38 protein-coding genes are annotated in these 41,119 nt (G+C 50.7%); 11 read left to right on the forward strand and 27 right to left on the reverse strand.

The genetic code is table 11. From position 1 onward, the window contains the following. Window positions 1–117: 117 nt before the first annotated feature. The 5 genes from I2D94_RS14185 to I2D94_RS14205 form a co-directional block, all read right to left on the reverse strand. Complete coding sequence (locus I2D94_RS14185; RefSeq protein WP_072685376.1) at window positions 118–1,362, reverse strand: M28 family metallopeptidase; 1,245 nt, start codon at window positions 1,360–1,362, stop codon at window positions 118–120. Further along, window positions 1,359–1,874, reverse strand: coding sequence for a GNAT family N-acetyltransferase (locus tag I2D94_RS14190; protein ID WP_072685375.1), 516 nt, complete (start codon window positions 1,872–1,874; stop codon window positions 1,359–1,361). Before I2D94_RS14190 ends, I2D94_RS14185 begins: the two co-directional genes overlap by 4 nt. 91 nt (window positions 1,875–1,965) lie before the next feature. After that, window positions 1,966–3,147: a DNA glycosylase AlkZ-like family protein gene (locus tag I2D94_RS14195; protein ID WP_195397386.1), complete on the reverse strand. Its 1,182-nt coding sequence runs from the start codon at window positions 3,145–3,147 to the stop codon at window positions 1,966–1,968. Between the two features lie 73 nt (window positions 3,148–3,220). Continuing rightward, window positions 3,221–3,649, reverse strand: coding sequence for a flavodoxin domain-containing protein (locus I2D94_RS14200; protein WP_195397387.1), 429 nt, complete (start codon window positions 3,647–3,649; stop codon window positions 3,221–3,223). A 189-nt stretch (window positions 3,650–3,838) separates the two neighbouring features. Beyond that, window positions 3,839–4,162, reverse strand: a complete 324-nt coding sequence (locus I2D94_RS14205) for a cyclic-di-AMP receptor (RefSeq protein ID WP_006058515.1) — start codon at window positions 4,160–4,162, stop codon at window positions 3,839–3,841. A 208-nt stretch (window positions 4,163–4,370) separates the two neighbouring features. On the opposite strand from I2D94_RS14205, the gene I2D94_RS14210 reads away from it, so the two are divergent. Next, window positions 4,371–5,381 (forward strand): helix-turn-helix domain-containing protein, encoded by a 1,011-nt coding sequence (locus I2D94_RS14210; RefSeq protein WP_195397388.1) that lies wholly within the window; start codon window positions 4,371–4,373, stop codon window positions 5,379–5,381. A 119-nt stretch (window positions 5,382–5,500) separates the two neighbouring features. Here the strand turns inward: I2D94_RS14210 and I2D94_RS14215 are convergent, their stop codons facing one another. From I2D94_RS14215 to dtd, 5 genes are all read right to left on the reverse strand, one after another. Then, a complete protein-coding gene (locus I2D94_RS14215) occupies window positions 5,501–7,783 on the reverse strand; it encodes an EAL domain-containing protein (RefSeq protein ID WP_072685372.1) in 2,283 nt (760 codons plus the stop codon). A 241-nt stretch (window positions 7,784–8,024) separates the two neighbouring features. Continuing rightward, on the reverse strand, window positions 8,025–9,125 hold the full coding sequence (gene ychF, locus I2D94_RS14220) for a redox-regulated ATPase YchF (RefSeq protein ID WP_072685371.1): 1,101 nt from the start codon (window positions 9,123–9,125) through the stop codon (window positions 8,025–8,027). A 128-nt stretch (window positions 9,126–9,253) separates the two neighbouring features. Beyond that, the gene (locus tag I2D94_RS14225) at window positions 9,254–9,457 is read right to left on the reverse strand and encodes a DUF951 domain-containing protein (RefSeq protein WP_072685370.1); all 204 of its coding nucleotides are present in this window, start codon (window positions 9,455–9,457) and stop codon (window positions 9,254–9,256) included. Between the two features lie 3 nt (window positions 9,458–9,460). Further along, a complete protein-coding gene (gene folD, locus I2D94_RS14230) occupies window positions 9,461–10,315 on the reverse strand; it encodes a bifunctional methylenetetrahydrofolate dehydrogenase/methenyltetrahydrofolate cyclohydrolase FolD (protein WP_072685369.1) in 855 nt (284 codons plus the stop codon). Between the two features lie 85 nt (window positions 10,316–10,400). Continuing rightward, the gene (gene dtd / locus I2D94_RS14235) at window positions 10,401–10,850 is read right to left on the reverse strand and encodes a D-aminoacyl-tRNA deacylase (protein WP_072685368.1); all 450 of its coding nucleotides are present in this window, start codon (window positions 10,848–10,850) and stop codon (window positions 10,401–10,403) included. 282 nt (window positions 10,851–11,132) lie between these two features. Between dtd and I2D94_RS14240 the strand changes: the two genes are divergently transcribed. Further along, the gene (locus tag I2D94_RS14240; RefSeq protein ID WP_072685367.1) at window positions 11,133–12,395 is read left to right on the forward strand and encodes a replication-associated recombination protein A; all 1,263 of its coding nucleotides are present in this window, start codon (window positions 11,133–11,135) and stop codon (window positions 12,393–12,395) included. A gap of 544 nt (window positions 12,396–12,939) precedes the next feature. Continuing rightward, on the forward strand, window positions 12,940–13,977 hold the full coding sequence (locus tag I2D94_RS14245) for a CAP domain-containing protein (protein ID WP_072685366.1): 1,038 nt from the start codon (window positions 12,940–12,942) through the stop codon (window positions 13,975–13,977). Between the two features lie 174 nt (window positions 13,978–14,151). Here I2D94_RS14245 and I2D94_RS18535 read toward each other — a convergent pair whose 3' ends face one another. From I2D94_RS18535 to mutS, 11 genes are all read right to left on the reverse strand, one after another. Further along, a complete protein-coding gene (locus I2D94_RS18535) occupies window positions 14,152–14,280 on the reverse strand; it encodes a hypothetical protein (RefSeq protein WP_255524748.1) in 129 nt (42 codons plus the stop codon). An 87-nt stretch (window positions 14,281–14,367) separates the two neighbouring features. After that, window positions 14,368–15,183: an HAD-IIB family hydrolase gene (locus I2D94_RS14250; protein ID WP_195397389.1), complete on the reverse strand. Its 816-nt coding sequence runs from the start codon at window positions 15,181–15,183 to the stop codon at window positions 14,368–14,370. Window positions 15,184–15,285: 102 nt separating this feature from the next. Next, a complete protein-coding gene (locus I2D94_RS14255) occupies window positions 15,286–16,524 on the reverse strand; it encodes a D-alanyl-D-alanine carboxypeptidase family protein (RefSeq protein WP_195397390.1) in 1,239 nt (412 codons plus the stop codon). 92 nt (window positions 16,525–16,616) lie between these two features. Beyond that, window positions 16,617–16,958 (reverse strand): hypothetical protein, encoded by a 342-nt coding sequence (locus I2D94_RS14260; RefSeq protein ID WP_195397391.1) that lies wholly within the window; start codon window positions 16,956–16,958, stop codon window positions 16,617–16,619. 240 nt (window positions 16,959–17,198) lie between these two features. Then, complete coding sequence (locus tag I2D94_RS14265) at window positions 17,199–17,897, reverse strand: Bax inhibitor-1 family protein (RefSeq protein ID WP_072685361.1); 699 nt, start codon at window positions 17,895–17,897, stop codon at window positions 17,199–17,201. 13 nt (window positions 17,898–17,910) lie between these two features. Beyond that, entirely contained in the window at window positions 17,911–19,359 is a 1,449-nt protein-coding gene (locus tag I2D94_RS14270; protein WP_195397392.1) for a phage holin family protein, read from the reverse strand. A gap of 425 nt (window positions 19,360–19,784) precedes the next feature. Then, entirely contained in the window at window positions 19,785–20,519 is a 735-nt protein-coding gene (locus I2D94_RS14275) for a ThiF family adenylyltransferase (protein WP_195397393.1), read from the reverse strand. Next, window positions 20,480–21,433: a tRNA (adenosine(37)-N6)-dimethylallyltransferase MiaA gene (miaA, locus tag I2D94_RS14280; protein WP_195397394.1), complete on the reverse strand. Its 954-nt coding sequence runs from the start codon at window positions 21,431–21,433 to the stop codon at window positions 20,480–20,482. The genes I2D94_RS14275 and miaA overlap by 40 nt, the downstream gene beginning before the upstream one ends. Next, complete coding sequence (gene mutL, locus I2D94_RS14285; protein WP_195397395.1) at window positions 21,430–23,433, reverse strand: DNA mismatch repair endonuclease MutL; 2,004 nt, start codon at window positions 23,431–23,433, stop codon at window positions 21,430–21,432. The genes miaA and mutL overlap by 4 nt, the downstream gene beginning before the upstream one ends. 142 nt (window positions 23,434–23,575) lie before the next feature. Beyond that, window positions 23,576–23,929 carry a transporter gene (locus tag I2D94_RS14290; protein ID WP_195397411.1) on the reverse strand — a complete coding sequence of 118 codons (354 nt, stop codon included), beginning with the start codon at window positions 23,927–23,929 and terminating at the stop codon, window positions 23,576–23,578. A 120-nt stretch (window positions 23,930–24,049) separates the two neighbouring features. Further along, complete coding sequence (gene mutS / locus I2D94_RS14295) at window positions 24,050–26,581, reverse strand: DNA mismatch repair protein MutS (protein ID WP_195397396.1); 2,532 nt, start codon at window positions 26,579–26,581, stop codon at window positions 24,050–24,052. A 97-nt stretch (window positions 26,582–26,678) separates the two neighbouring features. Here mutS and I2D94_RS14300 point away from each other — a divergent pair, with 97 nt between their 5' ends. Continuing rightward, complete coding sequence (locus I2D94_RS14300) at window positions 26,679–27,212, forward strand: DJ-1/PfpI family protein (RefSeq protein ID WP_195397397.1); 534 nt, start codon at window positions 26,679–26,681, stop codon at window positions 27,210–27,212. Between the two features lie 220 nt (window positions 27,213–27,432). Here I2D94_RS14300 and I2D94_RS14305 read toward each other — a convergent pair whose 3' ends face one another. Beyond that, window positions 27,433–29,118, reverse strand: coding sequence for an FAD-dependent oxidoreductase (locus I2D94_RS14305; protein ID WP_195397398.1), 1,686 nt, complete (start codon window positions 29,116–29,118; stop codon window positions 27,433–27,435). Between the two features lie 123 nt (window positions 29,119–29,241). On the opposite strand from I2D94_RS14305, the gene I2D94_RS14310 reads away from it, so the two are divergent. Beyond that, the gene (locus tag I2D94_RS14310; RefSeq protein ID WP_195397399.1) at window positions 29,242–30,126 is read left to right on the forward strand and encodes a LysR family transcriptional regulator; all 885 of its coding nucleotides are present in this window, start codon (window positions 29,242–29,244) and stop codon (window positions 30,124–30,126) included. Between the two features lie 469 nt (window positions 30,127–30,595). On the opposite strand, the gene I2D94_RS14315 is transcribed toward I2D94_RS14310, so the two are convergent. Beyond that, on the reverse strand, window positions 30,596–31,219 hold the full coding sequence (locus I2D94_RS14315) for a hypothetical protein (protein WP_195397400.1): 624 nt from the start codon (window positions 31,217–31,219) through the stop codon (window positions 30,596–30,598). Window positions 31,220–31,478: 259 nt separating this feature from the next. After that, window positions 31,479–33,014: a hypothetical protein gene (locus I2D94_RS14320; protein WP_195397401.1), complete on the reverse strand. Its 1,536-nt coding sequence runs from the start codon at window positions 33,012–33,014 to the stop codon at window positions 31,479–31,481. 70 nt (window positions 33,015–33,084) lie between these two features. Between I2D94_RS14320 and I2D94_RS14325 the strand changes: the two genes are divergently transcribed. The 4 genes from I2D94_RS14325 to I2D94_RS14340 all read left to right on the forward strand — a co-directional run bounded on the left by I2D94_RS14325 (window position 33,085) and on the right by I2D94_RS14340 (window position 36,736). Then, a complete protein-coding gene (locus tag I2D94_RS14325) occupies window positions 33,085–33,510 on the forward strand; it encodes a GNAT family N-acetyltransferase (RefSeq protein ID WP_195397402.1) in 426 nt (141 codons plus the stop codon). After that, window positions 33,507–34,703, forward strand: coding sequence for an FtsW/RodA/SpoVE family cell cycle protein (locus I2D94_RS14330; RefSeq protein WP_195397403.1), 1,197 nt, complete (start codon window positions 33,507–33,509; stop codon window positions 34,701–34,703). Before I2D94_RS14325 ends, I2D94_RS14330 begins: the two co-directional genes overlap by 4 nt. Window positions 34,704–34,870: 167 nt before the next feature. After that, window positions 34,871–36,247, forward strand: a complete 1,377-nt coding sequence (locus I2D94_RS14335; RefSeq protein WP_195397404.1) for a S41 family peptidase — start codon at window positions 34,871–34,873, stop codon at window positions 36,245–36,247. Between the two features lie 21 nt (window positions 36,248–36,268). Continuing rightward, window positions 36,269–36,736, forward strand: coding sequence for a hypothetical protein (locus I2D94_RS14340; RefSeq protein ID WP_195397405.1), 468 nt, complete (start codon window positions 36,269–36,271; stop codon window positions 36,734–36,736). Window positions 36,737–36,873: 137 nt separating this feature from the next. On the opposite strand, the gene I2D94_RS14345 is transcribed toward I2D94_RS14340, so the two are convergent. Further along, window positions 36,874–37,068 carry a hypothetical protein gene (locus I2D94_RS14345; protein WP_195397406.1) on the reverse strand — a complete coding sequence of 65 codons (195 nt, stop codon included), beginning with the start codon at window positions 37,066–37,068 and terminating at the stop codon, window positions 36,874–36,876. 342 nt (window positions 37,069–37,410) lie between these two features. Between I2D94_RS14345 and I2D94_RS14350 the strand changes: the two genes are divergently transcribed. Both I2D94_RS14350 and I2D94_RS14355 read left to right on the forward strand, forming a co-directional pair. Then, window positions 37,411–37,890, forward strand: a complete 480-nt coding sequence (locus tag I2D94_RS14350) for an MGMT family protein (protein WP_195397407.1) — start codon at window positions 37,411–37,413, stop codon at window positions 37,888–37,890. A gap of 545 nt (window positions 37,891–38,435) precedes the next feature. Then, entirely contained in the window at window positions 38,436–39,800 is a 1,365-nt protein-coding gene (locus I2D94_RS14355) for an aldehyde dehydrogenase (protein ID WP_195397408.1), read from the forward strand. Window positions 39,801–39,914: 114 nt separating this feature from the next. Here I2D94_RS14355 and I2D94_RS14360 read toward each other — a convergent pair whose 3' ends face one another. Together I2D94_RS14360 and I2D94_RS14365 are read right to left on the reverse strand one after the other, a co-directional pair. After that, window positions 39,915–40,322: a hypothetical protein gene (locus I2D94_RS14360; protein WP_195397409.1), complete on the reverse strand. Its 408-nt coding sequence runs from the start codon at window positions 40,320–40,322 to the stop codon at window positions 39,915–39,917. 23 nt (window positions 40,323–40,345) lie between these two features. Continuing rightward, window positions 40,346–41,119: hypothetical protein (locus I2D94_RS14365; RefSeq protein ID WP_195397410.1), on the reverse strand; the 774-nt coding region annotated here is incomplete at its 5' end.

The raw sequence follows: 41,119 nt of genomic DNA on the forward strand, positions 1-41,119 counted from the left end.
TTATATCGGAGGGTATTTGTTTTTTTAACACTTTAAGCTCTGGCACCACGCGCATAGCACGTGGTATCCACTTCGTATGAAAAAGCGGCGCTTTGCGGCAGCCGCTTTCAGATCCTGTTATTGCTTTTCCGATTTCTTGTTCAGATACGCGTCGATCTTCTTTTTCTGATCCTCCGGGATCGTCCGTTCAATCGGGAAGACGGCGCTTTGATCGAGCTGATCCAGAAAATTCAGCACCAGCTCCGTCGTTTTTTCCAGACTTTCAGCGCTGAGATAACGCAGGACGTCGTGACGGTTGTGGATATAATTGGCTCCCTTTTCGCCAAAACGCATAAAGCTGACCGACGGAATGCCCTGATCGGAAAACGGCACTTCGTCGCTGGAATACACGTCGCTTTTGACTTCCAGCTGAATCCCGGTCTGGGCGGCATAGGTTTGCACCATCGCTTCCAACGACTGCGGGCCTAAGCACCAGGCGCTGTCATGACCCAGAATTGCACCGGCCACGTCGACGTTCAGATTGAAGCGGATCGCTTTTAAATCTTCCTCATGGGTGTCGACATAAGCATGCGAGCCTAACAGCCCGCGTTCCTCGCTGCCGCACCAGATAAAGCGCAGCGTGCGGTTGGGATGATGGTCGTGGTAGTGCTGAAGCAGCGCCATCAGGATCACGCTGCCCGCCCCGTTGTCGTAGACGCCGGTGCTGTATTCGACTGAATCATAATGCGCCGTCAGCACGATCACATCCTCTGGCCGGGTTAAGCCCTGAATCTCCGCAATGACATTCTGCGAAACTGCCGGTGCAGATTTCTGACGCACGACCAGCGTGACCATTTTCGGGTTTTCCTGAACCAGCCGCATCGCGTCGTGTATCGACATGTTCACGCCCGGCAGTTTCCCCAGCTGTGCCAGCTTTTCCCGCAGCTCGCGATGGGCGATATCCGTGGCTTCCTCCTCATCGCGGGCTTCACCGTTATAAGTGATAAACCCCACCGCGCCGCTTTCAATCAACGCCTGATACAGCTTATAGTTCAGATAACCGTTGACCAGCACGATCTTCCCGCTGGCCTGCTGGAGACTGACAGGCCCGGGGATTTCCATATAATAGAACGGCGCGGTCAGGCCGCTTTCGTCGGTTTCCCCGCAGTTGCCATAGGCTGTGACCGGATAGCTGTTCTTTTCGGTAGCGCAGCGGACTTGTTCGATCTTCCAGCCGGGAACCTCAAACATTTCCAGCCGGGCTTTTTCCCCGCGTTCCTCAATTTCATCCCGCAGAATCTCCGCCGCCCGTTTTTCCTCTGCCGTGCCGCTGACTCTTACAAAGCCGATCTTTTGAAGTAATTCCCATTGCGTTGTGCTCATTTCTCATCTAACCTCTTTTCATAAGCGACCCTCAGACTCAGATCGCGATGCAGCTGAATGACGCCGCAATATTGATAATGGTGTTTTTCCAACAGCCGCCGCATCGAAGTATTGTCCTGATGCGTGTCGATTTTCAAACTCTCTACCCCACGCTGCCGGCACATCTGTTCCGCCTGTTCCAGAATCCAGCCGGCAATCCCCTGACCTTTGAGCTTATCGTCAACCGCGATCCGGTGGATTACGGCATACGGCCTCTCGGTCAGCCATTGGCCGCTGACCATCGTCGTGTAATTTTCGTCCGGCGCAAAAGCGATCGTCGCGCAGGCAGCTACCGCGCCGTCAAGCTCGGCGACATAGGCGGTTCCGTTTTGAATATCCCGGCGCAGAGTCGCTTCGTCAGGATAGCCATCCTGCCACTGATCAATTCCGTGGGCTTTAAAATATGCCTGAGCTTGATGCAGAATCGTCATGACCGCCGGCAGATCTTCTTCTTTCGTCACCCTGAATCTCATCGTGATTCCCCCTTTTCTCCTATTGGATATGCTTTGTTTTCGAGCCGGGAAACCGGGCTGTATCAGCCAGCCATTCCCCGGCATGTCTGGCTTATTCCAGAAACCGGCAGGTTTCCAGCGTCCGGCCGAGAAACTCCTGCAGCCGGGCCATTTCCCTGTGAATGCAGGAATGCTCCGCTTCGTTCAGGGATTCCCACAATGTAACCTGCACCGCTGCCTTCTCCCGTTGAACGCGCGCATTCCAGAATCCGACAATCCGCGTATCTTTGAGAAGGACGCCGGGACTGCCGACTGTCCGCCAGACTTTCTTCTGCGCCGCTTTGTCCGGCAGAATCCAGCTGCGCTGAGGCAGATCCAGAAACGGATCGTGCGGACCGAGCAGCTGAATCTTGGATTCCTCCGGCGGCAGACTTACCAACAGATCAAGATCCGCTTCCAGCATCCATCCACGCTGCCCTTCCACTTCGATTTCCGCCCGCTCCTCTTCAGTTAAAGCCCACAGTCGTTTTGCCTGAGGCAGGCCACATCCGCTCCAGCGGGCAAAATCCTGCACCGTCGCCGGGCCATAACAATGCAGAAACTTTTCCACAATCCGCGAAGGCTGCGCCTGTAAATCCAATGCTTGTCCAAGCTCGGCGGCAGGACTGGTAAACGACGGCTGATTCCCCTGACGTTCTCCCATCATCACGCGGCCTTCCAAAGCACATTGTCGAAGCAAATACGACACGGCCGCTTCCAGCAGCGTCTGTTTTTCCGCTACCAGCGACGGTGCATCCGCCCGTTCACGGATGGGATCCGGCAAATACGGCTTCATGGCTTCGGCTAAAACATGATCAAGCCGGGCTTTGCTTACGATCCGGTTGTGCTCCAGCACCGCGCAGGCCCGGCGCAGCGCTTCCAGCAAGACATTGCGGTCAGCGCCTAACGCCTGCGCGGTATAGGACAGCGGCTGCGCGTAGATCGGCACTTCCTCCGACTGCGCCGCCAGCGCGCTTAAAAACGTTCCCGCTTCCGCAAGCGGAAATATCGTCGGCGCACCGCGCAGACTCCACGTCTGCATCAGACATTTCGTTTCGATCAAATCCTGCCGCAGATCGCTGCGCTCAAGTTCCGCAACCCGCACCGCCATCGCCAGTTCCCAGCTGCCGGGCGGACTGTTGACGATTCCGCAGGCCGAAACCGCTTCAAGTCTTTGTGCCCGCGGCAGTTTCTCATCTAAATGATGAGCGTGCCGCTGATGGCGCAAGGCTTGTTCCTTCGTCATCGCGCGCATGGCTGATCCCTCCGTTCATGCTTTCAGTGTATCACAAAATGCAGCGGGCTGACACCATAAGAAAAGCGAAGATTCACTGCGCCAGCAGGATCTTCGCCCGTTGCTTTCCTTCTTCCAATGTCGCTTCCGCCGGTGCGCCCTCAAACACAAAACCCTCGCCGCACAGCTCGCCGCCCGTCAGCCTTGTCCGTTCTTCCCAAGGTTTCATGTACGCACCCGCACCCCAGCCGTAAGAGCCGAACAACAACACCGGTTTGCCCCGTAAATACGGTTCAATCTGGGCCAGTGCCGGCAGAAACTCGTCGCCATCCAGCTCCTCGACGCCATGGGCCGAACAGCCCAGCGCCCAATGTGTGATCGTCGGCAGCTCCGCAGCAGGCAACGCCGAGGCCGGACACAGAACCACCTCCGCGCCTTCTTTTCGCGCCTGTTCCGCAATCGCCTGAGCCATCTGTTCTGTATTGCCGGTCGATGACGAGTACATCACCATACATTTTTTCATTTTGATCCGTCCTCCTGCTTTCAGGATGGATCGTTTTCTTCTGTTTTAAACAGAGTTTCCCGAGAACTTTTCCCCACTCCTGATCTTCCGGATTTTACTGCATTCCCAAGCCTTCTTTTTCAATGCCTGCCTTTTGAATCAACCAAATGAAAAAACGGAAGCTTGTTGCCTCCGTTCTTTGATTCAGGATTACAGTTTCAGGAATTTCTCAACATCCAGCACGAAGATTGTGGCCCCTCCGACCTGGACTTCAACCGGGAACGAAGCATAACGGCCAATATCGTAAGAAGCGGTTGACGGAACGATTTCTGTTCTGCGCTTACTTTCATTGCCGATAATTTCAATCGCCTGATCCACTTTATCGTCATCTGTACCGACGATCATCGTTGTATTGCCTGCCCGCAGGAATCCGCCGGTCGTCGCCAGCCGGGTCACCTGGAAATTGGCTTTGGTTAAAGCAGAAGAAACACTGGAACTATCATCATTCGAGACAATGGCTAAGATCAGTTTCATAATCAAGGCCTCCTTTTATATATCTCTATTTTATCATATTTTGCCCGCCTTGAAATCCCTTTTCAATGATTTTCATAGAATCTTTATCCTTCTTTCAGAGCCGGCCCGCTAAGCCGCAATCCCGCTTTTCCTTCTGTTTTAATCCAATTCATGAAGCGTTAAAAAAAACAATATGCGCTGCGGCAGAACACAATAGAGATAAGAATCCATGAAACAAACAGCTTTTCATGACGGCAGAAAAGCCCTGTCCTGCCGTTTCGATCATTTTTATAATCTTTCAATAAAATTCTGGTATACTGATTTCAAGGAAGTGATCGGCATGTCCAACGAACTTTTTCAATATATGATTCAATCCGATCCGCTGAGCGAGCGGCTTTACCATTACCGCCTGAAAGCATTTTGTGCCGGTCGCATTTTAGCGCAGGCTGAGGAAAATCCGCAGTCCTACGTCCATTTGTTCCGCGTCAATTACGTTGTCCGCGGCAAAGCTCTGCTTTTGATTGACGATCAGGCGCTTCCCGTCCATGCCGGCCACGCCGTGATCATTCCTCCGCGCGGGATTTTAACGCAGGCCAATCCGAAGGAAGAAGTGGAAACCTACTTCATTAACTTTGACGTCAGCAATCTGGCGATGCGCAGCGAATTCATGACGCGCTTGTTGGAATGGTTCCCCTTCTATCAGGTCCGCGACAACGATCGCCAGATCCTCCGCTACTTGCTGGAACGGATCTTTGACGAAGCCGCCGATGCTGAAATGGGTTCCTGTCTGATCGTTCAGAACCTGTTCTGTTCGCTGCTGATCAAAATGGTGCGTATGGCCCAACAGGGAAAAGCCGTTTTGACTCTGCGGCCGATTCCGATCAGTTCCACTCATTATCTGATCAGCCGGGCCGTCAGTTATGTCTATCAGCACATCGGCGATCATCTGACGGTAAAAGAAGTCGCGGACAGCCTGAATATCAGCGAGATCTATTTGTACAAACTGTTTAAGGAACATACCTCGCAATCGCCGCAGAATTTCATTCTGGAATATCGTCTGCATTTAGCGCGGGAATACTTAAGCAATCCGGATGTTCCGATCAAGATGATCGCGCAGCAGCTGGGCTTTGCGAACGCTGATTATTTTTCAGCCAGCTTCCGCAAATATACCGGATGTTCGCCCTCCGTCTATCGGCAGCAGCTGTTAAGCTCCAACGAAATGCTGCTTAATCCGGAATGAATTAAGAATCAAGGACAAACCATGAGGTTGTCCCTGCGGCTTTATCGCAGAAGTTTCCTGTAATCCAAAGTTACGATAAAACCCACCTTGCGAGTGGGTTTTTGCGTTATGTTTTTACGTTAGCGCCGTGATCCGACCGCCGCTTCGCGTGTTTGGCAGTTCTGTGGGTGATCCAGTTCCTCCCGCAGCACCTGATCGAAGCTCGCCAGCGGCATCGGTTTGAAATACACATAGCCCTGGACGATATCGCAGCCGGCAGCCTTCAGGAACTCCACCTGTTCCGCCGTTTCCACCCCTTCCGCAATCGTTTTCATCTGCAGCTCATGCGCCATCGTCAGAATATTGCGGATGATGATCCGTTCGCGGCCGATATCCACAGATTGGCGGAAAAACAGAATATCAAGCTTCAGCACCTGAATCGGCAGATTTTTCAAAATATTCAGCGAGGAATAGCCGCTGCCAAAATCATCCAGCGAACAGATAAATCCCCGCCGGCGTAATTCCTCGACGACGTGCAGGAAGATCTGATCGTCTTTTAACATCACGCTTTCCGTAAATTCCAGTTCCAGTAAACCGTCGGGAATTGCATAGCGCTGCTTGACCGCCGTATACCAGTCAAGGAAATCATCCTGAAACAGATCCAGCCGCGATACATTGACCGCCAGGTTGATCGGCGGGCGTCCTTCTTTGAGATAGGCGTGCAGCCAGGCACAGGCTTTTTCAAACATCAGCCGGTCAAGCTGGGTAATCATGCCGTTGTGCTCAAACAGCGGAATGAACTGATCGGGCGGAATCAACCCTTTCTCCGGATGAATCCAGCGTGCCAGACATTCCCCGCCGACGATCCGGCAGTCCTGCTGAATATTGACCTTGCCTTGGACGTACAGTTCGAATTCCCCGCGTGCCAGGGCTTTTTTTGCCTGAGCTTCCAGCTCGGATTCCCGCAGCGTCTGAGCGCGCAGCTGCGGGGTGAAGAAAGCGAATTGATTGCCCGGCTGATCTTTTACTGAACGATGGGCAATGTTGGCCCGGTTGACCATCTCGTTCACCGACAGCGTTAGATCGTCTTCGCAGACAGGGAAAAAGCCCATGCACAGTTCCAGATGAACAAGCGCAGAATGTTCGTTAAGCTGTTGATCGAGCTGCACTAACAGCTGGTTAAACCAGGCGGCCAGCCGCTGGGGGTCCAGAGTCTGCAGCAGCCCGGCAAAATTATCGCCGGACACCCGGCAGAACAGCTCGTCCTTCTCCAGCGACGCTTTCACGACGGCGGAAAAATCACGCAGCAGTGCATCGCCCTGTTCATAGCCGAACAGATCGTTGAAATATTTGAACTTTTTGATATCGCAGTACCATACGGTACAGCCGCTTTTGAGCAGCGCCGGAACGTCTTTCTGAAACGAGGCAAAATTGCCTTCCTGCGTTAACGGATCCTGATACGCCAGGGTTTCCAGCGCTTTCTGATTTGCTTGCATACTGCGGTTCTGCCATTCCATCAAGAGTAAAAAAATCATAGCAGCCAGCGTGATGACAAGCGTCATTCCCAGCGAGGTTTTGTCATAATTTTTATGCAGCGCCGCCGTCGGCACCGCACAGAACAGATACCAGCGATTTACGCCCAGCGGCACCAGCTGCGCAATCGCCGGCTGTCCGGTAAAAGAGCGGTAGCGCAGGCTTCCGGCGTGTCCCTCAGTCAGCCAGTTCCGCAGCGTATCCCGCGTTTTATCCGTGAATTGTCCCAACTCCGCCAATGTCTGCTTCCTGGCCTGCGGCTCATGATGCGGGCGCATCAATACAGCGCCGGTTTCATCCACAAGCAGGCTGTATCCCTCGCCGTTAAGCAGCGGCGCATCCAGAATAGAGCTGTAAACATCCATCAGATTCTCCGCGATTAAAACACCGGTCGGTTCGCCGTCGTTGTTTTTAATCAACATTCCATAGCTGCCCATCCATTCCTGTTTTTCATCCAGCTGCGGGTTGGAGAGACTGCGGCCTTCCCTCACCGTCTGCTGAAAAAAAGGTTCCCGGCCTACTTGTTTTTTCAAATGATGATTGCTGCGGATATCGACCAGATCCGCATTGCCGCTTAAATCGGCATAGCCCATCCGGACGAACTGATTCTGATTGTTGATCGTTTCCAGAATGGCAATCATCCGCTCCGCGTCGTTGATTCCCGTTTCCCCCAGCACGATCGCCAGCGCTTCCAGCGTTTGAAAATCACCGTCAATCTGTTTGATCATCGTGTTCTGCAGCTGGGCGGCGGCATTGTCCAGATATTGAACGCTGTCGTTTTCGCTCTGCGTGCGCATATACTGAACATACCCCAGACTGCCCGATAAAAAGCACAGGCAAATCCCTATGATTGCAATTTTGGTTTTTTTCTGGGCTGTTTGTGGATTCATTTTTTTTACCAACCTGTTGTTTTAATTTTACCATAGACCGTTGTTCCATGACAAGGAATAACCCGTAGGGAAGTCCTCAAAAGCGCACGGAATTGAACAAAGTTCCTGATTTTCCCAAACTGATTTCATTTCTTTCCAAACAAAATGGGAAGTCGGTTGGCAAACGCAGTTTCCACGCAAAAACATCCCGCGATGAAGCCGGGATGTTACTCTGCATTAACAATCAATGAGGATATTCAGCTTAAACGTTGAAGCGGAAATGCATGACGTCGCCATCCTGCACGATGTAATCCTTGCCTTCCAGCCGCAGCTTGCCCGCCTCTTTTAAGGCGGTTTCACTCTTATACGTCATCAAATCGTCATAGCTGTACGTTTCCGCGCGGATAAAGCCGCGCTGGAAATCGGTGTGGATAATCCCGGCACATTCCGGCGCCGTCATGCCCTCGCGGAAGGTCCAGGCGCGGACTTCCGGTTCGCCGGCGGTGAAGTAAGTCTTCAGCCCTAACAGATGATACGCAGACTTGATCACGCGGTCCAGACCGGATTCAGGAATTCCCAGCTCTTCCAGAAATGCCAGCTTCTCTTCTTTTTCCAATGACGACAGTTCTTCCTCGATCTGCGCGCAGATCGCGATGACGTCGTTGTTCTCCGCTTCGGCATACGCCTTGACCAGCTTGTAGTAAGCGTTGTTTTCCGGATCGGCGATGTCGTCTTCCGACATGTTGGCGACGTAGATCATCGGCTTGGCGGTCAACAGCTGATAGCTTTTGGCAATCAGCGCTTCTTCCTTGCCTAATTCAACGCTGCGGGCCGCTTTGCCTTCGCGCAGCGCTTCGACCAGCTTGCTTAACACCGCGTATTCTGCAGCGGCTTCCTTATCTTTCGCCTGGGCTTTGCGTTCAACCTTGGTGATCCGGTTTTCCACTGTCTGCAAGTCGGCCAGCGCCAGCTCCAGATTGATGATCTCAATGTCGCGGATCGGATCAACGGAGCCTTCGACATGCGTGATATCCGGGTTGTCAAAGCAGCGCACGACATGGCACACAGCGTCGACCTGACGAATGTGGCTCAAAAACTGGTTGCCCAGACCTTCGCCTTTGGACGCGCCCTTGACCAGACCGGCAATGTCCGTAAATTCGAAAGTCGTGCGGATAATTTTCTTCGGGTTGAACAGCGCCGCGATGTTGTCGATGCGCTCATCCGGCACTTCGACGACGCCGACGTTGGGCTGAATCGTTGCGAACGGATAGTTCGCCGCCTCGACCTGACTCTGGGTGATGGCGTTAAACAGGGTCGACTTGCCAACATTGGGCAGTCCGACGATACCTGCGGTTAATGACATAAGTTTTTCATCCTTTCACTCACGCGGCTTCTCAAGCAAAGCTGGCCGCGGAAATCCTTTATTAGTTTACCTTTTTTCAGTCTGATTCTCAAGATGCAGCGGACGGTCAGCGGCAGAAAAGACGGATTTTACTCCGCCTTGTCCGCTTTCTCAATCAGTTTTTTACATTTCCGCTCAAATTCCGAACGGGGAAACATGATCGCCGCACCGCAGCCCAGACATTTGATCTTGATGTCGGCGCCCATGCGGATGATCTTCCAGTATTTTGATTTGTGGCAGGGATGTTCCTTCTTCATCTCCACAATGTCGTTTAAATCGTAATCCGTAATCATTGGTTATTCCCCTTCATGGTGACGATAAGCCTTCAGTGTATTTTTCAGCAGCATCGTGATCGTCATCGGCCCGACGCCCTTGGGAACCGGCGTGATGAATCCGGCCTTCGGCTCGACTGACGCAAAGTCCACGTCGCCGACCAGTTTGCCTTCAGCGTTGCGGTTGATGCCCACGTCGATCACCGCCGCGCCTTCCTTCACGTAGTCCGCCGTGACCATTTTGGCCCGGCCGACCGCGGCGATCAGGATATCGGCTTCCGCGCACACCTGCGCAAGATTTTCCGTTTTGGAATGGCAGATCGTGACGGTCGCGTTCTCATTTAACAACAGCCGCGCAACCGGCGCGCCGACCAGATTGCTTCGGCCCAGCACGACCGCGCGCTTGCCTTCCGGATTAATTCCCATCCGATGAAGCAGCTCCATACAACCCAGCGGCGTGCACGGCACAAAGCCGTCTTCTTTTAAATGCAGCTTGCCGACATTGATCGGATGAAAGCCGTCGACATCTTTGTCCGGCCGGATTTCGCGAATCACCTGCGCGCTGTCCAATCCCTGAGGCAGCGGCAGCTGGCATAAGATGCCGTCGACCGCCGGATCCTCGTTCAAACGCCGGACCACCGCCATCAGTTCAGCCTGAGAAGTCGAAGCCGGCAGCTTGATCAGCTCCGATTCCATTCCAACCTGCGTGCAGGCTTTTTCCTTGCCGGTGACATACGAAAGCGAAGCCGGGTTATCCCCAACCAGAATCACTGCCAGCTTCGGCATCCGCCGTCCGGCAGCCCGCAGCGCCCCGATTTGTTCGCTCAGTTCTGCGCGGATGTCTTTTGATACTTCAGAGCCATAAATCACCTGTGCCATCGTCTTCCTCCTTGATCAGACTTTCCGTCTGTTTCCTGCTTTCTTTGCCCGCTTTTGTTTCAAGCGGCTTTAAGACCGCCCGCGCTTAAAATAATTCGCGGCTGTCCAGAATTAACGTCACCGGCCCATCGTTGAGCAGCCGGACTTTCATCTCGGCTCCGAAAATGCCCGGCTTGACGACCAGGCCTGTCTTTCGCAGCGCGTCGTTGAACGCGTCGTACAACGGACTGGCGATCTCCGGCCGAGCTGCCTGATCGAAGCTTGGACGCCGGCCTTTCTTACAGTTGGCGTACAGTGTGAACTGGGAAATCGACAGCACCTGTCCGCCGATTTGCTCAATGGATAAATTCATTTTACCATTTTCATCTTCAAAAATGCGCAGATCATGTACTTTCGCAGCCATTTTCTCAACGGTTTCCGCAGTGTCGCCGTCGACGATTCCAACTAACAAAAGATATCCCTGCTGAATTTCATTAACAAGCTGCCCGTCGATCGTGACGGACGCTTCACTCACCCGCTGCAAAACTACTCTCATGACTTCCTCCCTGATAAGAAACCTTTCTCATTTTTAGTTTTCTGTCTTTCTTCTCTTTAATTATAACGGAAAACCGTTGCACCGCAAGCACAGAGAGGATGCAAAGCGGTCGTTATCAAACAGAATCAGTTCTCACTCTCGTTTCTGTTTTCCTAATTTCTCTGCGCAAACTCCTGAAAAGCACGATTCTTCCGGACCTGCCCAAGCACTTCGGCTGCCGGAAAGAAGAAACGTTTCCTATTTTGTTTTCAGATGGTAAAATAAGACGAAGGAGTTGATCGCATGAAACAACCTTTAGCCTTTCGAATGCGGCCGGAAACTTTGGACGAGGTGATCGGTCAGCAGCATCTCATCGGACCCGGGCAGGTGATCCGGCGCTGTATTGAACAGGGCCGGTTGTTTTCGATGATCTTTTACGGGCCGCCGGGGACGGGCAAAACGACGCTGGCCTCAGTGCTGGCCAACGAGCTGCATCTGCCTTACCGGCTGTTCAACGCCGTCACCGGCAATAAAAAAGAACTCGACACCATTTTTGAGGAAGCTAAATTTTACGACGGACTCGTCTTAATCATCGACGAAGTTCACCGCTTAAATAAGGACAAGCAGGATCTGCTTCTGCCGCATGTGGAAAACGGGCGGATTATCCTGATTGGCGCGACGACCTCCAATCCGACGATGGCGATCAATCCGGCAATCCGTTCCCGCTGTCATTTGTTCGCGATCAAGCCGTTGGAAACCGACGATATCATCGCGGCGCTCAACCGTGCGGCAGCCAGTGAAAAGGGCTTAAACGGACAAGTCAGACTGGATCCGAGAGCAGCCGAACTGATCGCCAGCTATTGCGGCGGAGACATCCGCTATGCCTTGAACGTCCTCGAGCTGTGCGCGATCGCCAGCGATGAACCGGTGATCAGCCCGGAACTGGTGCGGCAATATGTCCAGCGGCCGGTACAGGGCATCGACAAGGACGGCGACGGACATTACGACGCCGTCAGCGCATTTCAGAAAGCGATCCGCGGCAGCGATGTGGACGCTTCCTTATATTATCTGGCGCGGCTGATTCAGGCGGGTGATATGGACTCGATCGAGCGGCGGCTGCTGGTCATCGCCTATGAGGATATCGGGCTGGGCAATCCGGCCGCAGTGGCCCGCACGATCTCGGCGATCGACGCCGCCAAGCGCGTGGGTTTCCCGGAAGGCATGATTCCCTTGGGCGTTGCGGTGATCGACTTGGCGCTGTCCCCAAAATCCAAGTCAGGCGAACTGGCGATCCAGGCCGCGATGGCGGAAGCGGAAGCCAGCGATCCGCCGGTGCCGGCCTATCTGCGTTTCACCCCGGTCGGCATGAAGGAAGAAGACAAGTATCCTTATGATCGTCCCGATTTGTGGCACAAGATTCAATATCTGCCCGACGCGATCCGAACCAAACGGTTTTACCAACCGCAGGCCACCTCGGCCTATGAAAAACAGCTGGCGGCCAACTATGAATCATTAAAACGCTATGTTCGCTCCAAAAATCTGGCAGAATTGAAGCGGGGAAAATAACCCGCTGCGAATTTCCGCTTCGCTCACGTTTTAACAGGTCTGGACGTCTTCGCAACGATCCGGACTTTTTCATTTTCGGTTATGCACCGTCTCAAAATTTCCACCCGCTTCGGTTATGCTTATCGCATCTCAAGCTTGGTTTTCAGCTGAATTTTCAGGCTGCCCGCACCGCCCTTTCACCCCGAAAATGCAAGCGGTGCCATCACAAAAATTGAAGGTTAAAAAATCTGATATTTTTACCTTTTTTCAAGAAGAATCTTGACCGATCGCCCGCATTGGAAATCTGACAAAAACGTCATTTTGTCTGCGGATTCACTCAGAATGAGTCGGTTTTGCTAGTCATTTTTGAAGAAGTGTCTACGGAATTCTTAAATTTTTATGAATTTCCGGGAAAGAAAAACGAAGGAATTTTCTCCCATTTTTAACAAAAAGGCCTTCAAATGTGGGATTTTCATGTGAATTCTGTGAAAATTTCCTTATTCAATTTGCCATCGAAATTATTTCATTATACAATAATCATGGTCGTGAACCGAAGGAGGAAATTATGACTCAAAAACATAAAGCTCTTTCCAGTTCATTAACGATCGTTACCTTGCTTACATGCTTTACCACTGCGGCGATCACTTCTCCGATCCGAGCCGAGGGTGAATCCGAAGCAGACGTCAAGCCAACGATCCGTCTGGAAATTAACGACCTGAATGCCGCTGATAAAATTAAAACAGCGTTATTTCAGGAAGCCGCTGTCAGTGTCCCGGCCGAAGAAACGACATTGATGGCCCCGGCCGCTGATCTGACGAATGCCGAAATTAAAATCGATCAGTTAGACTTGAGCAAAATTGGACAACAGGATGTCATGGTTCATTTGACGCTGAACAACAGCGCTGCGCAGAACAGTCTGCTGCAGACAACCTTGTCGCGCGAAGTGACCCTGGACATTCAGGATACAACCGCTCCGGTCATTGAATTAAAGTATCCGCACATCCGTTTGGAATACGAAGAGGAATGGAATCCGCTGGATTGGGTGGAATCTGTTTCCGACAACAGTCTGGAACCGTTAGACATCCAGCAGCTGTGGGTAGAGAATTATGTCGACGCTTCTCAAAGCGGCGAATATGAAGTTTATTTCTCGATCGCTGACGCTTCCGGCAACGTGGGTTTTGCCACGCTGGGCGTCCAGGTCAAGGAAAAACCGAAGCCGAAATCCAGCGGCGTGGTCGCTGGCGACGCGATTACATCCATGTTGAACCTGATCAACAATGCCCGCGCCGATGCCGGTTTGGATCCGTTGTCGCTGGGCGATGAAAACGCGCAGGCGGCGATTGGCGTCCGCGCTTCGGAAGCGGCAGGTTATGTTTCCCACAAACGTCCGGATGGTTCCCATTATAAAACGGCGTTTGATGAATACGGCGTTTCTTACAGTCATCCGCTGGAGATTCTGACCTACGCCGGCAGCACTGTGCAGGATAAATTCAACTGGTGGATGAATTCTTCAGGCCATCGGGCGATCATCCTGAGCAGCAGCTCGACAAAGATCGCAATCGGCTACTCCGGTAAGATGTGGGCAGCGATCGCCTATCAATAACAAACCCGGAAAGGGATGTTCTTCTTGATGAAGATCATCCTTTTTTCTTTTTCCTCGAGGAACACGCTGTAATAAAAGCAGACAAGGGACGTGATCGGAAGGAAGGTTTTTGATTTGAACGGCAGTCCGCATGTAAAAAACCGCACCTGTACGACGCCGCAGGAGATCGAGAAGCTATTCCATCAGGAAAGCTTGCAGACGATAAGTCAGCTCCTCTGCAGCATGCGCGATCTTCTGCCATGTCTGAAATCGGGCAGGACTCAGCTGCCGATGCTGGGAAAGGATCGCCCGATTTTGATCCATTTCATTGGTCATCTCTCCTGAAAAAAAATCTGGATGTCCAGATTTTTTTACTTATGCCTGTGCTCTCTCTTTCCGATGGATAACCGTTTACTCCGCCGCTTTCCGCGCCAGTGCCAACGCCTGCGCCACCGTTGCGACACTGCAGGAAGCCTGCGCCTGAATAGCCGGGGCCGCATGGTCGATGCAATAGCTTAACGGAATGACCTTGAACATCGACAAATCGTTTTCATTATCCCCGACCACCGCAATCTCGTCTTTGTGAATTCCTGCCGCCCACGCCAGTTCCAGAATACCGCTGCCCTTGTTGATCCCGACCGGACTCACGTCCAACATATCCACATCCGAAGCCGCAATCTCAAACCGACCGTCAAAGGCGGCGTGCAAGAGCCGCGACGCTTCGCTGTGCTGGGCGGGTTCCACAAACAAGCTGATCTTTGAACAGCGGCCCGAGCGCGAGGCAAAATCCGCAAATTCCAGCCGCCAGTTCTGCCGGATAACCGGACTGTCCGGCGTTAACCGCTGGGGATAAGTCGCTTCGCTGCCAAAACCATAGGAACCGCCATCATCCCCGCGGGTGATCAGGGAACCGTTGATCCGATGTTTCTGAATGAATTCTGCCAGTTCCGCAAAGTCGTCAAACTCCATCCAGTGCTCGTTAATTTTTTCTCCGTCTTCATTTAAAATGATAAACCCGTTCATTCCGATCGCAGCGACCGGAACCCCCAGTAAACCGCTGATCAGGGTCTGAGCGTCCGCTCCCCGCGAGCTGGCGATCGCCACATGCCCGCCTTCGTTGACAAACGCCGTCAGAGCTTCCCGGTTTTCATCACTGATCCCGGCTGACAGCTCGTTTCCAATTTTCAGCAATGTTCCATCCAGATCGGTAACCAACAATTTGAGCATTTTCTGTCCCCTCTACCTTTTTTCTGTTCCTTTTCATTCTCTTTGCTTTTCATTGTACCTGAATTTGCCAAAAAGAAAAAGAGGTTTTCCTCTTTCCCTTACTCACAAACGCCGGCGGCTTATCCGCCCCAGAGCTGCGATGAAAAACAATCCCATGAACACGGCGAACACGCCGACGCTGAACAGATCCAGCCCTTTTCGGATGATCGGCCAGGTCGTCGCCTTAAAGCTGATATCATTGACTGCCAGTTCCTTCTCCATCGCCTGCCGGGCAATTTCCACGCCGTTTTTATTCAGGATTGCGTAAGCCTGAACCGTGTCCGGATCCTTTTCATTCTCGACGATTACGCTGGCGGTATACTGACTTTCATCGTCGTCAGCCTGCGCGAGAATCTTGAAATCATAGCTCATTGTAAACTTTGCCGTGGCCCACAGCTGCCCGCGCTTTTTGATCTCCACCGTCTTTTCTTCAAAGGAAGAGGCGGGAATGGTGATCTGCTTGTAGTTGGCAAAGCCATAGTCGAACAATGTCCGGGTATCGGTATAGCGGGCGTTCTTATTGGAATTCTTCAGAACGACCGCGATCAGATTCACGCCGTCTTTGGAGGCGGTGGTCACGATCGTGTAGCCGGCATCTTCCGTCCAGCCGATCTTGCCGCCGGTGGCATATTCATAGAAAAACTCGCCTTTTTTCAGCATATCGTTGCCGGAAGCGAAGTAACGGACGTCCTTCTGCTTGTTCGTCGGCTGCATTTCATATTTCACCGTGCCGAAGATCTCCGCGAAATCCGCGTTCTGAATCGCCATCCGGGTAATCATCGCCATGTCGTAGGCGGTGGTATAATGGTCCTCATCCGGCAGACCATGCGCGTTGGCAAAATGGGTGTTCTTCGCCCCGGCCGCCGCAGCTGCCTCGTTCATCATCTCCGCAAATTCGCTCTGAGATCCGCCGATCGCTTCGGCCAGAACGTTGCTCGCGTCATTTGCACTGGCCATGATCGCCGCGTAACAGGCGTCTTTTAACGATAATTCTTCGCCATAATCCAGCCAGATATGACTGGATTTGCGGTCGATGTTGTCAATCGCCGTATCCGTCGCTGTCAGGATCTGATCGGGATGCCCCTGACTTAAGGCAAGATAAACCGTCATAATTTTTGTAATACTGGCAGGATAATGGCGATCGTCAGCGTTTTTCTCATACAGCACCGCGCCGCTGTCGGCGTCGATCAAAACCGCCGATTCGCCATCCAGATTCAGTTCTTCTTCGGCTTTGACCGGTATCGCCGGGATCATGCCGATGACCAGCGCCCAGGCCGCCAGTGCTCTTATCCATTTTCTCACGCTCATCCCACCTTTTGTTCTGTTTCGCATAGACTTCTTTATTTTACACCATAACCGCCGGCCTGGCGAGACGAAAATAACCGCGGCGGCGGTTATTGGCGAAGCTGTTCAAATAAACTTTCTGTTCGTGTTCCTTCGTTTTTAAGCACCCGGATCAATAACAGCCGGTCAATTCCAGACGGACTGGCTACGGTCAGCGCCAGATCAGGTTCCGCCTCCAGAGCTTTCCCGGATATCGGATCCGCCTCCAAGCGGCTGGCGTTCAAAAACGGCTGCACCTTGCGGATTTGCGCCCGGGGCAAACAAAGAATTTGTTCACCCTCAATTCGAAGTTCATTGTCCGTAATCGTCAGAACGGCCGATTGTGAGTCCATTTTCCAGTCGTCCATGACTTCGACAAAGAAGCGGCTGACTGTCCGGCTTATGTTTTTCATCTTATCCTCCCTTTTTTACGACGCGATTTTCAACATACCCATTCAAACGTGTCTTTCCTTATCTCTATTATTGCAGAAAGAGAGCGAAAAGGGTAGTCATTTATGGCTTAAACTTGATCCCCCTGCCATTTTCCAAACGTCATTCGGACTTCGAACAGTATTCAGCTGAAAAAGGAGTCCAAGCCATGCAAAAAAAGCTGACCTCTTCGCAGGAGTCAGCTTTCCAAATCAGCCTGGCTGTCAGTTTTTCTGGCTGCGGCCTAAAATCCGCAGAACATACAGGAAAATATTGATGAAGTCGAGATACAGATCCAGTGCGGAATAGATGGAAATCTTATCCAGCATTTCCGGTTCCGATTCGCAGGCATAATACATCGCTCTCATCTTCTGCATGTCGTAGGCGGTCAAGCCCAGGAAAATTCCGATCATGATATAATTCATCACCATCGAAATGGCGTCCAGATTGATGAACCAGCCGACGATCGTGATGACGATCATCGTGATCAGTCCGGCCATCAGAATCGGGCCCAGACCGCTTAAATCTTTCTTTGTGGTCATGCCGATGACGGCCATGCTTCCAAACATCAGCGCGGTGAACCCAAAAGCGATAAACATCGTGCCGAAGCCATAGGCCAGCGGCAGAATTGAGAACGTAATACCGGTCAGCGCCGAATACGCAAGAAACAACAGCTTCGCCGTCGACGGCTGCATTTTAGCCAGCTTGCCGGTCAGAAAAATAACCACGCCCAGCTGTGCGACCAACAACACCAACGGCGCCAACGAGAACGAATAAATCGTAATCCACAGCCCGCTGAACAGAGTAAGAAAAGCAACAATCGCCGTGACGGCCAAACCGGCAGTCATCCATAAAAACGTATGGGTGAGATGCTGCGAAAGGCTGACGCCTCCTAAGGACGAAACAACTTCCTGACGATCCATAATATATCCTCCTTTATTTCATAGAAATCGAAGACAACGCCGTCTCCGATCCGTTGTTAATAGAATACCACTCAATGACGCCGCGATCAATATCCAATACTGCGCGATACTTCGCCGAAGCTCGGTCCAGTCCCTGATTTTCATCCTCATTGACATAGCTCAGCTCATTTTCATCATAAAACATCAATTCCTCAGACGAGATCTGCGAAAGAACGTTGGAATAATATTCCGCCATGCAGATTTCCTCCACGTTGTCCTCGCTTACATCTTCCGACGCTAACAGAATATCGCTCCAGCTGCTCTCCTCGTCGCCATTGAGCGTGAATTGATAACGAGCTTCCGTTGCGGCATAGCTTAACGAGTAGTATTCTGCGACAGAATAATCGTAGCTGCTGGCAGCCCCTTCGACATAGTCGTTCAGGAAACAGTATTCATAAGGCTTCGCCAGCGGAATTTCAAGAGTGCCTAATTCTTTGTTGTTTTCATCGTAGACCACCATCTGACCGTAGAAGAAATACGGTGTTCCGTTGTAAATGGCGAACCTCGTCTGATTGTTTTCACTGGATACAATCAACGGTTCAATCGAATCCTCATCGCCGTCTGTCTCGACGATCAACCCTTTGGCAATCTGCTGAAACTGATCGTCTTTGACCGTTGCGATATACGCGTCAACCTGACGGTCTTTCGTCTTTGGTTTCTGCGGCTGGCTCACGATATTCGGCGTTGTTTTCGGCGCGGATGTGCGCGCTGGCAGCAGGTTATAGATTACAGAGAACACGACGACCATTCCAACAACGCCCAGGATCGCCGCAATGGTTTTCTTACCGCTTTGGCCCTGCTCCTGCCGCAGAATCCGGTCCCGGCGAGCCTGACGATCTTCCACAGCCGGATTGACCGGTGTCTTATCGGCAAACTCTCCGGCTGTATTTTCCGGCGTCTCCAACGGCGGGAACCACTGATCCAGCGCATCCGTAACCCGCTCGAAATCGCCCTTGCGGCTGCAGATAATCTTATACTTTTTCTTCGGTCCGACAAACAACAGAATCATCGGATAGCTGCGGCCTTTCTGATAGTAGCTCGTTTCCTCGACATGGTCGATACTGCGGCGGTGCAGCGCGAAATTGGAACCGTACAGACCGCTGACAATCCAGTTCTTACTCATCGAAATCTCTTTGGTCACGAACTCAAATTCTTCCTCTTCGTTCAATTCGATTCCCAAATCCTCGCATTGGCGCTTAACCATTTTGCCGATCCGCAGATACGGAACGCTGCCGATCAGTACGAAGATCAACATGATTATTCCGAACATCAGCACCATCGCCACAACCATCATCAGCGCCTGCTCGACGCCTTCGCCAAGCATGATCAGCCCGAAGACGGCGGTAACGCCGAAAAAGATGGCTGCCAGCAAGGCAAGCGTCTGCGCCATGCCCCGGCGGGCCAGTTTCTTGATTTGCTTCATAAAATACCCCCTCAACGGTGGTATTATATCGAAAACTGACAGCGATGAGTACACTTATTTCAGTAATTTCATCCTTCTTTCGTAAATTTTAATCCTTTGTTCAGTTTTTAATCCTTCCGACGTTCAATTTCTTGAAAACAACCTTCTTTTTGGCTTATTTATCCCTGACGAAGAGTGAAGAATGTTTCTTTGCCGAATGAGTAAGAAGAAAAAGACTTGCCGCCTTTTGCCCGATCAGTTCAGGCAAAATCACAGACAAGCCTTCTTGTTTTTACTATTTCCACCGTTTCCTTTGAATTTTCATTATCCTTATCAGCTTTACTTTCGCAGGCTGAAAAGCTCAATCTGGCAAACTCATGGGAAATCCCGAGAAGAATGCGGCTCTTCCTTCAACCGGAACCGCTGAAAGCTTTCGTTCTTTCCGCCTATTCTTCGATGGAATTGATCAGTGCCTGAAACACCACCGAAGCGCAGGTCAGCCCGGCGGCGGCCGGCACAAAGATCGTACTGGCCGGCGGATATTTCTGCTTCAAGGTTTGTCCTTCGGCGTTGACCAGCTGATTCTGCGTGCGCGGCAGCTCCCTGGACCAGACAACCGGGATCTTCGCAGTGAAGCCCTGCTTGCGCACCATCTGGCGAAGGGCCCGGGCGAGCGGATCATTGCAGGTTTTATCCAACGTCGTGACGGTCAGCTGGGTCGGATCAAACCGATTTGCCATCCCCAGCGAGCTGATGCACGGCACAGAATGACGCTGCGCCATTTCAATTAACGCCAGCTTGCTTGACAGCGTGTCGATCGCGTCGATCACGTAGTCGATCTTCTGATCGAACAGGCTCTCGCTCTGCTCGTTGAAAAACGCGTTCACCGCCTGGACTTCGCATTCCGGGGCAAAGCTGCGGATGCGCGCGGCCATGACTTCGGTTTTCGATTGGTTCAAAGTATCCAGCGTGGCGATGATCTGACGGTTGAGATTGCTGGGGGCGACCGTGTCCGCGTCGACCAGAATCAATTTTCCGATCCCGCTGCGGCCCAGCGCCTCCGCGGCATACCCGCCGACCCCGCCGATGCCGACGATCAGCACGCACGCCTGCTTCAGCCGTCCGATCGCGGCCGGACCGACTAACAATTCCAGTCTTTGCAGCGGTGTTTCCACGCACATTCCTCCTTCAGCCAGTTGGCAATTTCCTCCACTGCCTGTTCTTTCTCGCCCGGCTGATCGACCGCCGCCCAGCGGATCGGCGTCTGCCGGGTAAACCAGGTCATCTGACGGCGCGAAAATTGCCGGGTATGCGTTAAAATCTGTTCCCGCGCCTGATCAATCGTTTCCCTGCCTTCAAAATAGCCGCGCCATTCCTTATAGCCGATGCCCTGCATCGACTGATCGTCAAAGCTGACGCCCTGCCGCAATAAGCCGCGGATTTCCTCGATCAGCCCGGCGGCGATCATTCCGTCGACGCGTTTTTCAATCCGCTCTATCAGCGCCTGCCGTTGGCAAGTCAGGCCGCAAATGAACGTGTCATAAATCATTCTGTGTTCCTGCCGGCTTTCCAGCTCGCTTTTCGTCGTCTGCGCCAGCTCGTGAATCACCAGTGCACGGACGATCCGGCGCTTATTGTGGGGATGAATCTGATCTGCGGTTGGCGGATCAACCTGTTTCAGCCAGGCATACAGCTCGGCTTCATCGCGTTGCTCCAGTTCTTCGCTCAAGCTTTGCGCACGCGGGTCTTCAGGTTGAAACTGATAATCATACAATGCCGCTTTGATATACAAACCCGTGCCGCCGACGATCATCGGCAGCTTGCCCCGGGCACTGATCGCTTCAATCGCTGCGCGCGCTTCCCGCTGGAAATCCGCGACGCTTGTTTTTTCTTTCGGATTCCGCGTGTCGATATTGTAATGCGGTACGCCCTGTTTTTCCGCTTCGGTAATCTTCCCCGAGCCGATATCCAGCCCGCGGTAGACCTGAATCGAATCGCCGCTGATAATCTCACCATGAAACCGCTTTGCCAGTTCAATCGAAAACGCCGTCTTGCCGACGGCGGTCGGACCGACGAGTACCAGCACTTTCTTCATCGCTGGAACTCCTTGATCAGCTGCTTTTCCGTGATGGTGATGAACGTCGGCCGGCCGTGCGGACAATGATACGGCTGTTCGCAGCGCGCCAGCTGTTCGATTACCTCCTGCATTTCGCCTAACGACAATACGCGGTTGAAGCGGATCGAGTGATGGCACGCGATCGTTGCCAGCCGATGCCGCTGCAGATCCTCGGCACGGACTTCGCGGCCGTCTTTCCACAAATCCAGCACGTCCTGTAAGAACGCCTGTTCGTCAATTTCACTCATCCAGGCCGGCAGCTGACGGCAGATCAAACTGTTCTGACCGAAGTTTTCCAGATGGATGTGCATCGGTTCCAGCAGTTCGTTCATTTCCTGCAGCCGGGCCGCCACGGACGCGCTGCCTTCCAAAATGATCGGCACAAGCAGCTCCTGCATTAAAGGTTCCTGATCCAGGAAGCGCTGCTGGACTTCTTCAAAATGGACACGTTCCTGCGCGGCATGCTGATCGACAATATAAAGCGCGTGTTCGTCCTGAGCGAGAATGTATTTGCCATGCATCTGCGCCAGCACCTGCATCTGCGGGAAGGTTTGTTTTGGAACCGAGCGCAGCGCTTCGGCCGAAGCTTCTGTCGACTGAACCCGGGGATCCAGCGGCTCCGGCTTTGGCAGCTGATCGGAAAGGCTGTCCGCGGATGAGGTCTTTGCGGTTGGCTTCGGCGTCGTTAACGGCGAACCTTCCCGGTTTTCCACCTCTGTTTTTTTAATCAGGGCTTCAGGCTCCGCTGGCAAGACTGCGGATTCTTCCGCTTTTCCAGCAGCTTCCGGATTCTGCGTTATTTCCCGGGAAAGCGACGCGGCGATCTGTTCCCGTTCGCGCTGTTTGCTCATCAGGGCCACCTGTCTGCGCCATTCGTTAGCTTCGACGGAATCCTCGCGCACCTGGTTGGCGGGAACAGCCGCGGGCGTTTCAAACAGCTGCGGCATTTCCACTTTCTCCCGCGGCGTTTCCACGCGCATCACCTCCGGCGCCTGCATGTGCTCGCGCAGGGTGCGGGTCAGCGTATCGCGGATTAAAAATTCCAGCTGCTGCTCCTTGGAAAGCCGGATTTCCCATTTAGATGGATGGACGTTCACATCGCACAGATGGCTGTCCATCTCGATATCCAGCACAACAATCGGATAGCGATCCTGCGGAATATAGTTCTTATAGGCTTCCAGAATCGCTTTCTGAATCCGGTAGGAGCGGATCATCCGGCGGTTGATGAAGACGGTCATATAATTGCGGCTGGCGCGGGTCTGCGCCGGCAGCGCCATTAAACCGCGGACCGTGTAATCGAAGTCCTGTCCTTCCACCTCGATGCACTGACGGGCCAGATCGCGGCCATAGATGATCGCCATAACTTCCAGCAGACTGCCATTGCCGGCGCTGCGGAACACTTCCTTGCCGTCGTGGACAAGCCGGAACGCAACGTCCGGATAGCTCAGCGCAAACTTCTGAATGACGTCGAGGATCAGCGAGGTTTCATACGGAATCGACTTGAGATGCTTCAGCCGGGCCGGTGTTTTCTGAAACAGGCCGCTGACCGTGATCTGCGTTCCCTGATTGCAGGGGTAAGGCCGCGCGGACTGGCGCTGACCATAGCGGATTTCCACACGCGTGGAATCTTCGCCGTTGTTGGTCAAAAGCGTCAGATTGGAAACAGAAGCGATCGAAGGCAGCGCTTCACCGCGGAAACCCAGCGTGTGAATCGCCCACAGATCTTCCGTCGTCTTGATTTTACTGGTGGCATGCCGTTCAAAGCACAGACACGCGTCTTCCCGATCCATCCCGACGCCGTTGTCGATCACTTCCATCAGCTCGGTGCCGCCCTGGTTGATGTTGACTTCAATCCGGGTCGCTTGCGCGTCCAGCGCGTTTTCAACCAGTTCTTTGATAACGCCCATCGGCCGTTCGACGACCTCCCCGGCGGCGATCATGTTGGTTAAATGCGCGTCCAGCTGCTGTATTTTTGCCATCGTGGATTCACCCTCCTGTTCTGTGAAGCTGTTTCCGATTGATTCCCCGAGGATGCGATAAATTCAGGGAACCGGTCATCTTTTTCAAGTGCTCCGGCGAACTGCCGGTTTGCCTTATCTTTTATTGTCCATGCCGCATCTTTTATTGTCCATGCCGCAGAAACTCGTAAAACGCGAAACCGATCGAGATGATCGTCAACAGCCCGACGATCATTTCCGACAAACTGTTGGCATACTCTGCCTGCGCCGGATCGGCCAGCGCCAGCACCAGAAAATACAGGCACCAGATAAAGCCGAGGATCAGCATCGCAAAGGTGACATAGGTCAGAATCCGCGAACCGGTCTTCCAGCGCCGGCGGCCTTGTTCCAGCTGCTTAGGCGTATAGGTGAAATCCGGATGGTTGCGGCGGCGCAGCGTCTGCCGGACTGCGCTGGCGATCAAGCCGAGAATTAAACCCTGACTTAACGCCAGGCAAAGCATTCGAAACATCTTCATCGCTTTTCCTCGTTTCTGGTTTTACTTTCGTTATTTTCGGTTTTACTTTCGTTATTTCTGATTTGACTTTCGCTTCTTTCCCGACAGCGAAAGCGGCGTGAGACTGATCGCAGTCAGCTGTTATGCTTTCTGCGCTTCCTTCAGTTCCTGCTGCAAGTCCATGATCATCTGCAGCGCCTGAATCGGCGAGAGCTGATTGGGATCGACCATCTCCAATTTATCGAGCACGCCCTGTTCCTTGACCGGCGCTTTGACCATTTCGACGATGCCCAGCGACTGCTGGACGACGCGTTTTTTCGATTCGTATTCTGCTAACAGATCGCCGGCCCGTTCCAGCACCGCTTCCGGCAGCTTTGCCAGCCGGGCGACGTTGATGCCATAAGACCGGTCGGCTTTGCCTTTTTTAACGCGGTACATAAAGGTGACATCGCCATTGTCCTCATGCACCTCGACATGCACGTTCTTCACCACCGGCAGACTTTCATCCAGACTGGTCAGTTCATGATAATGTGTGGAGAACAGCGTCTTCGCGTGAATGCAGACGGCGATGTATTCGATCATGGCCTGAGCCAGCGCCATGCCGTCATACGTGGAAGTGCCGCGGCCGATTTCATCAAACAGGATTAAGGAATGCTCCGTGGCCTGAGATAACGCGTTGTTCGCTTCCGTCATTTCCACCATGAACGTCGACTGTCCCGACAGGATGTCGTCGCTGGCGCCGATACGGGTAAAAATCTTATCGAAAATCGGCATTTCACATTTCTTCGCCGGCACAAAGCAGCCGATCTGCGCCATCAGGATGATCAGCGCCACCTGCCGCATATAGGTACTTTTACCGCCCATGTTCGGACCGGTAATGATCAGGATCTGATTTTCTTTATCCATCGCCAGACTGTTGGAAACATAGCGGTTAGGACTGATCTTTTCCAGAATCGGATGGCGGCCTTCCTCAATTTTCAGCTCGTCCTCCGTGAAGAGGGGACGAACGTAGCCGTTATCCGCGCTGATCGAGGACAGGGCGTAATAGACGTCCATATTCGCCAGCATCAAGGCCAGTTTCTGCAGCTTCGGCAGATAGCTGCGGATCTGTTCCAGCAGGTTGGCGAACAGCTCGGTTTCCAAACGAATGGAGCGCTCCTCCGCATGCAGGATCGCGTCTTCCTTTTCCTTCAGCTCGGAGGTGATGTAGCGCTCGGCGTTGGTCAGCGTCTGCTTGCGGACATAGCCGTATTCTTCCTTGACCTGCGCTGATGCGCCCTTGGACACTTCAATATAATAGCCGAACACCCGGTTGTAGCCGATTTTCAGCGTCTTAATTCCGGTCCGCTCGCGTTCGTAGTTTTCCTGTTGGAGAATCCAGGTTTTACCTTCCTTCTGGGCGCTGCGGTATTCGTCCAGCTGTTCGCTGAAGCCTTCCGCAAACATCCCGCCTTCCTTGACGGACACCGGTGGATTCTCAACGAACGCCCCGTCCAGCAGCTCCGTCAGCGACAGGCAGCAGTCGACGTCCCGGTATTCCTGAAAAACCGGCGCATCCTGAAACAGCGCCAGGATTTCCGGCACCTGGCTCAGCGTTTTCTGCAGACGCTGGCAGTCGATCGCATTGGCAGAACCATAGGCCACTCTGGCAATCAGCCGTTCCATATCATAGATCTGGTTCAGCTTGTCCTTGAGATCCTCGCGGACAAGATAGTTTTTCATTAAGTATTCGATCCGGTCCTGGCGGAACAGGATTTTCTTTTTATCTACCAACGGCCGTTCAATCCATTTTTTTAACAGGCGGGAACCCATTGCGCTCTGGCAGCGGTCGAGAAACGACCACAGGGTCTCCGATTTGCTTTGCGTGCGCAGGGGAGCGACCAGTTCCAGATTCTGCTGGGTTGAGAAGTCCATATACAGCACGTCGTTTTCATTCTCAATTTCGACAGTCTGGAGATGATGCATCATCCGCTTCTGCGTTTCGATCAGGTAATTGAGCATCAGCCCGTAGGCTTCCCGCTGCGCCCCGTCGCTCACTTCCTCGCACAGCGGCAGGTATTCCTCGCCGATCTGGTCTTCGGCACAATAGGAAATCGCCACGGCGGACAGATCGCGGACTGCACGGATAAACTTCTCGTCGAAGCCTTCCTTCACGACGATCTCGCGAATATTGTTTTTCAGCAGCGTCTGCTGCAAATGGAGAATGTTGCGCGGAATATGCGTTACCGTCGTTTCGCCGGTCGACATTTCGCAGATCGACAAGGCGAATCCATATTGATAGTCCACGACGGCCGCCAGATAAATGCTGGAGCGTTCGTCAAACAGTTCGTCGATCACCGTGCCGGGCGTCACGACCTTGATCACATCGCGCTTTACCAGTCCCTTGGCTAAAGCCGGATCTTCCATCTGTTCGACAATCGCCACCTTGTAGCCTTTCTGAACCAGACGCTGTATATAGCCCGTCACGGCGTGAAACGGCACACCGCACATCGGCACGCGGTCCTTCACCCCGGCGTTTCTGCCGGTCAGCACCAGGTCCAGCTCACAGGACGCGATCTTGGCATCCTCAAAAAACATTTCATAAAAGTCGCCCAGACGATAAAAAACCAGGGCGTCCTGATAATTCTTTTTAACCTCGAGATACTGCTGCATCATCGGCGTATATTGTTCCATACTTTCACCTCTAAAAAAACTGTTCTTATTATACCATCATTTTTTCTGCAGGTCAGGGGAGTTTTGGGTTTATAATAAGGAAAATGGAGGTGCGGATATGAGAATTTGCACGATTTTAGGCAAGGGCTATGAGGAGATCGAAGCGATCGGCACGCTGGCGTTATTGAAGCGCAGCGGACTGGAAGCGGATCTGTTTGGAATCAACGGAGAAAAGACGACGGGCAAGCATGATCTGCCGATCTGCGGCCTGCTTCCGTTATCCGACTTGAACCCTGAAAATTATGATTGCCTGCTGCTGCCGGGCGGGCCGCATTATGCTTTGTTGGAAAGCAGCGAGGATGTGAAACAGATCATCCTGAAATTCAAAGCGCTGGATAAGCCGATCGCGGCGATCTGCGCGGCGCCGACGATTCTGGGACATCTGGGCTTGTTGAAAGGGAAGCGGTACACCTGCTTCACAAGCATGAACGAGGACTTCGGAGGTACGTATGTTGATCAATACACCGTCACCGACGGCAATCTGATCACCGGCCGCAGCGCGGCGGCCACGATTGATTTCGCGTTTGCGATCATTGAGAAGCTGCAGGGAACTGAGCAGAAAGAATTCATTCAGAAACAGATTTATTATTGATCAGGAAGGCTGCAGGCAGCCGGACTTTCATCGAAAGCCTGAATTTTGATGCGAAGTGTCATCAAATCGCAAAAGACACCCGGATTGTTTTTCATCCCGGGTGTCTTTTCATCATAACGAGAGCTCCCCCTCCTGTGGCGTTCTCCCCAATCGTTAAAGGCCACGAATCTATCCCTTCGTGGCCTGATTAAAGCTTGAATCTATTTTTCTGATCAGTCGCTCAGACGGAGCGCTTGGCTGCATTTTTGCCCGCCAGGCGGCCGAAAGTAGCTGTTCTTCCAGCAGCCGCACCGGCCAGAAGATTCGGATAACTGGTGGCGAAATAACCTCCAGTACAGTCGCCTGCAGCATATAAGCCTTCAATCGGCTGCATGTTTTCGTCCAGGACATTCATGTCGCAGTTAACCTTAACGCCGTCAAACGTATTGATGAAATAGCCGCCGCTCATGCGGATGCCTTCAAACGGCGCTTTGCGCATCTGCGAAAGCCGGAATGCTTCCTTGCCGAAATCCGGATCCTCCTGATTGTCATATAATTCATTGTAGCGCTGACAGGTTGCGACGAAGTTTTCTTTGGGAAGTCCAAGTTTTTCAGCCAGCTCTTCTAACGTATCTGCGCTGACAATATAGCCGTCTTCGCGAGCCTGCGGCAAAACTACGCCGTCGATGTACTGAATCGGCATAACCGGTTCGGTACCATTGGAATGCGGGAACATTCTGGAACAGCCGTGAGTATCGAAGCGTTCAATATCCGCAACATAGTCAGCATCCCAGACCATGCAGTAGGTATGATGAGGAAGATTCAGCGAATCATGCAGGATATGATCGTAAAAACCACTTTCATTTGTAAAACGTTGACCCTTCAAATCAACCTTCAGGAATGGCTGCGAGCCCATCCAGAACATATAACCTTCCTCATTGCCGACCGCATCCGGCTTGATTGCGCCGCGATCGAAAACAACGGAGCCATGAACGTCATCCATTTTAGCTCCGGCCCACAGCATCGCTTTAATTCCTTCTCCTGTCGATCCCGGGAAAGAGCTGTTGTTGTTGTCATAAAGCAGTGTTTCCGGCTGGAGAGCCTGCAGCATTTGCGGATTCAGGCTGTAGCCGCCAGTGCAGACAATAACCCCTTTGTGGGCAATATATTTCACAAAACCGTCTTGCGTCGAAGCAATGACGCCGGTTACCTTTCCTTCTTCCTTGATCAAAGCTTCCATTTTGGTTTCATAATGGATCGTTAATCCCAGGCCGCTGGCGTATTTCTTTAAAACGCGGGCGGAATTGTTCGGGTCGTAGGCGTTGGTTCCCAGCTGCAGCGTGTGACCCGTGTCAAATGCTGCATAACGCATCTTTTCTGTTTTCCCGTCAATTTCGTGTAGAAACTGCCAGCCCTCTTCATTGAGCCGCTCAGTAAACCAGTCGATCATCTCGCCAGAATGGTCGGCCCAGGTGTTATACAACCGCATATCGCCATATCCGTTCGATACGCGGTACAGTTCAGTGATCACTTCCAGCCGATCCGGATTATCGTTATTGGCAATCTGTTGTTTGGAATTGATGGCTCCCAACGTATCGCGGATCCCGGAGCCTCCGAATTCTTCGCTGAATTTTTCAATTAAAATGGTTTTGGCTCCTTCTTCGACCGCCGCCGATGCGGCAAAAAGGCCCCCGTTTCCAGCGCCAATGACTAAAACATCCGTTTCATAGGTTTTGACGAAATCGCTTTCTTTGAATTCCGGAGCCTTGCCCAGCCAATCGGAAGCGGCAGGTGCTTCAGTAGGAGACGGTTGCTGGGAAGCGTCTTTGTTTTCGCTGGAACAGCCGGCAAGCAGTCCCGCGGCGGCAAGACCTGCCGCAGACAATGCAGCGCCTTTGAGAAACTCACGGCGTGATACAGTTTTCATGATCTTCTTTCCTCCTCGTTTGTGAAAAAATCATCCAGTTAGAGGATAACATCTTTTCAACCAAGACAAAAGCAGTTATAATGATCACACAAACGCAGGAAAAACCTGCGGTTGGAGGAGATTATGGATATTCAATCGCTGCGTTATTTTTCCGCAACTGCACGAACGCTGAATTACACAAAAGCGGCGCAAGAGTGCTATATCAGTCGGCAAGCGCTTCGTCAGCAAATACAATTCTTAGAACTCGAGCTTCATTGTCGTTTGTTTCAAAACGACCACAACCGGATCACATTAACCGCCGAAGGGAAATATCTTGCCGAACAAAGTCTTCCCCTGTTGAAAGAGTTTGACCTGCTGCAAAAGAAAATGGCGGCCCTGAATCCGCAGTTTCATCAGCTGCAGCTGGGCATCTGTTCCTCGATGATTCCGTTTCAGTTTCAGGTCAGCGACGCTGAATTTTCAGCTTATGAAAAGCGGGCAGACCTTCATATTGAACGGCACTTTTTAGAATTGGACGAATGCCTCAGCCAGCTTCGCAAGAAGCAGCTGGATGCGGCGCTGATCTTTCAATTTGATGATGACATGTCAGAATTCAATAAATTTCCAATTTTTGAATGTCCGGTTTATTGTACGCATAGTTCCAAACTGGACTTTAAAAAATCCTGCTTAACCCTCGATGACATTTTGCCCTACCGCTTTTTCGGCATGGGCAGCCTTGAAAATACATATCCGCCCCTGTTTCGCGACCTGAAGAAAAGGGGACAGTCTTTTCTATTTGAAAACAGCCCGAATACGATTGAGACTTTTTATCGAATTTCAGCGAATGAAGGCATGATTTTTGATCTTTTAATCGAAGCCTTTCCGCTGCCGGGATTAACCATGACGCCGTTTCGTGATTATCACTGGTTCGTTGGATTGCTTGTGCGGCGAGACTATGTGAACCAGAAAGCGGCTGAAAATCTGGCTGACTTTTTGAGATCACGATATCCACAGAAAAGACAGATGTAGTCCGGGATGAATAAACAGCCCTTCGTGCATCAGATTTCGTTTCCCTGCCCCTCAGTTTCCCCAAATACTTTATGAAATGGAAGTCTTAAAATTGTTATTATCCCGATCACGGGTAAATTTCATTTTTTGCTTTGTGAGCAGCAGTGAAAATATCGTTGATATTTTTGTCAGGCTAAAAGCGAAGTATCTTTCCCTGTCTTTTTAAAAATTGTTCATAGCATATCTATATTCATCGTTTCTCCAATATGCCGGAGTCGGGTGAACAGGAATACTATCGGCTGTTCATTAATAAAATCTTTGATCAGCTTCTTTGATCTGCATAGCAAGATTTAAAAGAAGCGAAACGATAATCCGGGATTCCCACAGGCAGCGGCCGCCTCTCTGCTTGTTTTGATTTTCGAAAAACATCTCATGCTTAACAGCTTGAGATCGTCCTCTTGCCTCTTTATGAATAAGAACCCAATCCTCATTAGTAAAACGATTTTTGGTAGATAGAAGCCACGCTGTCAATGAGTTCCTGAGTTATTTCGATTTTAGTATAATAGCGAAATATTATAGCTCTGTTTTCGAAAAGCAGATAAATTGTATTATTCGGTATGCCATAGGATGTGAGTTCAACATCAAACGTCTGACTTGAATAGGCCAATTCCGATCCCCATTGTTCAGCGTCTAATTCATGCATATCTTCAAGATAGTGTTCAAGATCTTGCTTTTGAAACGTATTTTGATGAACGCTTATTCCCATCTCACGCAGATAGCCAACCACAGGATTTATATTTTCTTGGTAATCAACCACTTGAACATTAAATCTAACATGTTGATTGGCAGCCGGATCCATTCCCAAGAGGATACATTCAACTCGTTTATTTCCTAATCCATCAGTCCAGCTATGATTTTTTTCTACGCTTTCATCCATAAAGCCAAAATCCGATAGATGAATTATTAGCGGAGTTTCCTGGCTTATAGATTGATTCCTGGTCATTGCCGTAAAACCATAAGTTGCTAAGAAATATACCAAAAAACAAAGAGGAACCACTCTAAGGTGCCGAACTTGATCATAAGACCATCCATGACGATATAAGAAGTTTTTCATTTTTTACCCTTCGATTATTGTAACTCTATTGTTTGATTGCGTGTTTGGAACTATCCAAAAGATAAGCTTCAGGAATCTTGATTAAGCCTGTTTTTTAATAGCCAAGTTGATTGGCGAAGCAGGATAATCTTTTCCTCAGTCTACCTCCCTGTTGATTTTATTTTAGCATAAAATGATAAGATCCTTATTTTTTGTTTTGAATAAATAAAAAAGGGATTGTCCCGATCTCTCGTATCGTTTCAATCCCAAGTGTTTTCGATTATGCGCTGCGCTTCATTTCCTTTATCCGCTTGTTAATCTCATTTTTAATAATCGTGCTGCCGGCCCCAAAGTTAACGGAATATCCGGCACGGCTCTCTACCACCCGGCTGGCTCCCAAGCGCTGAATCTGTGAGAAGTTGATCAGCGAGGAATCCACAACCTGAATGGTTAACCGCGTCGGCGAGGAATGCATCATCTTGATGTTTTCCAATCCGCCTACCGCTAAGATAAAGCCTTCTACCCGCCGCTTGCTGGCGCCGGTATTGAATAAGTCCAATGCCAGATATTTGAAGTAGAAACGAGTGAACGCAAAGTAGAGCACAAACAGAATCACGCCGACCAGGAAAATCATCCGAATTGTGTGCTGCATATTGGGATTCCGCACATACAGCATAAAATCAAATAAGGTTCCCGGCATGGCGGTGACGGTGCTGCCGGTATAACTGAAGCCCAGTGTCACGCTCATCGACTGGAAGATACCGAACAACGCACCGGTCATGACCAGATGGAAGACAAATAACAACGGGGTCAGAATCAACAGATACAGCTCAAGCGGAAGCAGTGTGCCCGTGACTAACGACACCAGAATTGCCAGCAGGAAGAACAGACGAATCCGCCGTTTTTCCATTTTATCCGTAAAGATCGTATAGAATCCGATCAACATGCCCGGTACCGCAAACAGGTTCAAAACATAATACGGCGTGATCAGCCGGCCGACGCCGCTGGGCGTGATCAGACTGTTCATCTGCGCCGTCCAGATTCCCACGTCGCCCATGTAATTGACGCCTAAATTATTAATCCAGGTACCACCCTGTTCGCCATACCAGAACAAGGTGCGCATCAGCGCGCCGAGATTCAGATCCGCCAAGATCCGGTCCATGACGCCGTAAACAAACAGGTTCATCGGATTGGTAATATCGGTAGCGATGAATTCAAAGATCGTATTGAGAAGATTGAGCACGATCGGCCACAGCCAGACAAGCGCAAAGCCGGTGATCATACATAAAATCAACGTTAAAATCAAACCCCAGGTATCGCGGTCGACAAACGAGAAGAAACCATAAATCGACTTCGTCCGTGACTTGGAATACGCGATCCGCGATGCCAGAACGACCGCGGCGCAGGCAAAGAACCCCGTCTGCAGCGGATAGCGGGTTCGGTCAAACAGGGATGAAGAATAGCTTAATCCCAGAATCGCCGAGGAGGCCGACGTCGGCAGGCCCGCCGGCTGAAACAGCATCGTGATGACCAGCACCAGCACATAGCCGGTGATTCCGATCATGATCGGAACCGACGAATTGCTTTTCGTCGCTAAAAACTTTATCATGACAAAGAAAGGAAAATTGACGATAATAAAACTGCCCGTCCGTTTGAACAGATCCGCCAGCAGCAGGATATTGCGGTCGTTCACCGACCAGAACACCGATAAGCTCTGATTAGTAATCAAGGTTCCAAGCCCCGTCAGGATGATTGCCACAAACAGCATTTTCAATGGAAATTGAATGATTTCTAACAAAGAATGCCATCTTCTCATACCATCACCTCGCCTATTATGATACCATTATTGTACATCAGATTCAAATGAAAGGAGTGGTTTGACTTTCATGAAAACCAAGTTTGCTGAAACACAGGCGGATTTCTTCCGGATTGTCAGAATCCGCACAGAAGTCTTTGTCATAGAACAACAGGTCGACCTGCATATTGAACAGGATCAGGACGACGATACCGCCATGCACTGGCTGGTGGAAAACGAGGCGGGCGAAGCGGTTGCCTGCTGCCGGGGGCTGGACTTCGGCGAGGAAATCCATATCGGACGGGTAGCCGTCCTGAAGCCTTACCGTGGGCAGCATGTCGGAGCGTTGATGATGCGTGAGATTGAAAAAGATCCGCATCTGGCACGCTTTAAGAAGATCGTTTTGCATGCTCAGGCGCAAGTTGAAGGTTTCTATGCATCACTGGGATATACCACGGTGTCCGAGCCGTTTTATGAGGCCGGCATTCGTCACGTCACGATGGAGAAAGTGCTATGAGCCAACAGCCGGAACGGATCCACAAGAAATTCCATATCGACCGGACGCTGATGCTGCTGCTTTTAGCGATGACCTGCGTTTCGTTATTGGCAATCTACTGCGCCGATCCGATCATGGCGACGCGCTTGCAGGGTACGCATCTGTGGCTGAAACAGGGCATGTGGTATGCGATCGGCTTTCTGATGCTGGCCTTTCTGACGCGGTTTGGCAGCGACCGGTTATTTACCGGGGTCAAAATCTTTTACTGGATTCTGATGGTGCTGTTAGCGATTTTACTGGTGGATAAGTATGTGATCAACCTGCCGGACCGGTTTATCCGACCGATCAACGGAACGACGGCCTGGTATCAGATCCCCGGGTTGGGCACCTTTCAGCCCAGCGAGTTCATGAAGGTCGTGCTGATCATCATGGTTGCCAATATTATCCACGAGCATAACCTCGGGAAGACGGAAATGTCGTTTGCGAGTGATTTCAAATTGTTTTGGGAAGTCGGCAAGATCGCCGTCCCGCCGCTGATCCTGATCTTTTTAGAACCGGATACCGGCATCCCGCTGATCATCATCGTCAGTATCCTGGTCATGCTGGCGGTCTCGGGCGTCCGCAAGGAATGGGTCTGGCTGGGCGCGGCCGGTTTAGTCATCGGCTTCGGCGGACTGATCTTCATGTTCAAGTTTTATCCGAATCTTTTATCCTCCATCTTAGGCGGAGGTTATAAAATGCGGCGGATTTACGGCTGGCTGGAAACGGAGAAATACATCAATACCTGGGGCAACCAGCTGTATACCTCGTTATTAACGATCGGTTCCTCCGGCTTAACGGGCCATGGCTTCCGCGAAGTCCTGATTCGTTTTCCAGAGCCGCAGACTGACTTCATTTTCTCTGTCATTGGTCAGAATTTCGGATTTCTCGGCACGACTTCGGTCGTCGCGTTATTGACGGCGTTCGATTTAAAGCTGATCAGCATCGCCTCGCGGCATGATCAGCCGCGCGAGCGGTATATGGTCGCGGGGATGATCGGCATGTTATTGTTTCAGCAGCTGGTCAACATGGGCATGATCACCGGTTTGTTTCCAATCACCGGCATTACGCTGCCGTTTATTTCCTACGGCGGCTCAAGTATGTTGTCGTATATGATTCCGCTGGCAATCGTGTTCCAGATGAGTTCAGAAAACAAGAGCCGGCTGATGCACTAGCTTAAGCCCCTGTCCCAATGCCGGGAATGCAGAAAATGATAAACGGAAGATCAAAGCGTCTTCCGTTTTTTTGACATGATTTCAAGAGGCGTCCTCCTCCAATCCTTTCAAATCATATTCTTCAATGCTATGATACAATTAGAATTAACTGAAAAGGGGCTGTGCCAATGAATTGTATGCGAACTCTGATTTCAATCTTTCTTTGCGGTTTTCTTTTAGTCGGCTGTTCCGGTCACCCGACACCAACCGACTTCGTTCCTTCAACCAGCGAATATCTGACAGCTGATCAACGGATAAAATCCCTGATCGACGCTTATACGGCAGTGAATACCAACTCCGTCTGCTGGCATGATTCGCCTGATTTTTCCTATTCGGAAATGCTGGCCGGGTTAATACGCCAAGCCTCAAAACCGATTGACGTCTATGAATATTGTACTTTATTGGAGAAATTGACAGCCGTTACCGGCGACGCGCATAATCATTTTGGCTATAATGCGGCCATGTCGGACGCCTTTGGTTATCTGACTTACCAATTCAACTATATTGATCATCAGTATATCGTCACCGGTGTCAGTCCGACTTCACAGGTTCCGCTGGGATCCGAATTAGTCAAAATTCAAGGTGAGGATCCCGGATCTTATTTAGAGAAACAGATTGCTCCGCTTGTAGCCGCGCGGACTTCCCGTTTGAAGCAGAATAGAATGTTGGAACGTTTCGTCTATAACCGTCAAGGCGAAAGCGTCCAGCTGATCTGGAAACTGCCTGATGGCGAAGAAAAAATAACGAAGGAAGTTTTTGAAAAAGGGACGCGGAGAATCACCCAGACTTATGCGAAGCCGGAAATCACCGGTCACAAGGTGAAGATCCTCCATCAAAGCACAACCTACGACGTTCTGGTTCTGGAAGAGGAGATCGTCTATCTGCATCTGAAAGTCATGAGCGATCTCGGCAGTTCTTACTTTACAGAAGTATTTCCTCAAATCAAGGATTACAAGTATTTCATTATAGATATCCGGGATAACCTGGGTGGTTCTGATCTTGGCGCTTTCCAGCTGCTTTCCTCGTTTTATGATGAAATCCGAAATTTTCAAAGCTTTGAGCTGACTTCGGATATCGAAAGGATGGGAAGTCATTTTGCCAGCCATCCGCAAAGAGAATTCGTCTATACGCAGCCGGAAACTTGCGATCTGACTGACTTCAGGGAATCGGGGCTGGACCGAATCCAGGCTGATCGTCTTCTCCTGCTGACAAATTATAATACGATGTCCGCGGCGGAAAGCCTGGCTTTGCTTGCCTCCGATCTTGATTCTTTTCTCTTGATAGGGACGCCGACGGCTGGTTCTTGCGGACTTCGTTATGACGTCAGTCTGGAAGATCTCGGTTTTACCTTTGCCTTCACCTCAAAAGGTTCACTGGACTATGACGGACAATCGCTGTATGGGAAAGGAATCGAGCCAGACCTGCTTATCGAACAAACCGTTGACGATTTAAAGCAGGGGATCGACACCGTCCTGGAAGCGGCGATAGATCAAATTTTGCCATAACATGAAGAAAGAGGTGTTCCTATGTCGTGGAAATTCTCATTCCCAGGTCTGATCTATTTGACCGGCTTGTTTCTGCCTAATCTTTTCTGGACGCAGCACAAACCGCAAGGCTACGAAGCCGCGGTGGCGAAAGAAAAACCATCTCTGGTGCGTATGGAAAGAATTGGTCAAGTTCTGGTTACCGTGTCTGCCTTCTTCGAGAGTCAATCAGCTTATTCAGGATTTCTGGAACAGCTGTATTTTCTTCTGTCCCTGGCGATGATGCTGAGCTACGAAGGCTTCTGGATCCGTTATTTCCGGAGTCCGCAGACACTGCGGAATTTCTACGCCCCCTTTCTCAAGATTCCGGTTGCGGGCGCGACTTTGCCGGTCATGGCTTTTTTCCTGCTGGGAATCGCTATCCACAATCCATTACTCTGCGTATCTGTTGTGATTTTGGGTATCGGTCATATCGGAATCCATTGGAACCCTGCCCGAAATTGCGGATAATGCAAATTTTTCTTTCGCCTGTTTTGGTTTAAAAACTGATTTCAAAGCAATCTTGTCTGTTAATTGACCGTAAAAAAGGAAAGTCTTCGCAGCTTTCCTTTTTCATTTTAATCATGAGGATTGAGAACTGATTCCCTCTATAAGCTCATTGCAAAGAAATATCCGTCATGCGTCGCTTCCATCACCCGGCCGACGCGCTTGCAATCGCCGATCACCGCCGTCTGCGGCGTAATGCCGTAGAATGCCAGCGCTTCTTCCCGTTTGGATTTCATGCCGGCCGTCTTGATCACGGTATTCACTTCAACAGTTCCTGACCTTTTATTAAACGTCATCCCCAGTCTGACTTTCCCCTGAGTAGTGAGCGAACACCGTGCGGCAGTAACGTTCAAAGAAATCCGCGCAGCATGGTCGCATAAGGAATTGTATTACTCAACCATCTCCCATCTCAGGCATAGCTGACCGGCAGTCTCGACTCACCCGCATGAAAAGAATACGGATCTTTTCCGTTGTCATCCTGCTTCTTTCCAAACTGTGCGGGCAATTTGGATTTTCCCGCGGCGCGTCAAACAGTAACGAGAAAGAAAATTTGAGTTATGAAATAGTTGGAAATTTATAAAACAGTCTCATTGCAGGAAGTTACAAAAGCCGCTATGCTTAAGGCAAGAGGTGATTTTATGGCCAACGAAGAATTAAAAGATTTCAACGCCATGCTGCAGGACAAAAAAGACATGCCAAAAATTCAGATCATCACCGATCCCAAAAGTATTGAGAAATACGGTGGAAACCGGATGTTTTTTGCCCCGCCGATCGACTACGACCGCATGATGAAACGTGTGCCCTGGGGTAAGGTGATCACTGTCGGGACGCTTCGTGAATACTTCGCCCGAACCAGCGGCGCTGATTTTACAGAACCGATCACCGCCGGCATTTTCGTGTCGATTGCCGCCTGGGCCAGCTTCCAGCGATCAGAGGATGAAACACCCTATTGGCGGACGCTTAAAGCAGAAGGGGAACTGAACCCGAAATATCCCGGTGGCGTCCTGGCGCAAAAAGCAAAGTTGGAAGCCGAAGGACACACGATCGTTCGCAAAGGTCGTAAGAATCTTCGATATTATGTTCAAAATTACGAAGACGTTCTTTTTGACCTTGATTAAGACCTTCTCTTTCCTTCGTTGAAAATCGGGAATAGAGAAACTAATACAAGGCTAAGCGTTCAACCCCCCTGAACTATTCACCAGCACGCTCCGCGATACAATCAGCGCGATCAAACCGATTGCCGTTCAGCTTATCATTCTTTCCACTAAGTTTGATATCCTGATCCATGAAAGCAATGATCCTGTGCCGTTCATATCAGAAATTGAGGGGCTTCCTTGAAGTCAATTCAAATGAAGTAGGTGCTGAGCTCCTGCAACAAAATATTCTAACTTTTTATTTTATCATTGGATTTTCTCATTCTGTTGTGAATGAAAATTTCAGCTTTAAAGATACTTTCAGATTACAGACTCATCAACAATTCTACATCAACATAATTCTTCACAAAAACGATCAGATCTGATTGCCGGCGAAGACCTGAAGATTCTGTCGATGGAATAGAAGGGGTGCTTATCCGCTTCCCTATATCTCTTTCACGAATCTCAGCATTCTTTCACCTGCCATTTCCCGCTTCGTGATACAATAAGGAAAACAGGAGGATTTATGTATGGATATTAAAACCTGTGTAGAAAATCAGCGGGCTTATTTTAATACGCACGCGACATTGAGCTATGCGTTTCGTTTCGAAGCGCTGACGCTATTGAAACGCGTGATCCAGGAACATGAACTGGAAATCATGGAAGCTCTGAAACAGGATCTGGGAAAATCTAATTTTGAGTCTTATATGACCGAGATCGGCATGGTCTTTGAGGAACTGAATTACGCAAGAAAAAATTTAAAGAAATGGATGGGGTTCCAACGTATCCCGACGCCGTTAGCTCAATTTCCAGCTGTCAGCTTTACGATGGCTGAACCGCTTGGCGTGGCTTTGATTATGGCACCGTGGAATTATCCGTTTCAGCTGACGATGAGTCCGCTGATCGGCGCACTGGCCGCCGGTAACTGTGCGATCGTTAAACCGTCCGCTTATGCACCGGCAACCTCCCATTGTATTGCCAAGCTGCTGAACATCATTTATGACGAATGTTACGTTGCGGTCATTGAAGGCGGCCGGGCAGAAAATACCGAGCTCTTAGAACAACGTTTCGACACGATCTTTTTCACTGGCGGCGTCCAGGTCGGCCGGCTGGTGATGGAAAAGGCATCACGCTGGCTGACGCCGGTAACCTTGGAATTAGGCGGAAAGAGTCCGTGTCTGGTTGACGCATCCGCCGATATCGAACTGGCCGCACGCCGGATCATTTTCGGCAAGCTGCTCAACGCCGGACAAACCTGTGTGGCCCCAGACTACATTTTAGTGGATTCCCGTGTAAAAGAACCGTTGATCGAAGCGCTGCGTTCTGAAATCACACGGCAGTATGGTACAAATCCGACATTAAATGAAAACTATCCGCGAATCATCAATGAGAAACATGAACAGCGGCTGAATGAACTCTTGGCGGATCAGCCGGTTGTTTACGGCGGACTCTGGAACCAGCACAAACTCATGCCGACATTGGTCGTCGATCCGGATCCCAATTCAAGTTTAATGCAGGAAGAAATCTTCGGCCCGATCCTTCCGATTCTGACCTATACGCATTTCAGCGAAGCGCTGCGCTTTATCCAACAGCGGGAGAAACCGCTGGCCGCTTATCTGTTCAGCGAAAATCATAAACATCAGGATCGCTTCCTGCGCGAATGTTCCTTCGGCGGCGGTTGCCTTAACGACACGATCATTCATTTAGCGACCACGGCGATGCCTTTCGGCGGCGTTGGATACAGCGGCATGGGCGGTTATCATGGTTATGCCAGCTTCGCAGCCTTCTCCCATATGAAAAGCATCGTCAATAAATCAACATTCATCGACCTGCCAATCCGCTATCAGCCTGTTTCTCCTTGGAAAGCAAAGCTTGTTCGGAAATTCATGAAATAGTTAAGAAACAAACATTTGATTTTTACGCTCCTGTGCCAGGGTTCTTCCTTAATCCTGGCATTTTTCTGTAATTAGAACCTTTCTTCAGAAAACAGGAATTCACCTGAACCCAGGTTAACGGTGAGTTCTTTGATTTACAATCTGATGAACCTGTTCTGCCAGATCGTCAGGCGTTTTTATTATTTCATACCGCTCCGATAATAACAGAAGCTCATCGCCATTTAACTGTTGAAGCAGTTCAGCTTCTTCTTCACCCATCGGAATCCTGATACTCAGCACCTGTTGAAGCATCATTCTTTGTCTTGCTTCCCCTTTATGTTCACCGATCCGTTCGCCAATGCGTTCCCCTTGCTGTCTGCCTATGCGCTCTCCAATGCATTCCCCGATCTTCTTCCCTAACCGCTGCCCTTTTTCATAAATCTTCTGTTCGTCAATTTCATCAAACCGGGTCCGCATTAATGCGATGTCCAAGCTTGTACTTCTCAAAAACTCCATCCGCTGTTCTTCTGTCATTCTGATCATTGGAATCACCTCTGAAGATAGTTTTAAACCTTGACCGTCAGCTTAGGCTGTGGGGTTGAGTTCGTTCTCTGATTTACAATCTGATGAACCTGTTCTGCCAGATCGTCCGACGTTTTTATCATTTCATACCGCTCCGATAATAACAGAAGCTCATCGCCATTTAACTGCTGAAGCAGCGCCGTTTCTTCTTCATCCATCGGAATCCGAATACTCAACATCTGTTGAAGCATCATTCTTTGTCTTGCTTCCCCTTTACGTTCCCCTTTGCGTTCTCCAATGCGTTCCCCTTGCTGTCTGCCAATGTGTTCTCCTTGTCGCCTGCCAATGCATTCCCCGATCTTCTTCCCTAACCGCTGCCCTTTTTCGTAAATCTTCTGTTCATCAATTTCATCAAACCGCGTCCTCATCAATGCGATAGACAAACTTGTGTTCCTCAAAAACTCCATCTTCTTTTCTTCCATCATTTGTATGACCTCCTCTTTTTCTTTTAACTCCCGAATGATTTCCTGTTTTTCCGCATCTAAACTGTACCGTGTCATATAAAGAATCTTTTCTGCCATCCGCCACTCTTCGATCGGTTTCTTCGCCAGCTCACTTAGATAATCCATTTCTACCCAGAGGATCCGGCAGCGCTCATCCGGCATCATGATGTGATCTTCCATCACGAAATATCGGCTCTGATGAGTAAAATAAGAATGCTTTTTCATGTTGGGCAGCCGATTAACGATCATAATCTGAATAACCGGACAGAATTCATAATCCTCCCCGGCAACAACCTCATCACTGACTATCCGTGA

Origin of the sequence: Holdemania sp. 1001302B_160321_E10 (assembly GCF_015552275.1) — a bacterium.
Lineage (GTDB): Bacteria > Bacillota_I > Bacilli_A > Erysipelotrichales > Erysipelotrichaceae > Holdemania.

Excerpts from the sequence above, each read along its gene's own strand:
- I2D94_RS14300 (WP_195397397.1), top strand. The coding sequence starts at position 26,679 with ATGAGAATTTGCACGATTTTAGGCAAGGGCTATGAGGAGATCGAAGCG.
- I2D94_RS14305 (WP_195397398.1), bottom strand. The coding sequence starts at position 29,118 with ATGAAAACTGTATCACGCCGTGAGTTTCTCAAAGGCGCTGCATTGTCT.
- I2D94_RS14210 (WP_195397388.1), top strand. The coding sequence starts at position 4,371 with ATGAAACAAACAGCTTTTCATGACGGCAGAAAAGCCCTGTCCTGCCGT.
- I2D94_RS14185 (WP_072685376.1), bottom strand. The coding sequence starts at position 1,362 with ATGAGCACAACGCAATGGGAATTACTTCAAAAGATCGGCTTTGTAAGA.
- I2D94_RS14250 (WP_195397389.1), bottom strand. The coding sequence starts at position 15,183 with ATGCTCAAATTGTTGGTTACCGATCTGGATGGAACATTGCTGAAAATT.
- folD (WP_072685369.1), bottom strand. The coding sequence starts at position 10,315 with ATGGCACAGGTGATTTATGGCTCTGAAGTATCAAAAGACATCCGCGCA.
- mutL (WP_195397395.1), bottom strand. The coding sequence starts at position 23,433 with ATGGCAAAAATACAGCAGCTGGACGCGCATTTAACCAACATGATCGCC.
- I2D94_RS14320 (WP_195397401.1), bottom strand. The coding sequence starts at position 33,014 with ATGAGAAGATGGCATTCTTTGTTAGAAATCATTCAATTTCCATTGAAA.
- miaA (WP_195397394.1), bottom strand. The coding sequence starts at position 21,433 with ATGAAGAAAGTGCTGGTACTCGTCGGTCCGACCGCCGTCGGCAAGACG.
- mutS (WP_195397396.1), bottom strand. The coding sequence starts at position 26,581 with ATGGAACAATATACGCCGATGATGCAGCAGTATCTCGAGGTTAAAAAG.
- I2D94_RS14260 (WP_195397391.1), bottom strand. The coding sequence starts at position 16,958 with ATGAAAAACATAAGCCGGACAGTCAGCCGCTTCTTTGTCGAAGTCATG.
- I2D94_RS14205 (WP_006058515.1), bottom strand. The coding sequence starts at position 4,162 with ATGAAACTGATCTTAGCCATTGTCTCGAATGATGATAGTTCCAGTGTT.
- I2D94_RS14215 (WP_072685372.1), bottom strand. The coding sequence starts at position 7,783 with ATGAATCCACAAACAGCCCAGAAAAAAACCAAAATTGCAATCATAGGG.
- dtd (WP_072685368.1), bottom strand. The coding sequence starts at position 10,850 with ATGAGAGTAGTTTTGCAGCGGGTGAGTGAAGCGTCCGTCACGATCGAC.
- I2D94_RS14350 (WP_195397407.1), top strand. The coding sequence starts at position 37,411 with ATGGCCAACGAAGAATTAAAAGATTTCAACGCCATGCTGCAGGACAAA.
- I2D94_RS14330 (WP_195397403.1), top strand. The coding sequence starts at position 33,507 with ATGAGCCAACAGCCGGAACGGATCCACAAGAAATTCCATATCGACCGG.
- I2D94_RS14310 (WP_195397399.1), top strand. The coding sequence starts at position 29,242 with ATGGATATTCAATCGCTGCGTTATTTTTCCGCAACTGCACGAACGCTG.
- I2D94_RS18535 (WP_255524748.1), bottom strand. The coding sequence starts at position 14,280 with ATGGATCAAAATCGGGCGATCCTTTCCCAGCATCGGCAGCTGAGTCCT.
- ychF (WP_072685371.1), bottom strand. The coding sequence starts at position 9,125 with ATGTCATTAACCGCAGGTATCGTCGGACTGCCCAATGTTGGCAAGTCG.
- I2D94_RS14325 (WP_195397402.1), top strand. The coding sequence starts at position 33,085 with ATGAAAACCAAGTTTGCTGAAACACAGGCGGATTTCTTCCGGATTGTC.
- I2D94_RS14335 (WP_195397404.1), top strand. The coding sequence starts at position 34,871 with ATGAATTGTATGCGAACTCTGATTTCAATCTTTCTTTGCGGTTTTCTT.
- I2D94_RS14345 (WP_195397406.1), bottom strand. The coding sequence starts at position 37,068 with ATGACGTTTAATAAAAGGTCAGGAACTGTTGAAGTGAATACCGTGATC.
- I2D94_RS14270 (WP_195397392.1), bottom strand. The coding sequence starts at position 19,359 with ATGAAGCAAATCAAGAAACTGGCCCGCCGGGGCATGGCGCAGACGCTT.
- I2D94_RS14245 (WP_072685366.1), top strand. The coding sequence starts at position 12,940 with ATGACTCAAAAACATAAAGCTCTTTCCAGTTCATTAACGATCGTTACC.
- I2D94_RS14290 (WP_195397411.1), bottom strand. The coding sequence starts at position 23,929 with ATGAAGATGTTTCGAATGCTTTGCCTGGCGTTAAGTCAGGGTTTAATT.
- I2D94_RS14340 (WP_195397405.1), top strand. The coding sequence starts at position 36,269 with ATGTCGTGGAAATTCTCATTCCCAGGTCTGATCTATTTGACCGGCTTG.
- I2D94_RS14360 (WP_195397409.1), bottom strand. The coding sequence starts at position 40,322 with ATGATCAGAATGACAGAAGAACAGCGGATGGAGTTTTTGAGAAGTACA.
- I2D94_RS14200 (WP_195397387.1), bottom strand. The coding sequence starts at position 3,649 with ATGAAAAAATGTATGGTGATGTACTCGTCATCGACCGGCAATACAGAA.
- I2D94_RS14240 (WP_072685367.1), top strand. The coding sequence starts at position 11,133 with ATGAAACAACCTTTAGCCTTTCGAATGCGGCCGGAAACTTTGGACGAG.
- I2D94_RS14190 (WP_072685375.1), bottom strand. The coding sequence starts at position 1,874 with ATGAGATTCAGGGTGACGAAAGAAGAAGATCTGCCGGCGGTCATGACG.
- I2D94_RS14195 (WP_195397386.1), bottom strand. The coding sequence starts at position 3,147 with ATGCGCGCGATGACGAAGGAACAAGCCTTGCGCCATCAGCGGCACGCT.
- I2D94_RS14275 (WP_195397393.1), bottom strand. The coding sequence starts at position 20,519 with ATGTGCGTGGAAACACCGCTGCAAAGACTGGAATTGTTAGTCGGTCCG.
- I2D94_RS14315 (WP_195397400.1), bottom strand. The coding sequence starts at position 31,219 with ATGAAAAACTTCTTATATCGTCATGGATGGTCTTATGATCAAGTTCGG.
- I2D94_RS14225 (WP_072685370.1), bottom strand. The coding sequence starts at position 9,457 with ATGATTACGGATTACGATTTAAACGACATTGTGGAGATGAAGAAGGAA.
- I2D94_RS14355 (WP_195397408.1), top strand. The coding sequence starts at position 38,436 with ATGGATATTAAAACCTGTGTAGAAAATCAGCGGGCTTATTTTAATACG.
- I2D94_RS14265 (WP_072685361.1), bottom strand. The coding sequence starts at position 17,897 with ATGGATCGTCAGGAAGTTGTTTCGTCCTTAGGAGGCGTCAGCCTTTCG.